We start from the raw sequence: 51,349 nt of genomic DNA on the forward strand, positions 1-51,349 counted from the left end.
TCAGACGTGTGCTCTTCCGATCTCTGGCGGGTGGAAAACTCTTGGGGCTGCGAAGATCGCGCCGACCAGGGATTCTATACTATGAATGATTCCTGGTTTGACGAATACGTGTTTGAAATCGCGGTTCACCGTGACCGTCTGCCTGAAGAATATCGCGCGATCCTCGATTCTGAGGAAGCACCGATAGTGTTACCCGCCTGGGATCCGATGGGTTCGCTCGCTTAAAGCCCGGTCGGCATAATAATCCCGCCGTAAGGAGCGAGGATAAACAGGGCTATGGACAGGGAAAACAGGGCAATACAGTCAATCCACCAGGAGCGTACCGCGCACCAGGCTTTGGGAGAACGGTCTAGCAGCCGGTAAACCCCTAAAGCTAGCAGCATCAGGGCGAAAACTCGGCAAGCAAATACGGGGTGTCCGATGTATCCCAGGGTGACGATGCAGATAATCCCGATTATCACTAATGCGGTGCACCCGCGTCTCCAAAGCCGATTATTCGACAACCCCATAACGGTAGTTTAACGGGCTTGGTGGGGTTTTGTGTTTACGCAGTGCTGCTACCCTATTCCCAGATATACGCATTTTTAGGGGGCGGTGGCCTGAGTAGGACGTGCCGGTAAAAATGAAGGGACGGAAGTAAGCATTTTCACCGCCTCTAAAATTAACTACTAACTGCTAAAACAGTAGGCTAGGGAATATGTTTAAGTCTTATCGGGAGATTTTTTCCTACCCTGGCGCTCTTAGATTTTCACTCGCTGGAGCGGTAGCGCGTTTCCCGATGGCGATGGCGGGGCTGTCCACCCTGCTAATGATTTCCACCCTCTACGGGGAATATTCACTGGCGGGACAGGTCAATGCTTTAGTGGTTATTGCGATGGCTGCGGCATCCCCAATTCAGGCTCGGCTAGTGGATCGTCACGGGCAAGCCAAAGTTTTACGCCCTTTGGTTGCGTGTTCCCTGGTTTTACTGTTGGCTTTGATGCTCTCGGCTCTTTTTCATGCTCCGCGCTGGACACTGTACCTATTTGCCCTGTTATCGGGGGCTACTACCGGCTCTTTCGGGGCATTTGTGAGGGCGCGCTGGACGCATTTGTTGGCGGGGTCGCGTAAGTTAAATACGGCTTATGCTTTCGAGGCTGCTGTTGATGAACTAATTTTTATTTTCGGTCCGATTATTGCCACGGTGTTAGCTACCGTGGTTCACCCCGCGGCTGGGATTGTGGCTTGTTTGCTTACTTCCGGTATTGGTGGTTTCTGGTTTTTATCGCAACGCGCTACTGAACCGGTGGTGACCGCTAAATCTGATTTAAGCGACCAGGAAGCTAAACCGTTGATGAAATCGGCAGCCATGGTGATTTTGGGGCTGATTTTTATGCTCTGCGGTTTTACTTTTGGTGGTCTGGATTTAACGGTGGTGGCATTTTGTCGCGAGCAAGGGGTAGCCCAGATTTCAGGGCTACTGCTGGCCATGTTTGGGGTGACTTCTTTTAGCTCTGCGGTGATTTATGGGGCTAAAGAGTGGGGTATTAGCGCCTTGCGCTTGTTCTTGGGGGGAATCACCTTAATGGCAATGGGTTTTTCTACTTTCTTTTTCGCCTCCAATCCCTGGATTTTAGGGTTGTGTTTAGCTTTAACCGGTGCGACTTATGCACCCACCATGACTAACGCCACCAATATTTTGTCTCAGGTGGTTCCTCCTGCTCGTTTCACCGAGGGGATGGCGTGGCTAAATACTTTCTTCACTTTAGGTGTTTCTGGTGGTGCGTGGCTTGGCGGTTCCGTCGTAGATGTGGCGGGCGCTCGCGGTGGGCTGTGGCTGGTGATTGCGGCAGCTTGGGCGATTCTTGCCGTGGTGTCGATTGGTTTTATTCCTTTGCGTAATTCGCTGCGCCGCGCCTACAAACGCCGTCTAGTGACGGTTGATTTGCACCTGACCGAGGAATCTTCCCCCTCAAAGAACAGGTAAGGCAGGAGCGGTAATGAGTAAGGTGACATTTTCAGCCTTTGATGCAAGTAGATATCTTGATAGTCAAGAAGCAATGAATGACTATCTGGCTATTGCACTAGAAGATGGGGACACAAAAACCGTGCAGGTTGTTTTACGTGATATCGCGCGAGCTCACGGTATGAGTCAGCTTGCTAAAGAAACTGAACTCAACCGTGAATCGCTCTACAAGTCTCTATCGAAAGATGGTAACCCGTCTTTCGCGGCTATTGCTAAGATAATGAAAGCTCTCGGACTCAAAATGACACTCGCGGAACAAAGAATCTAGATCTCTGCGAGGAAAATCTAGCTGCTGCGCCGCGCCTATAAATGTCTTTATAGAACCAGTGCGAAGGAAAAGTTGGCTATCAAACCGGGGGATTGCGGGTAGGCTGGCAAGGTAACCAAAGCGAGGTAGCGTGACTGGTGACAGTAACGTTAGGCAATAAAGGAAACCGTGGTGAGTGGAGTAGGTAGCAGGCGGCGCGCGGCGGAACTTTTCGTGCAACAATGGGCAGGTCACGGCTACGAAAAGGGCGAAACCCACAGTTTTTGGCTGTCCTTGCTGCAAGAGGTGTTGGGGATGCGCGAGGTTTCCACCAAGTGTCGTTTCGAGCAGCGCACGCGGGCGGGCGGATTTATTGACGTGGTGATTCCATCAGCGCGCACCATCGTGGAGCAAAAATCTTCCGGCGTGAACCTAGATCGGGGCGAGCTGCGCCAAGGTCAAATGGTTACCCCTTTTGAGCAGGCTAAACGCTATGCAGATGCGCTGCCGAATCGGCAACGCCCAGATTTTATTATTGTTTGCAACTTCGAGTGTTTCCGCCTTCATGACCTCAACAAGGATGACCCTGCCGGGGACTATATCGAGTTTTCGTTAACGGAACTGCCCGAACAGTCGTATCTGCTCGATTTTTTGATTGACCCGGCATATTCGCGCACGGAAAAGGAACGCCAAGTCTCAATCCGCGCCGGGCAGCTGATTGGCAAGCTACATCGCGGATTGTTGGAGCAATACCAAGACCCAGATTCTGCCTGGTCGCAGCACTGCCTAAATGTGCTGTGTGTGCGGCTAGTGTTCTGTCTTTTTGCCGAGGACGCGGGGCTATTTGGTAAGGACGCGCTGCTGCGTTACCTGCGGGGTTTTACCGCTTCCCAAACCCGGGGTGCGTTGCAACGTCTGTTCAAAGTGCTAGATACCCCACTTGAACAGCGAGATCCCTATCTGGAGGAAGAACTGGCGGTTTTCCCCTATGTGAATGGGGGACTGTTCCGTGATTCTGCTGCTGGCACTGGTGTTGCTACGGGATTTGGTGATGGAGAGGAGACGCTGGCAGGGGCTAGTGCCGGGGACGGGGCTACGGTTTTTCCGTCCTCGTTGGCGGGAGAGACCGGGCGAGCTTTAGAGATTCCGAACTTTACCGAGGATTTGTGTGACCTGCTGCTTAACGAGGTTTCGCAAGGAACTGACTGGTCACAGATTTCTCCCACTGTGTTTGGGGGCGTGTTTGAGTCGACTTTGAACCCGGAAACTCGCCGCAGCTCCGGAATGCACTACACCAGCCCGGAAAATATTCATCGGGTAATTGATCCGCTTTTCCTTGACGGCCTAAAGAATGAGCTAGAGGGGATTCTTTCTGATCCGGGGATTTCCGACAGGTCGCGGCGAGCGAAACTGCGTGCTTACCAAAATCGTTTAGCCAGTTTTACCTGGCTGGATAGCGCTTGCGGATCTGGAAACTTCCTGACCGAAACCTATATCGAGGTGCGGCGCCTGGAAAACCAGGTGATTGCGGAGCTAGAGCGGGGACAACAAGCTTGGGAATTCGAGCAAGAGGGCGCCGCGACTAACCAGATAAAAGTGAATTTGGGACAGTTCTACGGGATTGAAATCAATGATTTTGCGGTCGCGGTGGCGCGCACTGCGCTGTGGATTGCCGAGCTGCAGGCTAATGGGGAAACGGCGGCGATTTTGCAGCGGGAAGTAGCGGATTTACCACTGCAAGATGACTCCAATATTGTGCTGGCGAATGCGGTTCGCATGGACTGGCAGCAGCTGCTACCTGCCGAAAAGTGCTCGTTTTTAATTAGCAACCCGCCGTTTATTGGCTACTCGAACCACTCCCCAGAGCAAAAGCAAGATCGGGCGGACCTATTTGGTAAGCGGGGGGGGGTACTGGATTATGTAGCTTGCTGGTATCAGAAAGCTGCCGACTATATGCGCGGCACCCAGATTCGGGCGGCTTTCGTGTCTACCAACAGTATTTGCCAAGGCCAACAGGTTACCCCGCTTTGGCGACCGCTGTTTGAGGACGGGATTCGCATTAACTTTGCCCACCGCAGTTTCGTTTGGGGGAACGAAGCGGAGAATCAAGCCCATGTGCATGTGGTGATTATTGGATTTTCTTATCAGGATGAGCATCCGAAATATCTTTTTGAGCATCCTAAAGAGGGCGAGTCTCGCCACTACCAGGTGGAACATATTAACGGTTACTTGACTGCTGCCCCGGATGTGTTTGTGGACAAGCAGATGAAGCCACTTTCTGATGTGCCGTACATGGCAAAGGGCTTCCAGCCTACTGACGGACAAAATCTATTGCTTTCCGCCCAGCAGCGTGACGAGCTGCTCGCCAAAGAACCAGCAGCCGAAAAATGGATTCGCCCCTTCTCTATGGGAGCAGAATTTATAAAAGGTATCGACCGCTATTGCCTCTGGTTACCTCAGATTACCGGGGCGGAACTGAAAAAAGTGCCGGAAGTGCGCAAACGTATCGAGGCTTGCCGAGCCTGGCGTGAGCAGCAAATCCCGACAGGTGATGCCTATAAGCTGGCAGATCGTCCCCACCTGTTGCGTCCCTGCGGAAAATTCCGGGACGGAACTTATCTTGGGTTCCCGGTGGTTTCGTCTGAACGCCGCAAATATGTACCTATTGGGTTCGTTGATAACGGCATGATCCCTGGTAACAAGCTTTATTTTATTCCCACCGCTGATATTTACCATTTCGGTGTCCTCATTTCCCAGTTCCATAACGCCTGGATGCGGGTGGTTGCTGGCAGGTTGAAAAGCGATTATAACTACGGGAATACCACCGTCTATAACACTTTTATTTGGCCAGACTCTACCCCGCAGCAAAAGCGAGCAATCGAGGAGGCCGCCGCCCTCGTCCTCGAAAAGCGGAAAGCCTATGCCCCAGCTACCTTGGCGGAGCTGTATGACCCGGACAATGATTTCCTCTATCCGGAGCTGACCCGGGCGCACGCCCAGCTCGATCGGGCAGTAGAAGCCGCCTATGGAGTGGACTTTGCCGGTGACGAAACCAAAATCACCGCCCATCTGTTCACCCTCTACCAAGCCGCCACTGCCCTGACGGGGTAAATCACGAATCTGGCGGAGAAGCTAGTAGCTGCTGATAACCTTGGCTTGTAAGCAGCGCCTCCCGCAGCTGCCGCGGGCGGGATTTATATGTAAAGCTGCTTACATATCCTGAACAAGAATCGGTTGATGTGGAGTGCCTCAGAACCTGAGGACAGATAGTTGGTGCGCTGTTTCCATCTATGTGACTTTCCCTCTAGTGCTACTGAGAAAAAACCTGTATACATGTTGCAATATGCGACACGTCTGCTTATCTTGAATGCATAGGCAAGGGAGGAGAATGGCAGTAGTGAAAACCGCAAGTGTGAATGTTCGGATTCAGGAAAATGTGAAGGCGAAGGCCGAAGAAATCTTGGATGCTATGGGGGTTTCTCGGGCGACCGCGATCGATATGTTTTATCGGCAAATCATCATGCATAATGGGATTCCTTTTCCCGTAACTATCCCCAGTGAGCTTCCCTCTCGTGATGCTTTGGATGAAAGGCGATTTAACGCCCTCATGAGCAAAGGGTACTCCCAAGCGTTATCGGGAGACTCCTTCGATATGGATGAAGTATTCGACGAATTGGGCAAAAATCTTTAATGGAGCAGTATGTAATCCGCGTTACCGCCCAAGCGCGACAACACTTGAGGCTTATCAGGGACTATGTTGCTATAGATTTGAGGCAGCCTGAAATCGCGAAAAAACTATTGGAACTGTTGCAAAAAGAAATATCCACGCTGTCATACATGTCCTATAGGATGAAACTGATCGAAGAGAAGCCTTGGCGTGATATGGGTTTCCGTAAAATTCGGGTGAAAAATTATTACATTTACTTCTGGGTCAATGATGACACTAAGGAAGTCAATATTATTGCCGTAATTTATGTCAGACGCGACCAAGCCGAGCAGTTAGAATCGCATATTTGGCGAAGCTCGTGAGCTTGGCTATCTGCGCCAACTCTAACAAGACGCTAGTTCGCTCAAATATGTAAAGCAGTTTTACATATCGCGAAAACGTGTAAAAAAATCGCGATATTTTTTACACGTTCCCCAATTGGGGGCTTCAAGTTGCAACTACCCGGAATAGAATCGCAAAAATCAGTGTGAATGCAGCCACCGCTAGCTGCTCCGGGCGGATCTTATCTAGGTGCTGAAACTAAATAAGGTGCTAGCAAGATCGCTACTGCCTGTTTGCCCACCATCCATTTGAAGTGTGCGACACCACCGCTGTTGCTGTTCCTATGCTTGTCAACTAATATTTCATCTTGTCAGACAAATTTTATAGTTGGAAGCAAGGTAGCTTCCTTAAGAAAAGAGATAACTATGAGTCAGAAATTCATAGTCGGTGCATATGCCTCCATGCCGGATACAAATAAACAAGATGAGTACTATCGCTTACTTGGACAACTTGATTGGGTAAACGGAATTGAAATTCCTTATCCTGGTGATCTTGCCGATAATGCTACTTGGCTGGCAGAGCGACTGTGTCCTCAATGGGATTCGAACACAATCACCGCGATTCCCGGCACGATGCAGAATGTAGGAAAAAATCCTTTATTCGGTCTCGCCTGTGCGGATGAAGAAGGACGCGGCCTCGCTATTGCCCAGGCTAAGCAAATTTCCGAGGTAGCCAGAGAGCTTTCCGATTATTTAGGGCATGCCGCAGTGAGTAAGGTGCAAGTGCATTCCGCACCTACCCGTCTAGCAGATGCAAGCGCTTTTCGCACCTCCCTTGAAGAACTAAAAGAACTGGACTGGGGCGGAGCAACGATCGTGGTGGAGCACTGTGACCGTTTCATTAAGGAGCAGCCACCCGAAAAAGGTTTTTTATCGCTTAAGGAAGAAATCGAGATTTGCCGAACCCTGGGACTTAAAATTCACATTAACTGGGGTCGATCTGCCGTAGAAGGTAGAAGTGCCGCAACTCCTTACGAGCACATTCTAGAAGCCGGACAGTCTGGACTACTTGCGGGAGTATTTTTCTCAGGTGCCGGTTCTCAAGAATGTGCTTACGGGTATGCCTGGATTGATGGTCACCTTCCTTCACAACCGGATGAACCCAGCTCACTCATGAGTGAAGAAGAAATTTCTAGATGTTCAAAGGCTGCAATACGAGGGGGAGCGAAGTACCTAGGGGCAAAGATCTGTGTGCCTAAGGATGCACCTCTTGAACAGCGCATCCGTATGCTTAAAACGATTTACAACGCTACCCGATAAGAAGAGAGGCGCGACCGCCCCGGTTGCTGGAATTAGTGTTTGACCGGCAGTGGTGGAAGGGAGCGTACCACCAGCAAATAATATCGTCTCCATAGGGATTGTCTTTCTTAATGGACGGTTTTGAAAGAGTTGTCAGCTTGGCAATAATTTAGCGAATGTAACCGCGGTTGCCTACCAATCTGAATCCTTGAAAGGTTTTCCCGATGCTCACTTGCCCTGAACCTGCCGAAAATCCAGTGCTCTGGCCGTGGGGAACCCGGCGAGAAGAGGACGGACAGTTATCTTTTGCCGGACAAAAAGTAACTGACCTGGTGCAAAGTTTCGCCACCCCCTCCTACCTGTTTGACCTGGATGATTTCGCTGCCCGCGCGGAAACCATTTCCAGCGCAATGGCGGAAGAGTTCTGGGAAGGCTACGGATTTTCCGGTGCCAGCGTCTACTATGCGGGCAAGGCCTTCCTGTGTACCGCTTTAGGGGATGCCCTCACCAGGGCAGGTATGGGGATAGATACTGCCAGCCTGGGGGAACTTTCGGTCGCGCTCCATCCCGCGATGGGAGCTGACCCCCAGAAAATCGGGCTACACGGTAACAATAAATCCCTCGAATCTCTGCGCCTGGCACTGCGCCGCGGTATTGGGCGGATCATCGTAGATTCCCTGGGCGAAATCGACCTATTACAGTCTCTTTGCGAAAGCGAAAATACCACCGCTCCGGTGATGGTGCGGGTAACCACTGGGGTGCACGCCGGGGGACACAGCTTTATCGCCACCGCCCACGAGGATCAAAAATTCGGCCTCTCCCTGGCCTCAGGAGCCGCCCTCCAGGCAGTCAAAAAGATCATTGCTGCCCCAAATCTAAAGCTAGTGGGGCTGCATTCCCATATCGGCTCCCAAATCAAAGATTTAGAATCTTTCCAAGTAGCAGCCGACCGGCTGCTGGCTTTCCGCGCCCAAGTACAAAAACTAGGTGAGCCCGTCCCCGAAGTTGATTTAGGTGGGGGACTAGCGATTTCCTATCAGGGCGAGGACGTGCCCAGCGCCAGTGAATATGCGCGTTCCCTCGCAGCTTCGGTAAAGAAAGCCTGCGAGCAGGCAGGCACCGATATTCCCCATATTTCGATTGAACCGGGGCGCTGGCTAGCCGGTCCGGTATGCGTCAGCCTGTACCAGGTGGGAACCGTCAAGGATGTGCAGCTAGAAGACGGCTCTATCCGTAAATACGTGAGCGTAGACGGGGGTATGAGCGACAATATTCGCCCCGCCCTCTACGATGCCGGATATGTGGCGACCCTAGCTTCGCGCCTTTCTGATGCCCCCGCTGCTAGCTGCCGCATAGTGGGAATGCATTGTGAATCTGGCGATATTTTAGTTCCCGAAATCTCCCTGCCTGCGGATATTCACGCTGGCGATTTACTGGTAATTCCGGCCACTGGAGCCTATGGGCGGGCAATGGCCTCGAACTATAATCTGGTTCCCCGTCCCGGGGTAGTCGGGCTGAGCCGTAAAGCGGCTCCGCGCTATATAGTTGCCCGAGAAACCGTGGATGACCTACTGCGACTGGATACCGGAATTTCCGGTTTATCTCAGTGATAAATCTTCGCAGCGCTCGAACAGTAATAACCGTTAGAGTAGAAAGCCCCGGCGGGTAAAAAGTACTGCCGAAAGTGGTGAAAAGAGGGTGAATATGAAGCAAGCGGTGAAAATAGCAGTCCTCGGGTGCGGAACTGTGGGGGCGCAAGTAGTGCGTCTACTGCAAGAACGTGCCGCTGATTATCAGGCTAGGTGTGGAGCCAGCCTAGAGATTATCGGTATTTGTGTAAATAATCTGGCTGCCCCCCGCCCCGATTTTATTAGCCGCGACCTGCTCACCGACCAGGCGGAGCCCTTGATTGACCAGGCAGACCTGGTAATCGAGCTAATCGGGGGAATCGAGCCGGCGCGCACCTACATTACCCGCGCCCTCGAAGCTGGAAAATCCGTGGTAACCGGGAATAAAGCCCTCCTCGCCCAACACGGTCCGGAACTGTTTGACCTCTCCCGTGAGCGTGAAGCCGACCTTTACTATGAGGCCGCAGTTGCCGGAGCCATTCCCGTGGTTTACGGCCTGCGTGAGTCCTTAGCTGGCGACCGTGTCCAAGTGGTGCAAGGCATCGTTAATGGCACCACCAACTACATGCTTGACCAGATGGAAAAGAAAGGCTGGTCATTCGAGCAAGCGCTTACTACTGCCCAAGAACTCGGATACGCCGAAGCGGATCCGACCGCCGATATTGATGGGTTAGATGCCGCCGCCAAATGCGCCCTACTCGCGCAGCTAGCTTTCCACACCCGGGTTTCCCTAGATCAGGTAGCGGTGAAAGGGATTCGCAGTATTACCGCGGACGATATTGCCGACGCCAAAGAGTCGGGACGCACTATTAAACTGTTGGCGATTGCCCAGCTCGCGCAAGATGAACAAGGACGCGAATGCGTATCCTGCCGGGTAGAGCCGGTATTGGTGAAACCAGAAAATCCGCTCGCGAGCATTGCAGGAGCCTTCAACGCGATTGTGATTGATGCCGAGGCCGCGGGCAGACTAATGTTCTATGGTCAAGGTGCTGGCGGGGTACAGACCGCTTCCGCCGTGCTTTCCGATGTGGTGGCGGCCGCCTTCCACCTGGTATCCGGGGGGAGCGCCCCGCGTGAATCCGCGTATGCAGATTTGCCGCAAATGCCAGCCGAACAAGTCAGTTCCAAGTACAGTATCCGTCTGCAGGTCGAGGACGTAACCGGGGTATTAGCCGAGGTAGCAGGAATTTTTGCTCGTCGCGGGATTTCTATCGAACAGGTGCGCCAGCGCAGTGACGCTAAATCCGGGAAAGCGATTGTTTCTTTGTCAAGTGACTGGGCTAGTGCGGGAGACATAGACTTGACGGTGAAAGATTTGGAAGCCGCTGAGCCGGTGAACCAAGTAATTCAAGTAATCAGTATGGAGGGCTAGCAAGATGGCACATCTGTGGCAGGGAATAATCAACGAATATCGCGATTGGCTCCCCATAAGCGACGAAGAAGAAATCGTCACCTTGCAAGAGGGCGGCACTCCGCTGGTTTATTCCGATGATTTATCGGACGAGGTGAGGGCACGGGTATTTATCAAGGTCGAGGGGATGAACCCTACCGGCTCTTTTAAAGATCGCGGTATGACCATGGCGATGACTAAGGTGCTCTCTAGTGGGCAAAAAATGGTGGCTTGTGCTTCTACCGGCAATACTTCGGCTTCTGCCGCTGCCTATTCGGCAAAGGCTGGCTTGGAATGCGCGGTAATCCTGCCTGCTGGGAAGATTGCTGCCGGCAAACTTGCCCAAGCAATTGTGCATGGTGCGCGGTTAGTGGCAGTAGATGGAAATTTTGACCAATGCCTGACTATTACCCGCCAGCTCACCGAATCCTATCCGGTAGCTCTAGTAAACTCGATTAACCCCTACCGCCTGCAAGGACAAAAAACTGCGGCCTTTGAAATCGTTGATTTCTTGGGGGATGCGCCTGATATTCATGTTCTTCCGGTGGGAAATGCCGGAAACATTTCCGCCTACTGGATGGGATATAACGAATATGCTGGTCGGCGCACCGACGCCTCCTTGGAAAAAGAAACTAAACTCGGGGAGGCGCGCGCCAGTAAAGTTCCGCAAATGTGGGGTATCCAGGCTAAAGGGGCTGCGCCTTTCGTTGCTGGACATCCGATTGACAACCCGGAAACCGTGGCGACCGCCATCCGAATCGGCAACCCGGCTTCCTGGGATTATGCATCGGCAGCGCGGGACGATTCTGACGGTTTTATTACTGCGGTCAGCGATGAAGATATTTTAGCTGCCCAGGCACGGTTAGCAGCCGATACTGGTATTTTTGTGGAACCAGCTTCCGCGGCCTCGGTTGCGGGACTGCTGTGGGCTGCTGGCGCAGGTAAAGTACCCGAGGATGCGACTATTGTGTGTACAGTTACCGGTAACGGTTTGAAAGATACTGCGACTGCTCTGGGCGATCGCGATATTAACCCGCAGGTAATCGCGCCCACCCTGGAGGCCGCCCTCACCGCCCTCGACTTGAAGTAACAGGAACCAAGCAAGATGCGGATTGTTAAGGACGAGGCGGAAGTAAAAGTTCCTGCTACCTCGGCTAATCTGGGGCCCGGATATGACTGTATGGGACTAGCGCTTTCCCTGCACGATCGAGTACGTTTTCGGGCTACCGTTGGAAAAACCCAGGTGCACGTACGGGGTCAAGGCAAAGACAAACTGCCGGAGGACGACAAACACCTGGTAGTACGGGCTATCCGTCTCGGCCTTGATGCGGTAGGAGCATCCCAAGTGGGGATTAGTCTTTGGCAAGAAAATCAGATTCCCCAATCGCGGGGTCTGGGATCTTCGGCATCCGCGATCGTGAGCGGGTTGGCCATTGTCCGGGCGATTATTTCCGATCCGGAAGTGCTCGATAACGAAACGATGCTGCGAATCGCTACCTACCTGGAGGGACATCCCGATAACTTGGCACCGGCGATTTATGGGGGAATCACCCTGGCGGGAATCCACGGCACTTCCAGTGAGGAAGCTGCCACCACCAAGGAACTGACTTCACCTTTCCTTGAAATGGGGCAACACGGCCAGGATGATCAGGATGAAGAAACGGATCTGCTTGCCTTGAACCCGGAGTTTCCGAGAACGTGGGCAGTGAAAATCAAAAATCAATATGACCTCTGCCCCACAGTGTTTATCCCGGATTTCGAATTGGATACTTCCCAGGCGCGCTCGCTACTGCCCGAACAGGTGCCTCACGCTGATGCTGCCCGCAATGTGGCGAACGTGGCACTTTTGGTGACTGCCTTGCAAGGTCATCCCGAACTATTGATGGCCGCCACCACAGACTATTTGCATCAAAATTATCGCAGAGCCGCTATGCCGGCCTCTTTAGACTTAATGTATTGGTTACGGGCACAACAATTGCCGGCAATTGTCTCCGGGGCAGGTCCGTGTGTATTGGCATTGGCAAACGTGGGTGATCAGGTCAAAGCTAAGGCGGAGAAAGTGGGTTGGAAGGTTCGTACCTTAGAGTTGGATACTCGCGGAGTACGAGAGCTTTAAGGCTCTTGCGGCAGTTTAAGGTATTCGTCTTAGTTAGGCCATGGCCAGGTTCACTAAACGCAAAGTTTCCTGCCGGCCGAAAATCCTGGTAAGCTAAACTCACGAAGGCAAAAGCACCTAGCGGGTTTACCGCCAGGGACGCTCAGTTCCGGCCTTCAAAATCGAGGCCTATTTTTCTCGATTCTTAAAATCCAGGCGCATCAGCGTCAACCTATATTCAAAAGGAAAGTTTGTGAGCACAAACGCGAATGCTAACGATCTGCGCACTATGAAGCTGGATGAGCTAAAGGCTCTAGCTGCAAAAATGCAGCTGCGGGGGATCTCCCGATTGCGGAAGAACGAGTTGATCGAAATGATTAGTCAGGCTCGCTCCGCCCAACCTGCCAGTGATGCCGCGCAAGAGAGCGCGAAAGCTACTGCCGATCAAAATGGCTCGTCTCAACGCAAAGCGGATACGCGCAGACACAACAGACAACATCAGGCAGCGGTTCGCGAAGGATCCGATGCTAAAAAAGATGCGAAGGAGCAGCTAAAACAGGATTTAGCCGAACGCGCTGGCAAGAAAGATCTCCGCAATAAGACCAAGAAAAATAAGGGAGAGACCCCGCATTCGGTCGATGAGATTGCCTTGCCTAGTGCAGAAGATGAAGATCGCGGGGAAGGACGCGGTCGGGGACGGCGTAATCGCCGGCGGGATCGGAATCGCCGCCGCGATGACAACTGGAATGATAATCGCGGTCGGGGTAAAAACGACCATCATGACGAGGAACCCTCCGAAGAAAACGAGGAAGAGCTCTTGCCGATCGCCGGGGTATTGGATGTGCAAAGCAACCATGCTTTCGTCCGCACTTCGGGTTATATAGCTGGACCCAATGATGTTTATGTCACCCTCGGTCAGGTGCGCCGTTGGGGATTGCGTTCCGGCGATGCGGTGCAGGGCGCGGTGCGTCCTCCCAAAGAGGGCGAAAACAACCGACGGCAAAAATACAATGCCCTGGTACGTTTGGACGCTGTCAACGGGATGAGTATCGAGGACGCGCGGGCGCGCACCCAGTTCAAGGATTTGGTGCCGCTGTATCCGAATGAGCAGCTGCGCCTAGAGAACAATCCCAAGAATCCCACCCAGCGGATTATTGACCTGATTGCCCCGATTGGTAAGGGGCAGCGCGGGTTGATTGTTTCTCCACCTAAAGCCGGTAAAACTATTATTTTGCAGCAGATCGCCAATGCGATCACCACGAACAATCCGGAATGTCACCTGATGGTGGTACTGGTAGATGAACGGCCCGAAGAGGTTACCGATATGCAGCGTACGGTAAAGGGAGAGGTTATTGCTTCGACCTTTGACCGTCCCGCCTCTGATCATGCCTCGGTAGCCGAATTAGCGATTGAACGGGCTAAACGCCTGGTAGAGCTAGGTCAAGATGTGGTGGTACTGCTGGATTCAATTACTCGCTTGGGACGTGCCTACAACTTGTCAGCCCCGGCTTCGGGACGAATCTTGTCCGGTGGTGTGGACGCTTCCGCGCTTTACCCGCCCAAGAAGTTCTTTGGGGCGGCGCGTAACGTCGAAAACGGGGGTTCGCTGACTATTTTGGCGACTGCCCTGGTGGAAACTAACTCCAAGATGGACGAAGTTATTTTCGAAGAGTTCAAAGGCACCGGCAATATGGAGCTGCGCCTGTCGCGGCAGTTGGCTGATAAACGCCTATTCCCCGCGGTCGATGTGAACGCCTCGGGTACTCGCCGCGAAGAACTGCTGCTTAACAAGGAAGAACTGCAGGTCACGTGGAAGCTACGGCGGATGCTCAGCGCCCTGGAACCCCAGCAGGCTACCGAGTTTGTACTTTCTAAACTGAAGAACACTAACTCTAATGCCGAGTTCTTGATGATGATCGCTAAGATGAGCAGCCAGGTTTAATCGGAAACAGCGATTTTATATCTGATAGCAAAGCGTGGTGCCCCGCCGTTTCCCGGCGGGGCACCACGCTTTCTGCACAATCTGTGGTAAGGGCTACGAATGTAACGATTTGGTAGCGAAATGATTGCATATTGGTTTAGACTGATTTTCGCCTGGTAAACCGGGCAGGTTATTTTGTCGACTGAATGGGAAAATCGTGGGACGTCATAGCCAAGGAAAGAAACCATTCCGCCATCTACTCTGGCAGGCGGGGTTAGCCACTGCAGTAATCGCAGCAGCAGTCGGTACCTCGGGAGCAGTCGCTCTGCATTCTGCTTCCCTTCCCGCCGGGCAACCCCAACCCGAAATGACGGCGCAAACCATTTCCAAAACCAACCCGGTTGCTCAAGCAGGCGGGGAATACGGTTTAGAAAAAGTTAGCGCTAAAGTCTTAGACGAATCCCCCACAACCGATCCCGATACTGCGCTAAACAGCGAGAACTCGCAACCTGGCGCAAATTCGCAACCAGCTTCGCAGGCAAGTACCGGTGGGGCTAGTGCTTCCAGCGCACAATACTCCCTGGCAGCTTTACGTAGAGCAGGTGTAGTGCACTGGAGCGGATACAAGTTCACCTACTACTCCCAAAAAGTCTTACCCGGTGGGGGACTGCGGATTCCAGGTCGCCACGTGAACGCTAACGGATATGTAGCTGACGCCGACGGCTATATTGTGCTCGCCAATGATGCCCCGAAAGGCACCGTTATTAACACTCCCTTTGGTGGGCCGGGAAAGGTCTATGACCGCGGCACCCGGGGTAACCATTTCGACGTTTACACCCGTTAGATAGCGGCTAGTTATTTACAGGCGAGGGTGCACCCTCGCAAAACAGCGGTTACCGCAATCGTTCAGTGAAAGTGAACTAGACGGCTCACTCCTCTAGGATAGACACGATGAGTTTGCAAGCCGTAGTAGAAAAAGTAGCTAGTGAGCCGGCAGCTAAAAAGTTCTTTTCCCAGCCCCATAGCGTCCAGTCTCTATACTGTCCTGCAGGGGTAAGGCCACCGCTCGCAGCAGCAGCGGCGCAAACCGAGGTAAGTAGCGGAACCTTTTCGCCACTACCTTTCTCATCAGTAAATACGAAGAAAGCTGCGCAGGCTGAGGCGACTCAGGAAAAGCGGCGCGGTCTGATCCTCTACGTAACTGCTTCGGGCAGAGCCGCCGAACAGGTAGAGGCGGAATTGTCCGGATACCTGCCTCGAGTTTCCCGGTACCCCTCCTGGGAAACCCTGCCACACGAACGGCTGTCTCCCCGTGCCGACACTATGGCGCAGCGAATCGCCGCCTTGCGCCGCCTGACTCATCCGGAAACCAGTGGTCCTGGGCAGGCTATTTCTATTTTGGTAGCTCCCATTAGGGCATTATTGCAGCCGGTAGTTGCCGGTCTAACCGAGATTGAGCCCCTAAAAATTCTAGAGGGCGAAGATTATCCTCTGGACAAGCTGGCTAGCCGCCTCCTAGACCTGGGATACGAGAAAACCGATTTGGTGTCCACGCGGGGACAATTCGCGGTGCGAGGAGGAATTGTTGATGTATTTGTTCCCGGGGAATCCCACCCCCAGCGCTTAGATTTCTTTGGCGACACCCTAGAGGAAGTAAGCTATTTCTCCCTCTCAGACCAGCGCAGCCTGGAAAAAAGCCCTGCCGGGGTGTGGGCACCGGCCTGCCGGGAATTGCTATTAACCGACCAGGTGAAGCAGCGCGCTAGGGAGCTGCAACCGTCCCTGCCAGGCGTGGCCGATATGCTAGAACTGATCAGCCAGGGGATCGCAGTCCAGGGGATGGAATCTTTAGCCCCGGTGTTGGCTCCCGGGCTGCAAAGCGTGGTTTCCTTACTACCTGAAGATACCACTATCGTGATTGACGAACCAGGGAAAGTAGCTCGCCGCGCCGCAGATTTGCTGGCCACTTCCCACGAATTTGAGCAGGCTGCTTGGCAAGCGGCCGCTGGAGGCGGAAAAATTCCGATACAGGCTGCCCGCGCCCTCCAGAGTCTCAATGATTTTAATCAAGAGGCTCTCGATAAAGGTCTTGGCTGGTGGGAACTCACCGGTCTACCCAGTGCAGATATTTTGGCTGCCGAAAACGAGGAAGAGCCAGCTGAGACCGGAAAGCTCACGGAAGAGCTCAGCGGGGGCGAAGAAGAAAATGGGCTCAGCGAAACTACCCGACCCACCTATGTTTACAACGGTCAAACTAGCATGGGCGCGAGGGCGACCAAAGGCTATCGCGGACAGATTGACCAGGCAGTTAAAGAATTAGGACAGTATCTAAACGCCGGTTGGCAGGTGATTGTCTCCTGTTCAGGACGCGGCTTGGCCAGCCGATTCGCCGCTAATCTTTCCGAGGCAGGCCTGCCTGCCCGGGCAGCAGCCACCCTAGCTACGTCCTCGGATATAGAAAAGGGAAGCGTACTGGTTACCGCCGGTAAAATCGCCGCTGGTTTCACCCTAAAAGCCTCACACCTGCTGGTATTGGCAGAGGCTGACTTGACTGGCCGTTCTCCACGCCTGGCGCAAGCTCCCCGGAAGCTGGCTAGTCGGCGGGGGAAAACCATTGTTGATCCCCTTTCGCTAAAACCCGGGGACTACGTGGTGCACTCCCAACATGGGGTGGGACGCTTCGTGCAGATGACCAAGCGCACTATTGGTAAAGGTCAAGACGCTGTTACCCGCGAATATCTCGTGTTGGAGTATGCTCCTTCGCGGCGGGGTCAAGCTGGTGACCGGCTCTATGTCCCCACTGACTCTTTGGATTTGGTTTCCCGCTATGCCGGCTCGGATACCCCGCAGCTAAACAAAATGGGGGGAGCGGATTGGGCGAAAACCAAGAACCGTGCCCGTAAAGCCACCCGGGAAATCGCGGCAGAACTTATTCGGCTATACGCTGCCCGTCAGGCCACCAAAGGACACGCTTTCGGTCCCGATACTCCCTGGCAAAAGGAACTCGAGGATGCATTTGAGTATCAGGAAACTCCTGATCAGCTCGCCACCATTGATGAAGTCAAGGCGGATATGGAAAAACCGGCTCCTATGGATCGCCTGCTCAGTGGAGATGTAGGGTTCGGGAAAACCGAAGTGGCGGTGCGCGCTGCCTTCAAAGCTATCCAAGAGGGATTTCAGGTTGCCTTGTTAGTGCCGACCACGCTGCTAGTAAAACAACATTTTGAAACTTTTAGTGATCGTTTCGCGCCCTTCCCGGTAAAAATCGGGCAGCTATCGCGTTTTTCTACCCCTGCCCAGGCGCGAGAACTCAAAGACCAGTTACGCGGCGGCGAAATCGATTTGGTGATCGGAACCCATAGTTTGATTACTGGGGAAGTAGGGTTTAAAAATCTGGGACTAGTGATTATTGACGAAGAGCAGCGTTTCGGGGTGGAACACAAAGAAACTTTGAAAGCCCTGCGCACCAATGTGGATGTGCTCTCTATGTCGGCCACCCCGATTCCGCGCACCCTAGAAATGGCAGTGACCGGGATTCGGGAACTATCGACCCTTTCGACTCCGCCCGAAGAACGCCACCCGGTGCTCACTTTTGTTGGTGCTTACCAGGACAAACAGGTAAAGGCAGCGATTCGACGGGAACTGCTGCGTGACGGACAGGTTTTTTATGTTCATAACCGGGTAGAATCGATCGATCGGGTAGCGGCGCATCTGGCGGAACTGGTTCCGGAAGCCAGGATCGCGGTGGCGCACGGCAAAATGCATGAAAAGCAACTGGAACAAGTAATGGTTGATTTCTGGAACCACCAGGCTGATGTGCTAGTTTGCACCACGATTGTAGAAACCGGGCTAGATATTTCCAACGCTAATACCTTGATTGTTTCCGGCGCGCATCGAATGGGGCTGTCCCAACTACACCAATTACGAGGACGAGTAGGGCGCGGGCGGGAACGCGCTTACGCCTATTTCTTCTACCCGGGCGATAAACCGCTAACCGAAACTGCGCATGAACGCTTACAAACGATCGCCGCAAATACCGATTTAGGGGCAGGCACGGCAGTTGCGCAAAAAGATTTGGAGATTCGTGGAGCCGGAAACCTGCTGGGTGGCCAACAGTCGGGTCATATCGCCGGGGTTGGTTTTGATCTGTATATCCGGATGGTGTCCGAGGCAGTGCGCGGTTTTAAGGAGGGCGAGGAAACGCAAGACGATGAAAGTGAAGTGCGGATTGAACTGCCGATTGATGCCCATATTCCGCCTGAATATATGGATTCGGAGCGGCTGCGCCTAGAGATGTATCAAAAGCTATCGAGTGTGCGGGAAGAAGAACAACTGGAAGCGGTGCGGGAAGAAATGACTGACCGTTACGGAGTGCCACCCGCAAATGTACAGCTACTGTTTACGGTGGCGAAGCTACGGATGGCTGCACGTGCCCTAGGGATTAAGGAAATTGTGGCACAAGGGCGTTTTGTACGTTTTGCCCCGATTAGCTTGGCGGATTCACAAATGCTGCGGATAAAGCGGCTGCATCCGGGAACGGTGATTAAGCCGGCGGTACGCCAAATCTTGGTGCCCGCCCCTAAGGGAGAAAAATTGGGGCAAAACGCGCTTCACGATGAACCGTTAGCGCAGTGGGTGGCACAGTTATTACAGAATGTGCTTACCCCCTTTGGAAAAAATAATTCTAATGCACAAGAATAGAGCTGTCCGTGCCCTCTTGATAAGCTAACCCTAGCTATTAGCTTCAGAAAGACAGTCTTATGAATAACAAAGTTCTTCGAGTTATTGGTATTTGCGCCGGAACCGCCCTGTTCGGGATGGGTCTTAGCGGATGTTCCAACGCTGAAACCGCGAAAGATAGTTTTCCGGTCGAACAGGTGGCAGCTGAGATTAATGCGGCCACTCCCACTGACGAACAGCGCGTATCCTATATGCAACAGATGCGTTCACAGGTACAAAAACAGTTGGGAACTGAAGTGTATCCGCAAGCTGTTTGGGATTCCCTAGAGCGTGGAGAGATACCGTCGCAATACCTTGCCTCTTGGGCTTCCGCGATGAAGGTCGCCAGGGAAGAACTGCGTAACCAGCCGGGATATACCGATGCGGATATTAATAAGTGGCTGGCTGCCGGAGCTGAAGCAGCAGGCATTAAGGATGCAGACTTTTCTACAGATACCCTAGATTTCTGGCGGCTACAAAAGTTGTCTAATGATCAGCAACAGGGGAAGTTATCGACGGATTTAGCGAAGCGAATTCAGCCGAAACTGTTGGCGGCGCAAAAACAGGGTGATGAGCAGGCTGCGGGATTGAAAATTAACGCCCTATTAACTCAGGTATTGTCGAATACCACCGGGATACAAGTGCTAGAACCTGATCTGGGTTCCGGAGTGAAACTGCAAAATTTTGCCAAAGTGGAGCAAGCGCTGCAAAGGCAAATGCCGCAAGACTCGCAGCCGCTTAAGTAAACAGTTTTTCTTTCCGTCTGCGCCTAAAGATAGGGACTTTTGCAACCTGCTGACGTCCTTTACTTCCAGTAGACTGTAGGTAAGTGATCAATAAAATCTATAAGGAGCGTGACCGTGTCACTAATCGTTGCTATTAATGCCCGTGAAATTCTTGATTCTCGGGGAAATCCCACCGTTGAGGTGGAAGTATTGTTGGATTCGGGTGCTTCTGCCCGTGCTTCCGTTCCTTCCGGGGCTTCTACCGGCGCTTTTGAGGCCGTGGAACGTCGGGATGGCGACAAAGGTCGTTACCTGGGTAAAGGCGTTCAGGATGCGGTTAATGCAGTAATGGATGACATTGCCCCAGAGCTAATCGGTGAAGATGCTTTTGATCAGCGCGCTATCGACCAGATGATGATGGATTTGGATGGCACTGCTAACAAAGGCAAATTGGGTGCTAATGCTATTTTGGGTGTTTCTTTGGCTGTTGCTCATGCCGCCGCCGAGGAAGCAGGGGTGTCCCTCTTCAAGTACCTGGGTGGCCCTAATGCCCATGTGCTGCCGGTTCCGATGATGAACATTTTGAACGGTGGTTCTCACGCTGACTCCAATGTGGATATTCAAGAGTTCATGATTGCCCCTATTGGTGCTGGCTCTTTCGCGGAAGCTCTCCGTATGGGCGCCGAGGTCTACCACACTTTGAAGGGCGTTATTAAAGATCGTGGTCTATCGACTGGTTTGGGTGACGAGGGCGGTTTCGCCCCCAACCTGGACTCCAATGCGGAAGCTCTCGACCTGATTTGTGAGGCGATCAAGAAAGCCGGATACGAGCCGGGTAAAGATGTGGCTTTGGCTCTGGACGTGGCTTCTTCCGAGTTCTTCAAAGATGGCAAGTACCTGTTCGAGGGCGAGCCTCGCGACACGGATTACATGGTGAAGTATTACGACGAACTAGTCGCCAAGTACCCGATTGTTTCTATCGAGGATCCGCTATCGGAGGACGAATGGGATGCTTGGAAAGCTTTGACCGAGCATATCGGGGACAAGGTTCAGCTGGTTGGCGATGACCTGTTCGTAACCAACCCGGAGCGTCTGGCTCGCGGCATTAAAGAGGGAGTAGCTAACGCTCTGCTGGTTAAGGTTAACCAGATTGGCAGCCTGACTGAAACCCTACAGGCGGTTGAGGATGCTCACCGTGCCGGTTACAAGTCCATGACTTCTCACCGCAGCGGCGAGACCGAAGACGTAACTATCGCTGACCTAGCGGTAGCCACTAACTCTGGTCAGATTAAGACTGGTGCTCCGGCACGTAGCGAGCGGGTAGCGAAGTACAATCAGCTACTCCGTATCGAGGACGAGCTGGGCGACGCCGCTGTATATGCTGGGCGGAACGCATTCCCGCGTTTTAAAGCCTAGTTTGCAATGCCTATACAGCTGATAGGCGATTAGCTTAAAAAATCCGGGGTGGGTCGAAAGATATTTCTTTCGACCCACCCCCTTTTTTGTTTTTAAGCAGTAAGCGCAGATAAATCTGTTCGTTTTATTCGAGTATTAGCCCTTTATTCACGCGATGCACGTTCGCGCGAACGTGTTGTCGGGTTTCTTTGAGATAATCCCGGGTTTCCAGCTAAGCCAACTGAACCAAATCAGAAGTTAAATACCTCCATTCTTTCGGGTAAAAAGTATTGATAGCATTGTGGGGTAATCATGCGCTTTTGGGGTTTACCCCAAAAGTGAGGTTAGAGTTAGACAAGTAATAAGCAAGGAAGCCGAAGACCAACTAACTCGCTGACGAATCTCGCAGGAAAGACGCTTTAGGGCGTAAATTTTTTCGCGAATAATGTAAAACGAACAGCGGGTAACGAAGAATGCTGGGGATATATGAAGATGAAGAAGTCTTTAGCGGCAGCTAGCGTAACTTTAGCGATGCTTTTTTCTGGGATCGGGGTGGGGGTTTCTGCCCCAGCCGAGGCTGCCAGCGTTCCCTCTGTGAACTGGGCAATGCCCACACAGGTTAAAGCCAATACTCCGGAAAATACCGCTTCCACAGCTAACCAGTCCTTAGCTGATTGGGAAAAACTACAGGCCAAACTGGCGAAAGAAAACCCTATTTCCTGGCTATTTACTGGTGATTCCATAACTCATGGCGCTAATACCAGTGAAGGTTTGCGGCGCTTCAGCGAGTATTTCAACTCGTATCTACATTCGACCCCCATTAATGGCATAGGACGCACTAACGATTTAGTGATGAATACCGGGGTGGCTAACTCTACTACCCGGTATTTGCGTCAAGCTTTCCAACAATCTGTCCTTGATAAAGGCGCTGACGTAGTCTTTTTGGCTCTGGGGATGAACGATTCGGTAAACGCCCCTGCCAAGGAACGGGTTGAACAAAACACTTACCGACAAAATCTCGAATACTTTATCGATCAGATTCGCGCCTCCGGTGCAATTCCGGTGTTGCAAACCCAAAACTATCCCACTGACGGGCGACACGCCTCTTTCGATGCGTGGATGCAAACTGTACGAGAGGTGGCAGCAGAAAAGAAAGTGATTCTGCTGGATGTCCAAAAATTCTGGCAAACTGAGCACGCGCCAGATAACTCTGACGGCTGGATGCAAGCCGATGGAGTACACCCCAGTGCGCAAGGCTATCTGGAGTGGGCAAAATTCCTGGTAAAGCAGTTGAATATCTGGAATGAAGATTCAACGCTAGCCAATACTTACAAAGCATACGTAGAGCGTTATGGAAGTCCCCTAACCGAGGTGCCAGTGACGCAAAACGTACCCGAAGTGTTAAAGAAACAGCCTCCACACCAGGCAAACCTAGTGCTCAATCACGCCCAGACCACCAGTGAATCTTGCACCCCGCAGATAAAAGATGACGAAGCCGCTCAGGTAGCCCCCTTTAGCAAACAGAACTTTACGGTGCGTTTCAAAGCCACCTCCACTCAGACCGGAACCCTTATTTCCTTTGCTGATAAGGACTCTAATCTGCAGCTGCGCCTCGATATTGCGGAGGGTGGAAAGTTTAAAGTTCAGCGTCAATTCAAAACCGGTAAGCTTGACGGTTTCACGTTACAAACTCCCATCGTCGCTGACGGAAAATTCCATACTGTCAGCGTAAACATTACTGACGGTACTGCCGACTACTACTTGGACGGGGTAAAAGTACTGCCGTTGAAAGGTGCGGGAGTTGCCGGCGCTAACGCCCTCACCTTAAATAACTTCTCGGTAGATTATGTAACCTTGTGCGCAGCGCGGGTGGGGGCAAATCCCACTCCCGAGAGCGCATTTTCCGGGGTATTAGATTACGCAGCGGTTTCGGATCAGGTATTGAGCGAACAGCAAATAGCTGAACAGGCCGGTGCCCCTACGGTTAATGCGGTGATTTCTCCCTTTATCCATAATGGTAAGGGCGACCCCAACACTTGGGTATTTTTAGGTTCGGACACTATCTATGGGGGCGAGGGCGATATTTCCGCTAAATCTGCCACCGAAGTTTTTGACGAAGTTGTGAGTTGGGAATGCAACGGTAATAGTTGTGACGCTAACCCTAGCGGGTTGCAGCTTGCCGCTCGTTCGCGTTTCGTAGTGAATTCGTCCTATCCGGGGCAGACCACCGGGAAAATGCTAGCCGCATATGACAGCCAGGTAAAACGTCATAATCCGCAGGTGCTATACCTGGTACCTGATGCGCTAGATTCCGCCGGGCAGCCCTATGAAACGCTTGACAGTTTTAAGAGCAATATCAAACAGCTGGTTGCCCAGGCTAAAGCAGACGGAATCCGCGTAGTGCTAGTTACGCCTGCTGAAGCTAGCGCCGAGGTCGACAAATACGCCGCGGAGATGTTGCAGATAGCTGCTGACGAGGAAGTACCGGCAATTGACGCCCACCAATACTTCCAAAAGCTGCAAGCAAAGAACAGCAACTATGGTGACATTGTCGATAGCCGGGGCAGCTTGAATCACAAAGGACAGTTACTGCTAGGCAAGTTCTTGCTGAAAGAATCGGGAATTCCCGCTCCCAAGGGGCGCAGAATCGCCGCTTTGAACTACTATGACCCCGCAGCCAAACTGGTAACCCCTGAGGCTTCCTCAAATGTTGATGGTGCAGCTCAAGACCCGGTTAGCTGTAGCGTAAAGCCCTCTGGAATGGTTAAACAGCAAGAGGGTGTGCGCTATACAGTGACTGTAAATGGTAAAGAAATAACTCCCCAGACCAATGGGGCGTTCACCTATGATTACGGACAAACTCTGCGTATCAAAGCCGAAGCGGAAGCGGGATACGTCATTCCGGCCGGGGTGCAAACAATCTGGAGCTGGACTGCGCCTACTCGGGAAAACTTGGATTGCGATAAACCTAAACCTCCGGTAGTAGATCCCAGCCAGCCCGATAAGCCCGGTGAGGGCGAAACTCCAGGTCCCGGTGGTGACACTCCTAAGCCAGGGACTGATACTCCCAAGCCGGGCACTGATACTCCTAAACCGGAAGCTAGTGATAAACCAACGTATAAACCTACCGGTAATCCCGGAAAGGCTAACCCGACTACGCCGGGTACGCCAGGTTCTTTAGATAAGTCGAAGAATCGCCCTCAGCAGCAATCGTCCGCTAGCGACGTTACCGCAGGTAATCTTGCCCGCTCCGGTTCTTCCCCCTGGGGGTATCTGTTTGCGGCCGCGTTATTTGCGGGTGCGGGGGTAGCGCTACGCTTTAAGCGCTTATGAAATCGCGCGCCGGCAAATCTGCGTTAGCCAAAAATCAGTTAAAGGATCAGCGTAAACGTCTCACTAGGTTTCCTGGGGGGAGGGAGGCGTGTGCCGCTTTACTTATCGGGATAGCGGTTTGCGCTCTAGTGGCGAGTGTTATCTGGGCTGTGGGGATACCTCGATCAGATACCGCAGCTACCAAAGAAGAACCCCAACTGCCAGGGCTAACTATCGCCGGGCAAAAGGTGAGCGCTGCCGAGTTTAAATACGCCCTCTCAGAGGTTAAATCCCAGGTAATAGCTGCTTGCGCCGGCGAAGAAAACTCTGTTGGCGCTGACTTTTGGCAAAAAAATCAAGCTAAATGTACTCGCCCAACCGTTGCCCCCACTGCTGGCTCCGAGAACGAACGTAAACAGCTGGTACTGCAACAAGCGTATTCGCCTGCCAGTAAAAAGTTTTGCGCGAGCGCCAGCAAACCGGCTGAATATGCTGCTTGCCTGGCTGTGCATTTATTAGAAGGGCAGCACGCTGCCTATAGGCAAGCGGTGCTAGGGGGACAAATGACCGCCCCCACCTGGGAAGAGGCGCTGCAGTCTTGGCGAGAGGGTAGCTCACCTAGCGAGGCCACAGCCGCCGCGAAGAATCAGACTTTCGAGGGCGAGCAACCTGATTTAGCGGTTTATCTTTCGAAATACGTCAGCAGTTTGCGTGACCAATATATTACTGCTGAACAAGCCCCGGGGATGAAGGTTAGTGACCGACAGGTTAAAGATCACTATTTGGCTAACGCCTGGGATTTTGGTGAAGAAATTGCTAAGCTTTCCTCGGAAGAAGAAAAGTGGAAGATTATATCACCCAGCGTCAAAGTTGATCTTCGTACCCAGATTTATTACGACTTGTTAGCTCGGCAGGTTCAGGGTATGGAAACGGTGATTAATCAAGAAAGCGTAGTTGCTTTCGTTAAAGACACTTTCAGTAAATAGAGCTGGTTACCCAGCAGGCGATAGGGGAAAGATGAACCTGAAGAAACTTGCTAAAGCTACCGGTATCACCGTGCTTGCCACCAGTTTGGTTGCTCTGTCTCAGTTGCCGGCAGTGGCTGCCCCGGTGCAGGCGGAAATTATTCCTGCCACTACCTATTACGTGAGTGCGGCGGGTAATGACACTAATGATGGAAAATCTGAGGCTAAACCCCTTAAGACCTTAGGAGCTGTCAATAAACTGACTCTGCATGCCGGTGACAAGATTCTGTTAAAACGTGGGGATGTCTTTAACAACCAGAATTTGTGTATCAGTGGCGATAAAGCCTTCAGGTTTAATGACGGCACTACCTGCGCCTACCAGGCAGATAGTGATGGAGCGCCCCTGGTGATTTCGGCATATGGCGAGGGCGATAAACCGGTAATTGCTGCTAATGGCGAGGGACAGTGGAAACTTGACTATGGTTTGACCTTGGGACACAGTCAGCATTATCTGGCTAAGGATGCGGTTTCTTCTACCGTAATGCTAAAAGACGCTGAAAACATCGAGCTTAGCGACCTAGAAATCACCAATATACGGCTCGAAGATGGCAGCGGAAAAGAAAACGGGTGCGCCTATAACGATAACTGCGCTCTTGACCGCACCGGGATTGCCGGGATCGCTCAAAATCAGGGAACGTTAGATCATGTGGCACTAAAGAACCTTTACGTCCATGATGTGAAAGGTAATATCTACAATAAACACAGTGTTAATGGTGCGATTTATTTCAGTTCCCTAATCGCCAGCGACCAGATGAAACCAGCTGCGAATCGTACGGCTCCGGGATTTAAGCCTGCCTTGGTCAAACCGGAAAAAGGATATCCCCGGTTTAATGATTTACAGATTATCAATAACCGGGTAGAAAACTCCGGACGCTGGGGGATAGCCGCTGTTTACAGTGCTTACGCCAGCGTTGCCGTTGATGGTCGTATACAGATTCCGGGTGAGGTCATCACCAAGTATGGTTCCACAAATGTGGTAATCATCAATAACTTTATTAAGAATATTGGTGGTGACGCGATTACCGCCATGTACGGGTATAAGCCAGTAGTTGAAAGCAATGTAGCCACCGAGATTGCTACCCAGATGAACACTACCGATTATCTTTTTGCGAAAGATACTCCCGGAAAATTTGCTAAGACGGGAGGGCGCGTAGCCGCCTCCATCTGGCCATGGAAATCAAAAGATGCCGTATTCCGCTTCAACGAGGGTTTCAATACCCAAAATGCCGATAAGGGTAATGGTGACGGAATGCCCTGGGATGCGGACTCAGGTGACGGTACCGTCTACGAGTACAACTATTCCGCCAATAACTCTGGGGGAACGGTGATGTTCTGCGGAGATCAGGCAGCAAACTCCACCTTCCGTTTCAATATTGCGCAAAATGATTCCCTCGGGGCGCTTTCACCAACTTTTTGGGATGGAGGCTATAGCGGAAAGTATCCGAATGCGCATGTTTACAACAATACTTTCTATTTGAAAGCAGGATCCTCGATTTTGCACCCTGCGCAAGCTCAGCAAGGAACGATGAAAGTAGAAAATAATATTTTCTACAATATGAGTGACCAACCCCGCACTGAAGCTTGGAATCCCCTAGGGCATATCACCTGGGATCCAAAAGATATTGATGGGAACGCCAAGGTAACTTACTCCCATAACCTTTACTACAACTACGCTAACTATCCCGCTAGCGACCTCAATCCCGTAAAAGTAAGTAAAGGCAGCGCGGTACTGGCAGATCCGGGGAAAGCTCCCAGTGATGCTGCCACTGGTATGAAAGCACGCCCCCACTATTTCCCCGGGTTAAGTTATGCCGAAGCGGATGCCAAGACCACGGTCTTTGATGGTTACAAGCTGGCCGCTAACTCGCCAGCAATTGGGAAAGGTAAAGAAATAGTTGACGATAACGGCTTTGCTTTAGGTACTGATTTCTTTGGACGCACCGCCAACACATTTGATATTGGGGCAGTCTCTACCGATCAAAAACCGCTCCCGCCAGCAACCGTTACCGATAGTGCAAAACTGGTTAGCACCACCTATCAGGTAACTGACGGAGAAACCGTACCCAGCAAGAATGGTGCGTATAAAGCTGGAAATACTATTCACGTTCCCTCAACGGAAAAGAGTCCCAGCACGGTTGCGGAAGTGCTCTCTAACCTAACTGTAGAGGGTAAAGCGCAAATAGTTGATGCTGCCGGTAACGCTCAGGCAGGGGACGCACTGGTGGCAACGGGAATGAAGCTAAAGATTACCTCATTAGATGGCAAAGTTACCAGCGAGTTCCCGCTGTCTATAGATAACGTTTATAGTTGGCTGGATGACTACACCCATAACGTGCAAGGCAATGTCTGGTTTGGGCAAAAGCAGACAGGCGCTAATGGTAAATGGGTAAATATCGATAAAGCTGACCCTACATGGCCGAACTGGCAGGTAGACCAGTATTACGGGCCGGGTATTAACGGCGCTCAACTAGCTCCCACCGACCGGAGCGCTCTCTACGGTTTGCTTTCTGATTCACCGACATCTGCAGGCGCAACCGCAATGGCGTGGCGGGCTCCCAAGACCGGTTATATTACTTTCAAAATTAAGGACGCGGCGGCAGGTAAACCTGCAGAACCATTCTTGCGTCAAGGGGATGCTACCGGCGGGACAGTCACCGTGAAACTGCTGGTAAACGGAATCGAGAAACGTTCTTTGACTTTAGTAAAGAAAGAGATTCGCCCGGATGGAGAATTTAATTTCACCGCCAATGATGCGAATGCTTTACGGGTTTCTAAAGGGGACTTTGTGCGGGTAGTTGCTGAATCTAGCGGCAATCCCGCCCAACCATCGATGTTCGTTAGCCCCACTATCACCTATATTGATCGCACAGTAGATACGGAAGTTATCCCCGTGAAACCGGGAACTGCTACCGGCGACCCTGATACTCCAACTCCGGGTCAAGATCCGCAAACCGATAAAGGATATGTGGAAGGTAAAGTTCCAGGATTTGCCCTGAGTCTGGCAGGAGACAAAGTTACCGGTAAAGTGACTTTACCGCAGGTTGAAGGTATAGAATATCTGGTTAATGGAGCCCCATTAGCTGATAGCTATCCGGCCGGCCCCGTGGTTGTGACCCTAAAAGCGAAAGCCGGTTACAAACTGGGAGAAAGTGCCACCACGGAATGGAAATTCACGGTGCCCGCCACCCCTGAATTTGCCAGTGAGACTGGAAAACTGCAGATTCCCACCACTGTCGGCGTGAGCTATGACGCGCAAAATCAGACGGTGGCTCCCGGTAAATCGGTGACAGTAACCGCTACCGCTAGTGATGATTATTCATTTGCGGCTACCCGTGCTGTGAAGTGGACATTTACCGCTGATCAGAAGGATGATCCTAAGCCAGGTACTGACCCGCAGAAGCCAGGTACCGACCCCGAGAAACCGGGAACAGTTCCCTCTGACAATCCGACTCAGCCGGACAGTGGAACAGTCGCTGATGGGAAGCAGAAGAATCCCAACAAACCGGCTACATCGGTCAGACAGAATCGGGGTTCACTGGTTACTACTGGTAGCCTGGCAGGTATGGTAGCTATTGCTGCTTTAACACTTGGGGTTGCGGGAATGGCGATTGTTCGGCGACGCGCTAAGGAGCAATAGCAATCGCGCTGAATACTCGACCTCTCAGAACGCCGGAGCGCTATTTGTCAATAATGATGAAATAATGAAGACGTGAAGTCTCCGCAACCGCCTAAAAGTGTACAAAGAGAGAATACCCGCAAGCAGGGCTCTGCTTTCCGGTCAGTTTCTCCTTTGGTGCGCACCGCTAGGCGCAATCGGGGACGTTCCCCGGTGGTCAAAGCGGCTAACCGGCGGGTCAAGGTAGGTTCACGCTTTTCGGTAACTGTGGGTACCATCCTGGTGGTAGCCTCCATATTTTTGCTACTAGTGGGGGCTCCCTTGTTTGATCTGGTAAGCCAGCTGGAACAACGTAACAAGGTACATGCACAACTGGTGGCGGCGAAACAAGAAAACCGAGAACTGCATAAAGAATTAGATCTTTGGAATAACTCAGATTATCTAACCCAGCAGGCGCGCGAGCGGCTCGGTTACGTAAAACCGGGTGAAACTCGCTATGCGGTGGTGGATCCTGGCAAAGACTATCAGGCACGCCAGGAAGCAAAACTAGAGAAACTGCCGGCTCGCCCCTGGTACTTAGAGGTTACCCACTCGGTGAAAATGGCGGGGCAAAGCACAGATACTAAAGAATCCTCGACTCAAACTCGTCCGCAACCTGCCCCGGGAGCCACCCCTCAACAAGAAAAGGCAAAAAAGAAGTGAGTTTTAAACTTGACGAAGCCACCCCCGCCGACCTGGAAACCCTATCTTCCCAGTTAGGAAGGATTCCTCGCGGAGTGGTGGGAGTCGCTGCGCGCTGTGTGTGCGGCCGACCCGCGGTAGTGGCGACCGCTCCGCGCCTAGAGGACGGATCTCCCTTCCCTACGACCCTGTATTTGACCCTCCCCAGCTTGGTGCGCGCCCTATCCACCTTGGAAGCCTCCGGGAAAATGGCTGACTATCAGCAATTGCTATCAGAAGATGAGGAATTGGCTGCCGATTATCGGCGTGCACACCTGGAATATATTGCAGTTCGTGAGCGCGTGGGGCAACAGGTTGGAATCGAAGAAGTGCCAGAAATTGCGGGAATCAGCGCAGGCGGAATGCCCGAACGGGTCAAATGCCTACACGCCCTCGCTGCCCAAACCCTCGCTTGTGGTAAAAAAGTAAACCCCATCGGTGATTTAGCACTAGCTGACCTGAAAGCTACCGCCCTATGGGACAGCGACCACTGCTACTGTGAATAGTCGTTGGTTTTCCCCATCGATAATAGGGCGCGTCTAGGCATCGCTGTCTCGGTAAGAAATACTTTCGACCCATGGTTTTCGTTCAGCTCTCCTGTTAGTCAGGAATCTGAATCCGTGAAAATATAGGGCTATGGCATTAGTTGCAGGTATTGATTGTGGCACCAACTCGATTCGTTTAATCATTGCTCGCCGGGAGAGTCCCAGCGAGCCGATGACGGTTCTAGCTCGCGAAATGCGGATAGTGCGCCTGGGGGAGGGAATCGATAAAACTGGGCAGTTCGCACCGGCAGCCCTAGAACGCACCTTTGCAGCCACAAAAGAATACGCACAGATTATCTCCAAATACGGGGTGGACAAGATTCGTTTTGTTGCCACCTCCGCCAGCCGAGACGCGAAAAACCGGGACGAGTTTTTCACCGGGATCAAGGAACGCCTAGGGGTAATCCCCGAGGTTATTTCCGGAGATGAAGAAGCAACCCTATCTTTTTCCGGTGCTACCTCCTCCTTTAAAGACGAGGACGAGCCGGTACTGTTGGTAGATATTGGGGGCGGGTCTACCGAGTTTGTTTTAGGTCAGCGCGGGCAGGTAATGGACACTATTTCCACCAATATGGGTTCGGTGCGGGTTTTTGAGCGTTACCTGGCGCCGGTTATTGCGGATGCTAAACGCGGGGACGGCTCCCTAGATCCTCGCCAGACTCCCGGCATGGCGAAAGCCCTAATAAAAGCCACTTCCGCAATTGATGAATTAATAGATGAGGCTGATCAAAAACTAGGGTTAGACCGCGCCCGCACCCTGATTGGGGTAGCCGGAACGGTCACTACCATTACTGCCCACGCCCTCGGCTTAGAAGAATACCAGCCCGAAAAAATCCATGGCTCGCGGATAACGCCCGCGCAAATGCTGCGGTCGTGCAACTGGATGATGAATCAGCCGGTATCTGCGCGCGCCGCCCTAGGGTATATGCCCACCGGACGCGCCGATGTTATCGGCGCGGGTGCGCTGGTATGGTCCCGAATTATTGAACGTATCAACGGGGAAATCGAACCTGACGGCAGCGGTTTGAAAGAAATAATAACTTCAGAAACCGACATATTAGACGGCATTTCCCTGTCAATCTTGCCCTAGGGATTTAGCTGTCCTCCTCCTATTAACCAATCGAGATAAAGGCGGTACCGACGGGGTGAGGGGCGTCCTAAATCCAGGAGCTAAACCACATCCGCCAACCCCAATGTGAATAGGGAATCGGCATCCCGCTAACTACCGGATAGAAGAATAGCGCGACCAGTAAAATCACGATAACCAGGGCAATCCCCATCGAAACCGCGATATCGGGAGTGCGTCGCGCAGGGGCAACTAGCTGATCTCGGCACGCTATCAGCGGCTCGGGATGAGGCCGCAATAACCCCAGAAGAAGCCCGATCAGATAGGCAACCGCTAAAGCTAGGAAGGGAGTTAGCACCACCATATAGAACATAAAAATGGTGCGATACCAGTACAGGAGCCAGGGTGCCCATAGTCCCAGATAGCCGACCAGGATTACTCCCGCTCGCCAGTCACGGCGAACGAAGGTACAGTAAATAATCACTGCCAGGGCGATTACTCCCACCCACCACAGCATCGGGTTACCCAGTGAAGACATAGCTTCCACCGTGAAATCCCCATTATCGCCATGCGGTTTTTCAAACAGCATGGAGGTAGGGCGCTGATTAATCAGCCATTGCCACGGATAAGACTGATAGGGGTGTTTACTGGTTACCCCAGTGTGGAACTTCATCACTTCACTCATATAGGTGAGGTAATCAGAAATCGGATCTAACCAAGAGGAATCTCCGGCCGCGGAGGCCGTTTTTCCATGCCCCCAGGCGTTAGGGTGGGTAAACCAGTTCCACCAGTTCAGCAAATACACCGCGAAGGCTACTAAGACTAGCTGTGCGAACGCCGGCAGTCCTCCTCGAAGAACCGCCCCCAGCCAAGCACGTTGCTTACCTTTAATACCGGGATATTGCTTACTGAGCGCGCTAGGGGATATCCGCAGCACCGAAAGCCGCAAAGTTAGATCCCGTAAGAAGACGAAAATACCGCACACTGCCAACAGATAAAGTCCGGACCATTTCACCGCGCAGGCACATCCTAGCCAGATCCCCGCTGCTACCAGCCACCAGCGCATTCCCGTCAGGTCGTTGCCCAGCTCTGCTCCCAACAACTCGCGAGCCATCCTTCGGCGCACCTGCAGTTGGTCATAAACCACGCATAGCACTCCAGCCAGGCAAAACACCGCTAAGATCCCATCTAAGAGCCCTACGCGCGAGAGGGAAATCGCTACTCCGTCGGTGGCGATAAAAATCCCTGCAATCCCGGTGAGAATCCAAGAGTCAAATAATGCCCAAGCTAGACGGCAGGTTAGATACACCAAGATAATCCCGGAGATAGCGGCCGCAATCCGCCAGCCGAAAGGATTTGACCACCCGAAAAGCTTCATCCCCAAACCAATAATCCATTTACCCAGGGGGGGATGTACTACAAATGCCGGATCGGCGGTGGCTGCCGCAAAATCCCCGGCAGCGAACTTAACGTCCTCTCCTTTGGGCCAGTTAGTTTCGTAACCAAAATGCCACAGAGAATAGGCATCTTTTACATAGTAGGTTTCATCGAAAATCAGTTTGCGGGTGACACCCAGGCGGGGTAAGCGCGTGATAGCGGCTACCACGCAAGCGATAAGGGTAACTATCCAGGATCGCCTGTTGTTGATTGCCTCTTTGTCTCGCTGCCCACGCCATCCGAGCAGATAGAGTCGAGGCAGTGAGGTAACAGAAGTCCACGAAGGTGCGGGTGGACGCCTGCGGCGAGATTTAGGCTTGAGCTTGTCGCTTGTCGTCAAAGTTTTTCGTGCCGCTGCCGGTGGGGGCGGAGCGGGACGTCCAGGCATTGCTTGCATGTACTCGATATTATCCGGATAGGGCATAATTGCGAGAGTGGAACAGTTTTCCTGGGATGCAGGCGTCATCGCTTTAGCGGCAACCCCGATTGGTAATCTCGCTGATGCTACCCCCCGTCTGATTAGCGCCTTCGAACAGGCAGATTTGATTGCAGCCGAAGACACCCGCCGCACCGGGCTGCTACGCGAACGCTTGGGGATTACTCGGCACGCCCCCCTAGTTTCTTGCCATGAACACAATGAACAGGCGAAAGCCGAACAAATAGTTTCCCACGCCGCACATGGTCAGCGAGTTCTGTTGGTAACTGACGCGGGAATGCCTACGGTTTCTGACCCTGGATATGTGATTGTGCAGGTGGCGATAGCGCGCGGGGTGCCGCTGACGGTACTGCCTGGCCCGTCTGCCCCCCTCCTCGCCCTCGCCCTCTCCGGGTTGCCTACGGATCGCTTTTGCTTTGAAGGGTTTTTGCCGCGCAAACAAACTGCTCTAAGGCGACGGTTAGAGGAGCTTTCTAGCGAGGAACGTACCATGATTTTCTTGGAGTCTCCCCGGCGTTTGGAAGTAACTCTGGGGGCTCTTGCCCAGGTTTTCGGCACTGGTCGCTCTGCTGCGGTCTGCCGGGAACTCACCAAGATGCATGAGGACGTGTGGCGGGGCAGTCTTGGCGAACTTAAAGAAAAAGCAGCCGAGGTGCGCGGAGAAATCGTGCTGGTGGTGGCAGGAGCTACGCCGCGCACTCCCTTGACGCCTAAGGAAGCAGTTGGGCTCGTCCTTGGCCGGGTTGAGGACGGAGAAAGACTAAAAGAGGCCGCTAAAGCGGTAGCCGCTCAAAGCGGGATCAGCGCTAAGGTGCTTTATAACCAGGCGCTTGCGGAGCGAAAATAACCAGGTCTTTAGGTATATTTTGCTTCCGGCAATGGGGCATTAGGATAGAGGTATGACTCATGTTTTATCCGCTGTTGCTTGGCCTTACGCCAATGGTCCGCGTCATATTGGACACGTAGCCGGTTTTGGTGTCCCCTCCGATGTTTTCAGTCGCTATATGCGAATGGCGGGACATGAGGTATTAATGGTGTCGGGAACTGATGAACACGGTACCCCGATTTTGGTGCAGGCAGAGGCAGAGGGAATTTCGCCCCAAGAACTAGCAGACCGCAACAACCGGCTAATCGTAGAAGATTTGGTGAACCTGGGGCTATCCTATGACCTGTTCACCCGCACTACCACCGGCAATCATATTGCCGTTACCAAAGCCATGTTTGCACAGGTGCGTGACAATGGCTACCTGATTGAAAAGCGAGCTATGGCCGCAATTAGTCCCTCCAGTGGCCGGGCACTACCGGATCGCTATATCGAAGGCACCTGCCCGCTGTGTGGAGCCGGCGGGGCGCGGGGAGATCAATGTGACAACTGTGGTAAACAGCTAGATCCCATCGATTTGATTGACCCGGTTTCAAAAATCAATGGGGAAACCCCCAAGTTTGAGGAAACCTCCCACTATTTCCTGGATTTGCCCGCCCTCGCGGACGCCCTCGGGGAATGGCTTGACGAACGCGAGGCCTCCGAGACTTGGCGGCCTAACGTAATCCGCTTTTCCAAGAATATTCTGGCGGAAATTAAGCCGCGCGCTATGACCCGCGATATTGACTGGGGGATTCCGGTTCCCGGTTGGGAAGATCAGCCCAGCAAGCGCCTATATGTGTGGTTTGATGCAGTGGTGGGATATCTATCTGCCAGCATCGAGTGGGCGCGGCGCATCGGCCAGCCAGAACGTTGGCGGGAATGGTGGAATGATCCCCAGGCTCGTTCCTACTACTTTATGGGCAAAGACAATATCGTTTTCCACTCCCAGGTCTGGCCAGCGGAGCTACTCGGCTATAACGGCGAGGGCGAGCGCGGCGGTGAGCCCGGAGAAATGGGGCGGCTCAACCTGCCCACCGAAGTGGTCTCTTCGGAATTCCTAACTATGGAGGGTAAGAAATTCTCGACCTCTAAATCCGTGGTGATTTATGTGCGGGATATGCTTTCGCGCTACCAGGCCGATGCCTTGCGCTACTTTATTTCCGCAGCTGGCCCCGAAAATCAGGATGCTGACTTCACCTGGGCAGAGTTCGTGCGCCGCACCAATGACGAATTGGTTGCTGCCTGGGGAAACTTGGTTAACCGGGTGGCTTCGATGATTCATAAACGAGTGGGAGCGATTCCTCAGCCTGGACAATTACACCCCGAGGATAAACAGTTATTAGACCAGGTTAAATCCGGATTTGCTGAGGTAGGACAGCTGATTGCAACCCATCGGCAAAAGGCAGCGTTGCAACAGATTATGCATCTGGTGTCACTAGCGAATCAATATGTAGCCGCCACCGAGCCCTTCAAATTGAAAACTCCGGAGACGCAGGAGCGCCTGCACACGATACTATGGGTGTTAGCACAGGTAATTGCGGATCTGAATCTGATGTTTTCGCCGTTTTTACCGTCCTCGGCTAATGCTATCGACCGGGTGTTCGGCGGGCAAGGGGATATTGCCCCCATGCCTCGTATTGAAGAAGTTAAAGATTTAGACCAAACTAGAGAAGACGGTTCAGATTTCATCTACCCCATTATTACGGGCGATTACAATGACGTTCCACATTGGGGAAGGCATGAAATTCAAATCGGAAGGTCAGTTTCTAAACCCAAACCCGTGTTTCAGAAGCTAGAACCTGAGATTATAGAAGAGGAATTAGCCAGGCTCGCTTAAGAGCCGCGGCATAAAGGAGAACGTACGTGGCTGGGTTTTGGCAACGCTTGAAAAGACTCTTTAGAGGGTCTTCTGCTCGTGACGACGAGCGCGACTCCCGCCTGCCGTTGGCCTTGGAAAGCGCTGATAAACAGGCGGATACATCTGAGAGCGAACGGACAGTTTACGAATCATCCGGGGTTGTGATTTTAGAAGACCAGACGCTATCTGATAATCAAAGTGAGGAAGCATCTTCTGAATCTGCCGTCCCTAACTCAGCAGAAGAAAAAAGAGAAGAACCTGCCCCTAGTTCCCAAGAGCAGACCGCGGAACCGTCCCTACCTGACCCGGTAGCTCCAGTGGAAAATGCCGTTCCTGACTCAGACACCTCTAAGTCCCAGCCTGCAGCCCAGCCAACAGACACCTCTACTACCCCTGCAGAAAATGACGAAGATAACTCAGTAGAGATTCCGGTGGAACCAGTAGTGGAGCCAGGTAAGAAACTTCCGGTGCACGGGGTGAAAACTGCCGATATTTGTGCAACTAGCGACCAGGAAACCTACGGGGCACCTGCTATTGACCGCACCCCGGGACGCAAACTAATTTTGGTATTTGAAAAGCACCCTGCGAATGGACACACCCAGGTGTGGTATACCCGCAGCCGGGATCACGGAATCAGTTGGGAAGAGCCACGTGTTCTTTTCGATCAAGAAACTTACACTGATTCCGGTCAATCTTTCACTGACCCCCAGATAATCATTTCCCAAGTCACCGGGCGGGTTTTTATCGCCGTAACCACCCGCAGCGATGATGATGAATCCCAAAACCATATTGCGGTTGCCTTAAGTGATGACGAAGGTGATACCTGGCGATACCGCGATTTGACCAGCCTAGTTGACGGTGATCAAAACTGGGTTTCGCGGCGCACCGCCCATGGACACGGGGTGCAGCTGCGACACGGAATTTGGACCGGCAGGCTCGCCTATGTGGCAGTAGCCACCGATGCTGACGGTAAACGAGGCGCGGTAGCGGTTTGTTCCGACGACCAAGGAATTTCCTGGTGGGCAGGTAAATTTGCTGGGGAAAAGGTTGTACAGGCTACGATTACCGAACTTTCCGACGGGAAATTGGTAATGGGCTGTATTGAAGAAACCGATCAAGGATTAGCTTTCAACGCGTATGCCTCCGCAGATGGCGGTCGCAGTTTCACAGAGCATTTAGATAAAAAGGCTTTGGGAAATACCCTGCCAACAGCGGTGGAGAGAGCTTTTTATTCTGCCCCCGAACACACCGAACAGTCCCGGGTAATGCTAGCAGTGGCGTGCAACCAAAATGGACAGGGAACTGTACGTTCCATGTTTGATTTTGCTTCCGAACTTTTAGGGGTTATTCCTTTCACCTCTCAACCAGTCAATACGCTTGATGTGGTGTCTTTAGAAGATATTCGGATTGTCGCGATTGCATACGAGACTGACTCCGGTATTTCGGTGGCGGCATTTTGCATCGATGCCTTGTCTCTGAAATATCTTGCGGTTGGTTGGAACGCCACCGAGGAAGAGCAAAATCAAGTTCTGCGACGTGCTGGTTTGCTCTCTCGCAGGTAATATCCAGTTATTTTAAGTTTAATGATAGATTTTAACGCGCTTTTTTCTGCTGATACCCCCACGTCTCAAACCCTGCTTCCGGGCGCAGTTGCGGCAGGTTCGCATCCGTCCTCACCCGCTGCTCCCTCCGACCCGAAAGAAATTGTTTCAGGTTTGAACGAGCCCCAGCGGCAAGCCGTGGAGCATCAAGGCCAGCCGTTGCTGGTGATGGCGGGAGCCGGATCCGGGAAAACTCGAGTTTTAACCCGCCGTATTGCCTATCTTCTGGCTACCGGCAGGGCGTATCCCTCGCAAATCTTAGCCATTACCTTTACGAATAAAGCGGCTGCAGAAATGCGAGAAAGGGTTAGTTCTCTGATCGGACCACAAGCGAGCCAAATGTGGGTGTCAACTTTTCACTCTGCTTGCGTGAGAATCCTACGTCGTTACGCCGAGGCTGCTAACCTTAAGGCTTCTTTTACGATTTACGATCAAGCGGATGCTACCCGTTTGGTTTCCATGATTCTAAAAGAGCTACAGCTTGATCCCAAACGGTATCCAGCTAAGAAAATTCAAAATCGCATTTCTGATTTAAAGAACTCCTTAATCGACCCCGACACCTACCTCGCGAGTGCGGGTCTGGGGTCAGATGCCGAGGTAGTGGCGAAGGTCTACCCGGTGTATCAACAGCGCCTAAATGCAGCTAATGCCCTAGATTTCGATGATTTGATTATGCGCACGGTACAGTTGTTCCAGACGAATCCCCTGGTACAGGCGAGTTTTTGTCACCGTTTCCGTCACGTGCTGGTTGACGAATATCAAGATACTAACCATGCACAGTACGTGCTGGTCAAGTTGCTGTCTGGGGTAGCCGGTGCGGCAATTAACCAACCGGAACAGCTAGAGGGCGAGCCGGTCACTGCCGCGGAACTTACGGTAGTTGGAGATTCTGACCAATCCATCTACGCTTTCCGGGGCGCCACTGTGCGCAATATCGAAGAATTTGAAAAGGATTTCCCCGGGGCACGCACTATCTACCTGGAACAAAATTACCGTTCCAGTGGGAATATTTTGGCGGCCGCTAACGCGGTGATTTCGCATAACCAGAGTCGGCACAAGAAAAAGTTATGGACTGATTCGGGCGAGGGCGAAAAAGTAGGAGTACGGATATCTGCAGCTGATCGTGATGAAGCACTTTCGGTAGTGGAAGAAATTAATAATCTGGTAGGCGCGGGATATACCTACGGTGATATTGCGGTTTTTTACCGGATAAATGCTCACTCGCGCCTCCTAGAAGAAACTTTGACCCATGCGGGGATTCCCTACCGGATTATTGGTGGCACCAAGTTCTATGAACGTAAAGAAATCAAGGACGCGATCGCCTATTTGCAGCTGGTGGTTAATCCCGATGACGCGGTGTCTTTTACCCGCGTGATCAACACTCCCAAACGTTCCTTGGGTAACAAGGCACAAGCGACACTGCAGGCCGCGGCGAATACCTATGATGTATCCCTGGGGCGAGTGGCAGCTTTAGTATGGCTGCAGGAGCTGGGGGAACAGCGTCCTAGTGCGGCTGCGGATACCAACCTTTCGGGGATGAGCGAAACGGTGCCCGATAACGCCGAGATTAGCGGACTTACCCCCCGGGCGCGCACCAGTATCGCTCAGTTTTGGGATTGCTTAGTTTCTGCCCGGCAATCCTATCTCGAGGGCGCACCGTTGAAGGAAAGTTTGCAGACGGTACTGACCGAGTCGGGATATTTGAAGTCTTTGGAGGGATCAAAGGATCCCCAGGACGGGGTACGCTTGGATAACCTTTCGGAATTTTATAACGTGGCTTCCCAGTTTAGCGAAGATGAACCGGAAGGTACCTTGGTGGATTTTTTGGAGCGGGTGGCTCTGGTGGCCGATGCGGATCAACTCCCAGGTGACCAGCGAGGACAAGTCACTTTGATGACCGTACATATGGCGAAGGGCTTAGAGTTCCCGGTGGTGTTTGTGACCGGATTAGAAGAAGGTACTTTCCCGCATTCGCGCGCCTTAGGAGAGGCCGGGGAAATGGCGGAAGAAAGGCGCCTAGCGTATGTGGCGATTACCCGCGCGCAGCAAAAAGTATATTTGACGGCCGCCCACAACCGACAAATGTGGGGAGAAACCCGCTGGCAGCCGCTGTCTCCGTTCTTGCTGGAGGTTCCGACCGAGTTAATGGATCAACCCGACCAGTTAAGTAAGAGTAACGGGCAGTTTGAATTTTCCTTCGATACCTCTTCCTCTTGGAGCTCCGGGAGCAGTTGGGGGAGCAGTTCTCGCGGACGCAAAAACAGTTCTGGGTACCGCAGTCGCGGTGAGAACAACTACCAGTATCGAACTGGCAAGTATCGGGATGAGGACGCCACCGGACCGGCATTCGGAGCAGGCGGAACCGGTAAGATTTCGCGACGCGAAACCGGCAAAGTGAAACGTCTGGGAACTGAGCTGGGGGCACGTACCGATGCCAATGCTTCTATTGGTAAAGCCGTTGAGGTCGGTACGGGAGATCGGGTGCGCCACGACAAATTTGGGGAAGGTACGGTGATCGCCATTGAAGGGCGGGGTCGTTCTAAGAGCGCCAAAGTAGAGTTCGCGGGGGGAGTAACCAAACGGCTCTTGTTACGTCTAGCACCGATGGAGAAAATCTAACCTGCCTGGGCTGAGCGGTTATACCTGGTCTTAATCAGTTGTCCTGAAAAACGAATATTGGGGGTGGGCAATATGCCCACCCCCAATAATTTAGCTCCACCCGACCTCAAAAGGTTAGGTAAGCAAAAAGGGGTTTAAAGGATTCCCAGTTCCTTAACGGTAGCGATTTCTTCTTCAGCTGCCTTCGCGTTAGCCACGATATGCTGCTTGGTCTTTTCGGGGAGCTCCAGACCTTCCACTACCTGGTACTGTCCGTCTTTGCAGATGACGGGCATACCGTAGATGAGGCCTTCGGGAACTCCGTATTCTCCGTGAGAGGGACCGGCGAAAGTAGACCAGTCGCCCTCGGGAGTACCTAGCGCCCAGGTGTGCATATGGTCGATAGCGGCCGAAGCGGCCGAAGCGGCCGAAGAAGCGCCCCGTGCCTCAATAATGGCAGCGCCCCGCTTAGCTACGGTAGGTACGAAGTAGTCATCCAACCAAGCCTCATCAACCAGTTCTGGAGCCGGCTTGCCGTCTACAGTAGCAAAGGTGAGGTCAGGGTATTGGTCAGCAGAGTGATTACCCCATACGATCATCTTCTTGATGTCTTTGACTGCCGCGCCAGTCTTTTCGGCTAGCTGGGAGATAGCGCGGTTGTGATCCAGGCGCATCATAGCGGTGAAACGCTCTGCCGGTACATCCGGAGCCGACTTAGAAGCAATGTAGGCGTTGGTGTTCGCCGGGTTTCCGACTACCAGTACGCGAATATCATCGGCAGCATTATCGTTAATAGCTTTGCCTTGCGGGCCGAAAATGCCACCGTTGGCGGCTAGGAGGTCTGCCCGCTCCATGCCTTTACTGCGGGGGCGAGCTCCCACCAAAAGTCCATAGGAGCACCCGGCAAAGGCCTGGTTGGGATCATCGTAAATATCTACCCCTGCCAGTAGCGGGAATGCCGAGTCGTTAAGCTCCATTGCGGTTCCCTCTGCAGCTTTAACTGCTTGCGGGATTTCCAGTAGGTTCAACTTTACGGGCTGATCGGGACCCAGCATAGCGCCCGAGGCAATACGGAACAGGAGGGCATATCCGATGTTACCGGCAGCGCCGGTAACGGTAACGGTAACAGGTTTCTTGCAGCAGCATTCTGCCATGTGATTCTCCTTCGATGAGAATTGTTTTCCTACCGACCGCTCCCGGTCGGTCAAGCCAACTAGACTTATGTTTCAACCCTAACGCTTTAAGGTGGCATCTGCCACTAAAAGATTTCTTAAAAATACCTATATAAATGCAGGAAGTAAGGTGCCTCTCGATATCGAGAAATCTTTCTTGACCCTTAGTCCTAACTGGGCGCACCTGTCAGATATTATTTATAGACCCGTCCTTAAAGAATCTCCGGTAACTATCGTTATTTCCTGCCGGTAAAAATCAGATGTTCATAAAGGAAGAACCGTAAAATAGTTCCTAAAATCAATCCGATAATATTGGCAGAAATATTGTCAGCAAGCAGCGAGGTAAACCCCAACAGGTAGTGGCTGACACCCAGACAAATCACTGCAGGTACCATTCCGAGCACGTTAACTACCGCGAAGCCGATAAACTCTTGCAGGCGGTTATCGGTGCGTTGACTGCGGAAAGTCCATTGCCGGTTTACCACCCAAGAAAACACGGTGGCTACCGCGGCGGCCAAAATCTTGGAAGTCAAAGGATGAGAGGAAAGCCAACTTACCATTAGCAGGTTGAAAACCGACACATCAACCAGGTAGTTCATCCCGCCTACCAGGCAGAACTTAATAATTCTAGTCAGGCGTCCCGGGGCAGCCAGATAGGTGTATAGTTTTCCCACAACTTAAGACTACAGACGGGAATAGACCGGAGTAATCTGCGCGGTTCGTGCGTTCGAAAGCCGATCGCTGCGCCGCCCATCTGCCAGCTGTCCCTGTGCCCAATTGCCTACGCAGTACATGTTGTTCTTCTTGTCTAACATGCAAGTAAAGGTACTGCCCATGAAGATAGTGGAACGATCATTTGCCCCCAGGCGGGCATCTAAACCGCTGACTGCCGGAGCAGCCCCGACGATCTGAGTATTGCTGCGGGCAACCCGTTTAGTTAAAGCAATGCCTGGCCCGAGTTGTCCGAAGTCATTGCGTCCCCAACAATAGGTAGTGCCATTGGAAGTAACTGCACAGCCTCCGTAATAGCCCAGATAAACCTGGCTGACTTGTGGAAGGGAACTGATCAGCTCGGGCTGCAACATCTTGCCCCTAGTGAACATATCGCCAGGCTTACCTGCCTGACCATCGGTATTGATTCCCCAACAATAAAGCCGCTTGTTTTCACTGATTGCACAACTGCGATCCCCGGCGGCACGCAGAGAAACAAACTTCATATTTGAAACCGGTGCCGGCCGCAGCTGGTAATCTACTGCCAGGCGGTCATTCCAGCCGTCCCAGCCAGCTTTTACTCCCCAACAATAAACCGTGCCGTCTTGCTTGAGTGCACAGGTATGGTCGTTACCGGTAGCAACCTCTTTCACATTGGTCATTACCGCTACCGGCTTTAGTTGATTGCCGATGTTAGTGCTGTTGCCAACCTGCGCCATTTCATTGGCTCCCCAGCAAGAAAGCACTCCGGAGTTGGAAAGGGCGCAAGCATGACGCCCTCCCGTAGCAATTTGGGCGGTATCTGCTGCCAGGTTCCCTACCCGTAGCGGATTGAAGGATCCCGACAATTGGGTACGGGATTTAACCTGTCCCAGTTGTCCAAAGGAATTATCGCCCCAACAGTACACCAACTTGTCGGTGCCCAGACCGCAGGTGTATTCCCGACCGGTGGAAATCTGAGTAAACTTCACCGGCTGATTCGCGATGGTCTGCGGCATTATGGCTGGCTGACGGGTTATAGGGATCCCCAGCTGGCCAGAATCGTTCACCCCCCAGCAGCGGGCGGTACCATCGGTGCGTAAACCGCAGGCAAAGGAGCCAGAAGCAGAGGCGCGTCGTAAATCCTGAGCGACTCCCACAGGTTGCACGGTATCGGAGGGCGAAGTGGTCTGGTTGAAAGTGGGAACCGGCGATGGTCCGGGTTGTACCGGACGTAAAGACAGAATAATGCGCGGACCGTTAAAGGTGGGAGTAGGGGAAGGGCCGGGCATTATCGGATCGTAATCCGAGGTAGGAGTGGTGGAGGTGGGCTGGGGGTTTACCGGTGTTAGCGTGATTTCGTAGGTAGGTTTTACGGCTCCCGCGATGGAGGTAGTGGGGGCGATGATTAGGGTTCCCAGAGCAAGGAATACTGCTATTACTGCTAATGTTACCTGCACGCCAATCCGTCGTTTAGACGCGGCATCACGCATCTGGGGTCACCTCCCGTCCAACCTCAGGTTAAACCAATACTCCTCAGTCCATTCTAACCTATTTTTAACGAACTTTGAAGTTAGATAGTAGTTAAAATCTGACTAAATTTACCCAAGAAATCCCGATTAGGGGTATCAGTAGCCCTCTGCTGAAGTAACCTGTAACTATGAGTATTTTAGTTACGGGAGGTGCCGGTTATATTGGCGCCCATGTGGTTCGTCTCTTACAGCAACGTGGAGAAAAGGTAGTCGTCGTTGATGACCTCTCCTACGGTAGTCCTACCCGGATTGGGGACGCGAAACTGGTGCAACTTGATGTTTCCAGTTCTGGTGCCCGTAAGACTCTATTCCAAACCCTCATTGACGAGGACGTCACGGCAGTTATCCATTTTGCTGCGCGTAAACAGGTGGGGGAATCGGTAGAAAAACCCATGTGGTATTACCAGCAGAACGTTGGGGGACTGGCCAATATGATGTCCGCTATGCGTGATGCCGGGGTTCGGCAAATGATTTTCTCGTCCTCAGCGGCAGTCTATGGGCAGCCAGATGTACCCGTGGTGCCGGAAGAACTTGCCGGTAAACCCATTAATCCCTATGGGGAAACCAAACTGATTGGGGAATGGATGATGGCAGATTGTGAACGTGCCTGGGGGTTGCGTTGGATCGGTCTGCGCTACTTTAATGTTGCCGGATCTGGGTGGGATGATTTGGGTGATCCCGCTCGTCTAAACCTGATCCCGATGGTGCTTGAACGTCTGGCACAGGGCAAACACCCAGCTATCTTTGGTAGTGATTATGACACTCCCGATGGTACTTGCGTGCGCGACTATATCCACGTAAAAGACCTGGCTGAAGCGCATTTACATGCTCTTGATTACGTTGCTTCCGGGCAAGAGATGGAACACCATACTTTCAATGTGGGCACTGGGCAAGGTACTTCCGTAAAAGAAATTGTAGAGGGATTGCGGCAAGTTACCGGGATTGATTTCGAAGCCGATGAGCAGCCTCGTCGCGCCGGGGATCCCGCTCAGCTAATCGGGGACACTACGCGGATTCGCGTTGACTTGGATTGGAAAGCAGAATACGGAGTCAAGGAGATACTTGAATCTGCCTGGAGTGCTTGGCAGGCCGGGCCAGATCGGATTTCAGGCGCTTAAGCCAGTCGGTAACTGCTGCTTGTTCTTCCCCGGCTGCGATAGTTTGGGGAGTTCCAGGACTCTGATTGCTACCAATAAACCGGGTTTGGACTCTATCTGGCCAGGTTTATTGGCCGGCGCCGTTTCCTAGCCAGGCTACTGGAATTGGTGATATTGACTAGGCTGCAGAGTACCTTGTTTGAAAGCAGACCAGAAACCGGGAGTTTTCTGCTGATCTAAGAGCACCATAGCCCCGTGTCCACCGCGGTAATAAGCCATTCTGGCAATGGGAGGAACTCCGGTGAGGTCACTGCTGGAGACGCTGCGATAGGCAAACAGCATCTTACCCAGTGCCCAGGCTCCCGAATCAGAATCACAAGTCAGATTGCTTGCCCCTGCGTTTGCTAGGTTCCGTTGTTTTAGGGGGTTAAGGAAGGTCGAAGGGGTGATGAGGGTGCGCGACAGCTTAGAAACCACTTGGCGTTGACGCTCGGCTCTGCCGATATCCCCACGCGGATCTTGGTGCCGCATCCTGGAAAATGCCAACGCAGTTGCCCCGTCGGCCTGGTGACAGCCGCTCTTCCATTTCAAAGCGGAATCGGCATCGGCGACATCATAGTCGAGACAGAGTTCCACCCCGCCTGCCGCGTCTACTAGTTGGGTAACCGCCCCCATAGTTACCTCAACATAGTGATCTACTTTGACGCCGCTTACACCCTCCACCGTTTTTACCAGTAGTTTCGGTCCGCCGAATGCATAGGAAGCATTTAATTTATTGAGGCCGTGCCCAGGAATTTCCACTGCGGTGTCACGGGGTAGGGATACCAGTTCCGCTACCCCATTAACTTTGCGTAGCAACATGATGCTGTCGGCACGGGCGCCTTGAACCCAAGGTTGTTTCACGCCCCCATCGCTGCCATCGGAACGTTGATCGGAGCCGGCGATGAGCCAAGTTTCACCCTCACTAGCTGGTAGCGCTGAAAGGGCATCAACTCGGTTCAGCTGAGAATCCACGAGGTACCACAGGTACAGCGGCCAGGCGATAACGAAAATAACGAGCACAGTGAGTGCCCATTTAAAAACTCGACGCGCAGGGAGATGGGCACGAGGAATCCGCGGCGAGCGGGAAGGCGGGATAGGCTCCAGTTTGGGAGCGGCGACTTGTCTTTGACGCGAGCTAGAGTCTACCGGCAGACGATCTGCGGGCATTACCCGGGTGCGGGTAGGAACCGTGCGTCCCGCAAAACGGGACTCAGAGCGTGGCTGTATGGGAATTTCTTGTGCCTTTGAACTGGAGGGAGCGGGGCTACCCCCTTGATCTTTGAGGCGCCGGGAGATCGCCGGGCGCGAAGGAAGATCCGGGGCGGAGTAAGTGCTTTCGGAATTGCTGGCTAATCGATTGGAGTCCGAAGTGGGATTGGCGGAAACAGCAGAACGCCGCCGCCTTTGCTGTGGAGCGTAGGAGGGCGGAACTGATTGACTTGGCCGGGGGCGGCGCCTATTGGGAGGCGGGAAAGATTCCGGTAGGTTCTGCTGACTCAAGTTATTTGCTTCCTAACTGTTGACCGGAGGGTGCTTTAATTTCGTGCTTCGCATTTACGTTGTAGTTCCGCTAGTTCTTCGGGACTTAATTTGGAATTAAGTGACCCGCTTTGCCTCATGTCCTGTGCTGGCTTCGATTCTTGGGTAGTAGACTCCGAAGTCTCGGGGGTCTGACTGGGAGTAGCAGAAGGGGCAGAACTGTCCTGCGGGGTCTGGGAAGCAGGGGTCTGTTCGGTAATAGTGCGAACATTACCGTTCCCGTCTCGCACTTCTACCCCGGCAGGTAGGGGAGTGTCATTTATGAAGGAATCCCAAATCGGCTCGGCTTTCTTTTCCGAAAGCAATAGACGGTTCCGGTCAAAGGGAGCCTCGTAGACCGGGAGGGTGAGGAAGAGCAGATTATCTGGCTTAAGTGATTGTAAAGACCACCCCAACCCGCTTAACTGGGAAACCGAAGATAGTCCCTCGGATACGGTCAAAGCCCCTAGACCATTACCTACGAAGCCATAAAGCTGATTCAGGGATGTAAACATGTTCTTTTTTAAGGCAGCTCGCATCATGATACCCATAACTGCCTGTTGACGCTGGATACGTTGGATATCGGAGCCATCGGATCCTTTGACTCCGTGGCGCACTCGCGCGTAGGCTAAGGCCCGTTTACCATCGAAATGCTTACAGCCAGGCTCTAGCTCTAGCCCGGAGTTTTTCTGGTCTTTTATCTTGGTGGGGACGTAAATGTTGATTCCCCCTAGGGCATCGATCATTGAAGAAAAGCCATTGAAATCCACCACTATGGATTCATCAATACGCATCCCGGAGAGTTTTTCCACTGTTTTCCAGGTACACACTACCGCCGAGGCGCGGTCACCACCTAAGGATCCAATCGAATATGCCCAGTTAAATTGGGCTCTTTGAGGTTCAGAACTGCTGCCATCACTACGCTGACAGGAAGGAATGTCGACAATTAGATCTCGAGGAATAGAAACTACGTTTACCTGGGAACGATCCTTCGAGATATGCATAATCATCGTGGTATCGGAGCGTTCAGTGGGATCGTCATTATTAGTTAAAGTCTGGTTACCTTTACCGGATCGAGAGTCAGAACCAATTATCAAAATATTGAGGGCGCGCCCGTCGTAGGAATCCGGGGGAGTTCGCCCTAGTAAAGAAGAGGCGCCTAGATTGGTTACCCGCCCGGATAAGTCGGAGTAAATCAAAAGGCCTGCCGCTAAAGAAAACGATAGTAGAAACACCAAGGCACAGGACAAAGCACGTCGTATCTTAGGAGGATAAGGCGGGTTATTAGCGTGGCGAATACGTCCCATATACTCTTTCGCGCTCTTCTTGTGTGAACTCACGTGTCCTACTTTATGTTGTCTGCGCCTAATTGTAACGATTTGGATAAGGAGTTAAGGAAGTTGCCAATTTATCGGAGCTGCACCTAACTGTTGCAACCAGGAATTGGTACGCGAAAACGGCCGCGAACCGAAGAATCCTCGGGAAGCAGACAGAGGTGAGGGGTGGGCAGACTCTACGCAAGGAGTGTCTTTCAGAGCGGGACGCAAAGATTGTGCCTGCTTGCCCCATAAGATGGCGACTAGGGGACGATCTCGCTTCACCAAGGCAGAAATAGCGCAGTCGGTTACCTCTTCCCAGCCGCGACCCCGGTGAGACCCGGCTTCATTGGGGGAGACAGTGAGTACCCGATTTAGCAGCATTACGCCCTGCCCTGCCCAGGGTCGCAAATCCCCACTGCTGGGGAGAGAACAACCCAGATCTTCCTGAAGCTCTTTGAAAATATTCTGTAGCGACTTCGGAATGGCAACTCCCGGTTTTACCGAAAACGACAGTCCCATTGCATTGCCCGGGGTGGGATAGGGATCTTGTCCCACGATCAACACTTTTACCTGATCAAATGGGTAAGTGAAAGCTCGAAAAATGTCTTTGCCTGCAGGAAAATAGTTATTTCCTTCCTCGCGCAGCATTTTACCCATCTCGCTGATTTTGCCTGCTACCGGCTCCATAGCTGGTACCCAGGAGGGGTGCATGATCTTTTCCAGGTTGCTACTCATGCTGCTACTTTACCCTGTGTACGCAGATAAACCAGGAGGGGCAAATATGGTTTATCGGCGTGGCAGGTAGGCTGCCGGTATCCAGATGCGGTTAATGTGGGCTTGTGAGCAAACAAGAGTTTCCGCCAGATGAATTCGACTCGATGGGTGAAGAAGGTCCCTCGGGTGCTCATCGCCGTCCGATTAGACGCTGGCAAACCCTGCTACCAATCTTGATTGTGTTGGTATTAGGTCCGGCTTTAGCCTGGGGCGGGGTAGCGCTGATGAAAACTACCGGCAAAATCCACGATGTTAAGCCGGTTGCCACCCCCAGTGCTAGCGCTAGTGTTACGGTTCCCAGTAATAGTCCCACCAAAATTGATAAACCTGATAGCACTACCTCGCCAGATGTGAGCGAGAGTCCGGGGGCAAGTGCGGGTAGCTCCGATAAAGAAAATGTACGGGTTTGGGTGCTTAATGCTTCTAATCGATCGGGCTGGGCGAAACAAGTAGCTGAAGAATTACAGTCTGCGGGCTTTAATAATCCGGTAGCGACTAACTCGCGGGCTCGCGGTTTAGAAGGTTCAACGGTGCTGTATCGCGGTGAAGAATATCGGAAAGCTGCCGAGGAAGCCGCTAAAGTTGCGGGCATTTCCCGCGTTTACGACGCCAGTAACGGCAAGTTTCAAATTGGGGATACCGATATCGCCGTTTATCTCCTTGACTAGTTATCTGCTGTTTTTAGGCTCGGCACGGGTGTGCCTTTGGGGTGGCTGATTTCTCTCTCAGGATATTTTGTCCCTGTTGTGGGCGATAGTTTGCGCTTGGCCTAGGAGAGTGCCAAAATCGTATTTAGCACTCGAACCTAGAGAGTGATAAAAATCGAGTTCTTGATGAGGGGGCAATGTTCCGAGACAGGATCGGCGCAGCGTCCTCGTCCGTCGCGGGCATCAAGGCTGGATCAAAGATCTAACCGCGTGGTGCAGTAGCGCCGCGATGGAGGGAATAAAAGCATATGAGCAAAATTATTGCTTTTGATGAGGAAGCTCGCCGGGGAATGGAGCGGGGGCTAAACACCCTGGCTGACACGGTGAAAGTAACGCTAGGGCCGCGTGGTCGCAACGTGGTTTTGGAAAAGAAGTGGGGCGCTCCCACCATCACCAAGGATGGCGTGTCGGTAGCTAAAGAAATCGAGCTGGAAGATCCGTACGAAAAGATTGGTGCTGAGCTGGTCAAAGAGGTCGCTAAGAAGACCGATGATGTGGCTGGTGACGGTACTACTACCGCAACCGTATTGGCTCAGGCGCTAGTGCGCGAGGGACTGCGCAACGTAGTTGCCGGGGCAAACCCGATTGCTCTTAAGCGCGGCATCGACAAGTCGGTTCAGGCAGTTGTGGATCAGCTGCACTCTGATGCGAAAGAAGTTGAAACTCGTGACGAGATTGCGGCTACCGCTTCTATCTCCGCCAACGATCCCGAAATTGGGGCTTTGATTGCGGATGCCATGGAAAAGGTGGGCAATGAAGGCGTTATTACCGTTGAGGATTCCAACTCATTCGGTACTCACCTGGAAGTTACCGAGGGGATGCGCTTCGATAAGGGCTACATCTCTGGTTACTTCGTAACTGACCCGGATCGTCAAGAAGCGGTACTAGAAGACCCCTACATCCTGCTGGTGGAATCGAAAGTTTCCCAGATTAAGGACCTGTTGCCACTACTGGAAAAGGTAATGGCTACCGGTAAGCCGCTGCTGATTATTGCGGAGGACGTAGACGGGGAAGCCCTGACTACCCTGGTGCTGAACAAGATCCGCGGCACCTTTAAGACCGTTGCGGTCAAGGCTCCGGGATTCGGTGACCGTCGCAAGGCTATGCTGCAGGATATGGCGATTCTAACCGGCGGTCAGGTCATTTCTGAGACCGTGGGTCTGACCCTGGAAAATGCCGAGCTGGATATGCTGGGCAAGGCACGCAAAGTGGTTGTTACCAAGGATGAAACCACTATCGTAGAGGGCGCAGGCGCTGCCGAAGATATCGAAGCTCGCGTAAAGCAGATTCGTCAGGAAATCGAGAACACTGAATCTGACTACGATCGCGAGAAACTGCAAGAACGCCTGGCTAAACTGGCTGGCGGGGTAGCAGTGATCAAGTCCGGTGCCGCCACCGAAGTGGAAATGAAGGAGCGTAAGCACCGGATCGAGGACGCAGTTCGTAACGCCAAAGCGGCAGTTGAAGAAGGCATCGTGGCTGGCGGTGGGGTTGCCCTGCTGCAGTCCGGCCTGAAAGCTCTGGATGGCTTGAAGCTTGAGGGCGACGAAGAAACTGGCGCTTCCATCGTTCGGGTGGCTTTGTCCTCCCCGATGCGCCAGATCGCCGAGAATGCCGGTCTGGAAGGCTCGGTAGTGGCGGAACGGGTTGCCAACCTGCCGGCTGGTCAGGGTCTGAACGCCGCCAATGGCGAGTATGAAGATCTGCTCAAGAGCAATATTGCTGACCCGGTTAAGGTTACTCGTTCTGCTTTGCAGAATGCGGCCTCGATCGCAGGCATGTTCTTGACCACCGAAGCGGTAGTAGCTGACAAGCCGGAACCTCCGGCTGCACCTGGCGCCGATGAGGCGGCAGCTGCCGGTATGGGCGGAATGTACTAAACCGTATTTAGTTGGTTTTGCGACCAGGTCGCAAAACCAAGATGATACCAAAGGCGGCGCGGCAAGCAGGGGGTCGGCTCCGGCCCTTGTAGCCCCTCTTTTTGGGGCTTTAGTCGAGCAAGAGGCAA

36 protein-coding genes are annotated in these 51,349 nt (G+C 52.6%); 28 read left to right on the forward strand and 8 right to left on the reverse strand.

The features are described 5' to 3' along the window. Positions 1–221: 221 nt before the first annotated feature. Positions 222–509 carry a hypothetical protein gene (locus RDM26_RS04120; RefSeq protein ID WP_307737753.1) on the reverse strand — a complete coding sequence of 96 codons (288 nt, stop codon included), beginning with the start codon at positions 507–509 and terminating at the stop codon, positions 222–224. Between the two features lie 188 nt (positions 510–697). Here RDM26_RS04120 and RDM26_RS04125 point away from each other — a divergent pair, with 188 nt between their 5' ends. The 21 genes from RDM26_RS04125 (at position 698) to RDM26_RS04225 (ending at position 31,719) form a co-directional block, all read left to right on the forward strand. Further along, entirely contained in the window at positions 698–1,966 is a 1,269-nt protein-coding gene (locus RDM26_RS04125) for an MFS transporter (protein ID WP_307737754.1), read from the forward strand. A 13-nt stretch (positions 1,967–1,979) separates the two neighbouring features. Continuing rightward, positions 1,980–2,273, forward strand: a complete 294-nt coding sequence (locus RDM26_RS04130) for an addiction module antidote protein (protein WP_307737755.1) — start codon at positions 1,980–1,982, stop codon at positions 2,271–2,273. A 171-nt stretch (positions 2,274–2,444) separates the two neighbouring features. Beyond that, the gene (locus RDM26_RS04135; RefSeq protein ID WP_307737756.1) at positions 2,445–5,363 is read left to right on the forward strand and encodes a DNA methyltransferase; all 2,919 of its coding nucleotides are present in this window, start codon (positions 2,445–2,447) and stop codon (positions 5,361–5,363) included. Between the two features lie 286 nt (positions 5,364–5,649). Next, on the forward strand, positions 5,650–5,943 hold the full coding sequence (locus RDM26_RS04140) for a type II toxin-antitoxin system RelB/DinJ family antitoxin (protein ID WP_374041815.1): 294 nt from the start codon (positions 5,650–5,652) through the stop codon (positions 5,941–5,943). Further along, a complete protein-coding gene (locus RDM26_RS04145) occupies positions 5,943–6,281 on the forward strand; it encodes a type II toxin-antitoxin system RelE/ParE family toxin (protein WP_307737758.1) in 339 nt (112 codons plus the stop codon). Before RDM26_RS04140 ends, RDM26_RS04145 begins: the two co-directional genes overlap by 1 nt. Before the next feature lie 384 nt (positions 6,282–6,665). After that, positions 6,666–7,559 carry a DUF4862 family protein gene (locus tag RDM26_RS04150; protein WP_307737759.1) on the forward strand — a complete coding sequence of 298 codons (894 nt, stop codon included), beginning with the start codon at positions 6,666–6,668 and terminating at the stop codon, positions 7,557–7,559. 203 nt (positions 7,560–7,762) lie between these two features. After that, on the forward strand, positions 7,763–9,148 hold the full coding sequence (gene lysA / locus RDM26_RS04155; RefSeq protein ID WP_307737760.1) for a diaminopimelate decarboxylase: 1,386 nt from the start codon (positions 7,763–7,765) through the stop codon (positions 9,146–9,148). A 94-nt stretch (positions 9,149–9,242) separates the two neighbouring features. Next, positions 9,243–10,538 carry a homoserine dehydrogenase gene (locus RDM26_RS04160; RefSeq protein WP_307737761.1) on the forward strand — a complete coding sequence of 432 codons (1,296 nt, stop codon included), beginning with the start codon at positions 9,243–9,245 and terminating at the stop codon, positions 10,536–10,538. A 4-nt stretch (positions 10,539–10,542) separates the two neighbouring features. After that, entirely contained in the window at positions 10,543–11,646 is a 1,104-nt protein-coding gene (gene thrC / locus RDM26_RS04165) for a threonine synthase (protein ID WP_307737762.1), read from the forward strand. 15 nt (positions 11,647–11,661) lie between these two features. Further along, positions 11,662–12,672, forward strand: a complete 1,011-nt coding sequence (gene thrB, locus RDM26_RS04170; RefSeq protein WP_307737763.1) for a homoserine kinase — start codon at positions 11,662–11,664, stop codon at positions 12,670–12,672. Positions 12,673–12,904: 232 nt separating this feature from the next. Beyond that, positions 12,905–14,593 (forward strand): transcription termination factor Rho, encoded by a 1,689-nt coding sequence (gene rho / locus RDM26_RS04175; RefSeq protein WP_307737764.1) that lies wholly within the window; start codon positions 12,905–12,907, stop codon positions 14,591–14,593. A gap of 196 nt (positions 14,594–14,789) precedes the next feature. Then, positions 14,790–15,416: a hypothetical protein gene (locus RDM26_RS04180; protein ID WP_307737765.1), complete on the forward strand. Its 627-nt coding sequence runs from the start codon at positions 14,790–14,792 to the stop codon at positions 15,414–15,416. A gap of 107 nt (positions 15,417–15,523) precedes the next feature. Further along, a complete protein-coding gene (gene mfd / locus RDM26_RS04185) occupies positions 15,524–19,273 on the forward strand; it encodes a transcription-repair coupling factor (protein WP_307737766.1) in 3,750 nt (1,249 codons plus the stop codon). Positions 19,274–19,332: 59 nt separating this feature from the next. Continuing rightward, positions 19,333–20,037 carry a hypothetical protein gene (locus tag RDM26_RS04190; protein WP_307737767.1) on the forward strand — a complete coding sequence of 235 codons (705 nt, stop codon included), beginning with the start codon at positions 19,333–19,335 and terminating at the stop codon, positions 20,035–20,037. A gap of 114 nt (positions 20,038–20,151) precedes the next feature. Next, positions 20,152–21,432 carry a phosphopyruvate hydratase gene (eno, locus tag RDM26_RS04195; protein ID WP_307737768.1) on the forward strand — a complete coding sequence of 427 codons (1,281 nt, stop codon included), beginning with the start codon at positions 20,152–20,154 and terminating at the stop codon, positions 21,430–21,432. Positions 21,433–21,897: 465 nt separating this feature from the next. Beyond that, a complete protein-coding gene (locus tag RDM26_RS04200; protein WP_307737769.1) occupies positions 21,898–24,744 on the forward strand; it encodes a GDSL-type esterase/lipase family protein in 2,847 nt (948 codons plus the stop codon). Between the two features lie 128 nt (positions 24,745–24,872). Next, a complete protein-coding gene (locus tag RDM26_RS04205; protein WP_307737770.1) occupies positions 24,873–25,709 on the forward strand; it encodes a hypothetical protein in 837 nt (278 codons plus the stop codon). 31 nt (positions 25,710–25,740) lie between these two features. Beyond that, positions 25,741–29,385 (forward strand): right-handed parallel beta-helix repeat-containing protein, encoded by a 3,645-nt coding sequence (locus RDM26_RS04210; protein WP_307737771.1) that lies wholly within the window; start codon positions 25,741–25,743, stop codon positions 29,383–29,385. Between the two features lie 72 nt (positions 29,386–29,457). After that, entirely contained in the window at positions 29,458–30,066 is a 609-nt protein-coding gene (locus tag RDM26_RS04215) for a septum formation initiator family protein (RefSeq protein WP_307737772.1), read from the forward strand. After that, complete coding sequence (locus RDM26_RS04220; protein WP_307737773.1) at positions 30,063–30,590, forward strand: DUF501 domain-containing protein; 528 nt, start codon at positions 30,063–30,065, stop codon at positions 30,588–30,590. Before RDM26_RS04215 ends, RDM26_RS04220 begins: the two co-directional genes overlap by 4 nt. Before the next feature lie 130 nt (positions 30,591–30,720). Beyond that, positions 30,721–31,719, forward strand: a complete 999-nt coding sequence (locus RDM26_RS04225; RefSeq protein WP_307737774.1) for a Ppx/GppA phosphatase family protein — start codon at positions 30,721–30,723, stop codon at positions 31,717–31,719. 67 nt (positions 31,720–31,786) lie between these two features. Here the strand turns inward: RDM26_RS04225 and RDM26_RS04230 are convergent, their stop codons facing one another. After that, on the reverse strand, positions 31,787–33,529 hold the full coding sequence (locus RDM26_RS04230; protein WP_307737775.1) for a phospholipid carrier-dependent glycosyltransferase: 1,743 nt from the start codon (positions 33,527–33,529) through the stop codon (positions 31,787–31,789). 37 nt (positions 33,530–33,566) lie between these two features. Here RDM26_RS04230 and rsmI point away from each other — a divergent pair, with 37 nt between their 5' ends. The 4 genes from rsmI to RDM26_RS04250 are packed head-to-tail and all read left to right on the forward strand — an operon-like array spanning position 33,567 to position 40,511. Next, the gene (rsmI, locus tag RDM26_RS04235) at positions 33,567–34,415 is read left to right on the forward strand and encodes a 16S rRNA (cytidine(1402)-2'-O)-methyltransferase (protein ID WP_307737776.1); all 849 of its coding nucleotides are present in this window, start codon (positions 33,567–33,569) and stop codon (positions 34,413–34,415) included. Positions 34,416–34,467: 52 nt separating this feature from the next. Next, positions 34,468–36,270 carry a methionine--tRNA ligase gene (gene metG / locus RDM26_RS04240; RefSeq protein ID WP_307737777.1) on the forward strand — a complete coding sequence of 601 codons (1,803 nt, stop codon included), beginning with the start codon at positions 34,468–34,470 and terminating at the stop codon, positions 36,268–36,270. A gap of 26 nt (positions 36,271–36,296) precedes the next feature. Then, a complete protein-coding gene (locus RDM26_RS04245) occupies positions 36,297–37,853 on the forward strand; it encodes an exo-alpha-sialidase (RefSeq protein ID WP_307737778.1) in 1,557 nt (518 codons plus the stop codon). Between the two features lie 21 nt (positions 37,854–37,874). Further along, a complete protein-coding gene (locus tag RDM26_RS04250; protein WP_307737779.1) occupies positions 37,875–40,511 on the forward strand; it encodes a UvrD-helicase domain-containing protein in 2,637 nt (878 codons plus the stop codon). 134 nt (positions 40,512–40,645) lie between these two features. Here RDM26_RS04250 and RDM26_RS04255 read toward each other — a convergent pair whose 3' ends face one another. From RDM26_RS04255 to RDM26_RS04265, 3 genes are all read right to left on the reverse strand, one after another. Continuing rightward, on the reverse strand, positions 40,646–41,644 hold the full coding sequence (locus RDM26_RS04255; protein WP_238128418.1) for a malate dehydrogenase: 999 nt from the start codon (positions 41,642–41,644) through the stop codon (positions 40,646–40,648). Between the two features lie 254 nt (positions 41,645–41,898). Beyond that, positions 41,899–42,336 (reverse strand): GtrA family protein, encoded by a 438-nt coding sequence (locus RDM26_RS04260; RefSeq protein ID WP_307737780.1) that lies wholly within the window; start codon positions 42,334–42,336, stop codon positions 41,899–41,901. A 9-nt stretch (positions 42,337–42,345) separates the two neighbouring features. Then, complete coding sequence (locus RDM26_RS04265; protein WP_307737781.1) at positions 42,346–43,845, reverse strand: hypothetical protein; 1,500 nt, start codon at positions 43,843–43,845, stop codon at positions 42,346–42,348. A 167-nt stretch (positions 43,846–44,012) separates the two neighbouring features. Here RDM26_RS04265 and galE point away from each other — a divergent pair, with 167 nt between their 5' ends. Continuing rightward, positions 44,013–45,002 (forward strand): UDP-glucose 4-epimerase GalE, encoded by a 990-nt coding sequence (gene galE, locus RDM26_RS04270; RefSeq protein WP_307737782.1) that lies wholly within the window; start codon positions 44,013–44,015, stop codon positions 45,000–45,002. Between the two features lie 135 nt (positions 45,003–45,137). On the opposite strand, the gene RDM26_RS04275 is transcribed toward galE, so the two are convergent. Genes RDM26_RS04275 through RDM26_RS04285 form a run of 3 tightly spaced genes read right to left on the reverse strand, consistent with a single transcriptional unit; the run spans position 45,138 to position 48,595 of the window. Further along, positions 45,138–46,523: an LCP family protein gene (locus RDM26_RS04275; RefSeq protein WP_307737783.1), complete on the reverse strand. Its 1,386-nt coding sequence runs from the start codon at positions 46,521–46,523 to the stop codon at positions 45,138–45,140. Between the two features lie 35 nt (positions 46,524–46,558). Further along, on the reverse strand, positions 46,559–47,881 hold the full coding sequence (locus tag RDM26_RS04280; RefSeq protein WP_307737784.1) for an LCP family protein: 1,323 nt from the start codon (positions 47,879–47,881) through the stop codon (positions 46,559–46,561). Positions 47,882–47,932: 51 nt separating this feature from the next. After that, positions 47,933–48,595 (reverse strand): uracil-DNA glycosylase, encoded by a 663-nt coding sequence (locus tag RDM26_RS04285; RefSeq protein WP_307737785.1) that lies wholly within the window; start codon positions 48,593–48,595, stop codon positions 47,933–47,935. 104 nt (positions 48,596–48,699) lie between these two features. Between RDM26_RS04285 and RDM26_RS04290 the strand changes: the two genes are divergently transcribed. Both RDM26_RS04290 and groL read left to right on the forward strand, forming a co-directional pair. Continuing rightward, positions 48,700–49,302: a LytR C-terminal domain-containing protein gene (locus tag RDM26_RS04290; RefSeq protein ID WP_307737786.1), complete on the forward strand. Its 603-nt coding sequence runs from the start codon at positions 48,700–48,702 to the stop codon at positions 49,300–49,302. A gap of 287 nt (positions 49,303–49,589) precedes the next feature. Then, positions 49,590–51,221: a chaperonin GroEL gene (groL, locus tag RDM26_RS04295; RefSeq protein WP_307737787.1), complete on the forward strand. Its 1,632-nt coding sequence runs from the start codon at positions 49,590–49,592 to the stop codon at positions 51,219–51,221. Positions 51,222–51,349 lie beyond the last annotated feature (128 nt).

This window comes from uncultured Varibaculum sp. (assembly GCF_902489465.1).
Lineage (GTDB): Bacteria > Actinomycetota > Actinomycetes > Actinomycetales > Actinomycetaceae > Varibaculum.

Bases quoted from the DNA above. Each gene is read 5' to 3' on its own strand.
- lysA (WP_307737760.1), top strand. From the start codon at position 7,763: ATGCTCACTTGCCCTGAACCTGCCGAAAATCCAGTGCTCTGGCCGTGG.
- RDM26_RS04225 (WP_307737774.1), top strand. From the start codon at position 30,721: ATGGCATTAGTTGCAGGTATTGATTGTGGCACCAACTCGATTCGTTTA.
- RDM26_RS04230 (WP_307737775.1), bottom strand. From the start codon at position 33,529: ATGCAAGCAATGCCTGGACGTCCCGCTCCGCCCCCACCGGCAGCGGCA.
- RDM26_RS04285 (WP_307737785.1), bottom strand. From the start codon at position 48,595: ATGAGTAGCAACCTGGAAAAGATCATGCACCCCTCCTGGGTACCAGCT.
- RDM26_RS04255 (WP_238128418.1), bottom strand. From the start codon at position 41,644: ATGGCAGAATGCTGCTGCAAGAAACCTGTTACCGTTACCGTTACCGGC.
- RDM26_RS04200 (WP_307737769.1), top strand. From the start codon at position 21,898: ATGAAGATGAAGAAGTCTTTAGCGGCAGCTAGCGTAACTTTAGCGATG.
- RDM26_RS04125 (WP_307737754.1), top strand. From the start codon at position 698: ATGTTTAAGTCTTATCGGGAGATTTTTTCCTACCCTGGCGCTCTTAGA.
- metG (WP_307737777.1), top strand. From the start codon at position 34,468: ATGACTCATGTTTTATCCGCTGTTGCTTGGCCTTACGCCAATGGTCCG.
- RDM26_RS04120 (WP_307737753.1), bottom strand. From the start codon at position 509: ATGGGGTTGTCGAATAATCGGCTTTGGAGACGCGGGTGCACCGCATTA.
- groL (WP_307737787.1), top strand. From the start codon at position 49,590: ATGAGCAAAATTATTGCTTTTGATGAGGAAGCTCGCCGGGGAATGGAG.
- RDM26_RS04190 (WP_307737767.1), top strand. From the start codon at position 19,333: ATGAATAACAAAGTTCTTCGAGTTATTGGTATTTGCGCCGGAACCGCC.
- RDM26_RS04250 (WP_307737779.1), top strand. From the start codon at position 37,875: ATGATAGATTTTAACGCGCTTTTTTCTGCTGATACCCCCACGTCTCAA.
- thrB (WP_307737763.1), top strand. From the start codon at position 11,662: ATGCGGATTGTTAAGGACGAGGCGGAAGTAAAAGTTCCTGCTACCTCG.
- RDM26_RS04150 (WP_307737759.1), top strand. From the start codon at position 6,666: ATGAGTCAGAAATTCATAGTCGGTGCATATGCCTCCATGCCGGATACA.
- RDM26_RS04145 (WP_307737758.1), top strand. From the start codon at position 5,943: ATGGAGCAGTATGTAATCCGCGTTACCGCCCAAGCGCGACAACACTTG.
- RDM26_RS04210 (WP_307737771.1), top strand. From the start codon at position 25,741: ATGAACCTGAAGAAACTTGCTAAAGCTACCGGTATCACCGTGCTTGCC.
- RDM26_RS04160 (WP_307737761.1), top strand. From the start codon at position 9,243: ATGAAGCAAGCGGTGAAAATAGCAGTCCTCGGGTGCGGAACTGTGGGG.
- RDM26_RS04130 (WP_307737755.1), top strand. From the start codon at position 1,980: ATGAGTAAGGTGACATTTTCAGCCTTTGATGCAAGTAGATATCTTGAT.
- galE (WP_307737782.1), top strand. From the start codon at position 44,013: ATGAGTATTTTAGTTACGGGAGGTGCCGGTTATATTGGCGCCCATGTG.
- mfd (WP_307737766.1), top strand. From the start codon at position 15,524: ATGAGTTTGCAAGCCGTAGTAGAAAAAGTAGCTAGTGAGCCGGCAGCT.
- thrC (WP_307737762.1), top strand. From the start codon at position 10,543: ATGGCACATCTGTGGCAGGGAATAATCAACGAATATCGCGATTGGCTC.
- RDM26_RS04265 (WP_307737781.1), bottom strand. From the start codon at position 43,845: ATGCGTGATGCCGCGTCTAAACGACGGATTGGCGTGCAGGTAACATTA.